This is a genomic window from Candidatus Formimonas warabiya (genome assembly GCF_002777255.1).
GTDB lineage: Bacteria > Bacillota > Dehalobacteriia > Dehalobacteriales > Dehalobacteriaceae > Formimonas > Formimonas warabiya.
On sequence record NZ_CP017634.1, the window covers coordinates 4440283 to 4497953 of the forward strand.

General features: G+C 43.2%; 49 protein-coding genes and 2 riboswitches (2 of these 51 only partly in view). Of the genes, 39 read left to right on the forward strand and 10 right to left on the reverse strand.

Annotation, left to right across the window (positions count from 1 at the left end):
- Positions 1-407: the 5' portion of a hypothetical protein gene (locus DCMF_RS20150; protein ID WP_148136085.1), read on the reverse strand. The gene continues 67 nt to the left of window position 1, outside the view; the window shows 407 of its 474 coding nt (coding positions 1-407); its start codon is at positions 405-407; its stop codon lies off the left edge, out of view.
- A gap of 355 nt (positions 408-762) precedes the next feature.
- Here DCMF_RS20150 and DCMF_RS20155 point away from each other — a divergent pair, with 355 nt between their 5' ends.
- From DCMF_RS20155 to DCMF_RS20195, 10 genes are all read left to right on the forward strand, one after another.
- Positions 763-1686 carry an arginine deiminase family protein gene (locus DCMF_RS20155; protein ID WP_148136086.1) on the forward strand — a complete coding sequence of 308 codons (924 nt, stop codon included), beginning with the start codon at positions 763-765 and terminating at the stop codon, positions 1684-1686.
- A 292-nt stretch (positions 1687-1978) separates the two neighbouring features.
- Complete coding sequence (pdxR, locus tag DCMF_RS20160; protein WP_148136087.1) at positions 1979-3496, forward strand: MocR-like pyridoxine biosynthesis transcription factor PdxR; 1518 nt, start codon at positions 1979-1981, stop codon at positions 3494-3496.
- Between the two features lie 59 nt (positions 3497-3555).
- On the forward strand, positions 3556-4740 hold the full coding sequence (locus tag DCMF_RS20165) for an aminotransferase-like domain-containing protein (RefSeq protein WP_148136088.1): 1185 nt from the start codon (positions 3556-3558) through the stop codon (positions 4738-4740).
- Between the two features lie 222 nt (positions 4741-4962).
- Positions 4963-5076: riboswitch (TPP riboswitch) on the forward strand.
- A 55-nt stretch (positions 5077-5131) separates the two neighbouring features.
- Positions 5132-5419 carry a thiamine-binding protein gene (locus DCMF_RS20170; RefSeq protein WP_148136089.1) on the forward strand — a complete coding sequence of 96 codons (288 nt, stop codon included), beginning with the start codon at positions 5132-5134 and terminating at the stop codon, positions 5417-5419.
- Positions 5394-7199 (forward strand): ABC transporter substrate-binding protein, encoded by a 1806-nt coding sequence (locus DCMF_RS30360; protein ID WP_148136090.1) that lies wholly within the window; start codon positions 5394-5396, stop codon positions 7197-7199. The genes DCMF_RS20170 and DCMF_RS30360 overlap by 26 nt, the downstream gene beginning before the upstream one ends.
- A gap of 11 nt (positions 7200-7210) precedes the next feature.
- Positions 7211-7948, forward strand: a complete 738-nt coding sequence (locus tag DCMF_RS20180) for an ABC transporter ATP-binding protein (protein ID WP_148136091.1) — start codon at positions 7211-7213, stop codon at positions 7946-7948.
- 540 nt (positions 7949-8488) lie between these two features.
- Positions 8489-9823: a group II intron reverse transcriptase/maturase gene (gene ltrA, locus DCMF_RS20185; protein WP_148136092.1), complete on the forward strand. Its 1335-nt coding sequence runs from the start codon at positions 8489-8491 to the stop codon at positions 9821-9823.
- Positions 9824-9992: 169 nt separating this feature from the next.
- Positions 9993-10292, forward strand: a complete 300-nt coding sequence (locus DCMF_RS20190) for a hypothetical protein (RefSeq protein WP_148136093.1) — start codon at positions 9993-9995, stop codon at positions 10290-10292.
- On the forward strand, positions 10273-10431 hold the full coding sequence (locus DCMF_RS29345) for a hypothetical protein (protein WP_214658765.1): 159 nt from the start codon (positions 10273-10275) through the stop codon (positions 10429-10431). The genes DCMF_RS20190 and DCMF_RS29345 overlap by 20 nt, the downstream gene beginning before the upstream one ends.
- A 39-nt stretch (positions 10432-10470) precedes the next feature.
- Complete coding sequence (locus DCMF_RS20195) at positions 10471-11214, forward strand: MBL fold metallo-hydrolase (RefSeq protein WP_148136094.1); 744 nt, start codon at positions 10471-10473, stop codon at positions 11212-11214.
- A 92-nt stretch (positions 11215-11306) separates the two neighbouring features.
- Here DCMF_RS20195 and DCMF_RS20200 read toward each other — a convergent pair whose 3' ends face one another.
- Positions 11307-12557 carry a MerR family transcriptional regulator gene (locus DCMF_RS20200; protein WP_148136095.1) on the reverse strand — a complete coding sequence of 417 codons (1251 nt, stop codon included), beginning with the start codon at positions 12555-12557 and terminating at the stop codon, positions 11307-11309.
- Positions 12558-12744: 187 nt separating this feature from the next.
- Here DCMF_RS20200 and hisD point away from each other — a divergent pair, with 187 nt between their 5' ends.
- From hisD to DCMF_RS20220, 4 genes are all read left to right on the forward strand, one after another.
- Positions 12745-14013 carry a histidinol dehydrogenase gene (hisD, locus tag DCMF_RS20205; protein ID WP_148136096.1) on the forward strand — a complete coding sequence of 423 codons (1269 nt, stop codon included), beginning with the start codon at positions 12745-12747 and terminating at the stop codon, positions 14011-14013.
- A 145-nt stretch (positions 14014-14158) separates the two neighbouring features.
- On the forward strand, positions 14159-14419 hold the full coding sequence (locus tag DCMF_RS20210; protein WP_148136097.1) for a hypothetical protein: 261 nt from the start codon (positions 14159-14161) through the stop codon (positions 14417-14419).
- A gap of 94 nt (positions 14420-14513) precedes the next feature.
- Positions 14514-16070, forward strand: a complete 1557-nt coding sequence (locus tag DCMF_RS20215; RefSeq protein WP_148136098.1) for a sodium:solute symporter family protein — start codon at positions 14514-14516, stop codon at positions 16068-16070.
- A gap of 73 nt (positions 16071-16143) precedes the next feature.
- Positions 16144-17334 (forward strand): M20 family metallopeptidase, encoded by a 1191-nt coding sequence (locus DCMF_RS20220; RefSeq protein ID WP_148136099.1) that lies wholly within the window; start codon positions 16144-16146, stop codon positions 17332-17334.
- Positions 17335-17501: 167 nt separating this feature from the next.
- Here DCMF_RS20220 and DCMF_RS20225 read toward each other — a convergent pair whose 3' ends face one another.
- Positions 17502-17801 carry an ArsR/SmtB family transcription factor gene (locus tag DCMF_RS20225; RefSeq protein WP_148136100.1) on the reverse strand — a complete coding sequence of 100 codons (300 nt, stop codon included), beginning with the start codon at positions 17799-17801 and terminating at the stop codon, positions 17502-17504.
- Positions 17802-18002: 201 nt separating this feature from the next.
- Between DCMF_RS20225 and DCMF_RS20230 the strand changes: the two genes are divergently transcribed.
- Complete coding sequence (locus tag DCMF_RS20230; RefSeq protein ID WP_148136101.1) at positions 18003-18548, forward strand: nitroreductase family protein; 546 nt, start codon at positions 18003-18005, stop codon at positions 18546-18548.
- Between the two features lie 141 nt (positions 18549-18689).
- Here DCMF_RS20230 and DCMF_RS20235 read toward each other — a convergent pair whose 3' ends face one another.
- Positions 18690-20321, reverse strand: coding sequence for a BCCT family transporter (locus DCMF_RS20235; protein ID WP_214658766.1), 1632 nt, complete (start codon positions 20319-20321; stop codon positions 18690-18692).
- Positions 20322-20748: 427 nt separating this feature from the next.
- Between DCMF_RS20235 and DCMF_RS20240 the strand changes: the two genes are divergently transcribed.
- Entirely contained in the window at positions 20749-22179 is a 1431-nt protein-coding gene (locus DCMF_RS20240) for a trimethylamine methyltransferase family protein (protein ID WP_148136102.1), read from the forward strand.
- Between the two features lie 21 nt (positions 22180-22200).
- Positions 22201-23862 (forward strand): M20/M25/M40 family metallo-hydrolase, encoded by a 1662-nt coding sequence (locus tag DCMF_RS20245; RefSeq protein ID WP_148136103.1) that lies wholly within the window; start codon positions 22201-22203, stop codon positions 23860-23862.
- 51 nt (positions 23863-23913) lie between these two features.
- On the opposite strand, the gene DCMF_RS20250 is transcribed toward DCMF_RS20245, so the two are convergent.
- Positions 23914-25713, reverse strand: coding sequence for a sigma-54 interaction domain-containing protein (locus DCMF_RS20250; RefSeq protein WP_148136104.1), 1800 nt, complete (start codon positions 25711-25713; stop codon positions 23914-23916).
- 214 nt (positions 25714-25927) lie between these two features.
- Between DCMF_RS20250 and DCMF_RS20255 the strand changes: the two genes are divergently transcribed.
- From DCMF_RS20255 to DCMF_RS20315, 13 genes are all read left to right on the forward strand, one after another.
- On the forward strand, positions 25928-27121 hold the full coding sequence (locus tag DCMF_RS20255) for an ornithine--oxo-acid transaminase (RefSeq protein WP_148136105.1): 1194 nt from the start codon (positions 25928-25930) through the stop codon (positions 27119-27121).
- A 27-nt stretch (positions 27122-27148) separates the two neighbouring features.
- Positions 27149-28504 (forward strand): trimethylamine methyltransferase family protein, encoded by a 1356-nt coding sequence (locus tag DCMF_RS20260; protein WP_148136106.1) that lies wholly within the window; start codon positions 27149-27151, stop codon positions 28502-28504.
- 31 nt (positions 28505-28535) lie between these two features.
- The gene (locus DCMF_RS20265; protein WP_148136107.1) at positions 28536-29993 is read left to right on the forward strand and encodes a trimethylamine methyltransferase family protein; all 1458 of its coding nucleotides are present in this window, start codon (positions 28536-28538) and stop codon (positions 29991-29993) included.
- Positions 29994-30147: 154 nt separating this feature from the next.
- Entirely contained in the window at positions 30148-30705 is a 558-nt protein-coding gene (locus DCMF_RS20270) for a hypothetical protein (RefSeq protein ID WP_148136108.1), read from the forward strand.
- A gap of 573 nt (positions 30706-31278) precedes the next feature.
- Positions 31279-32613, forward strand: coding sequence for a group II intron reverse transcriptase/maturase (ltrA, locus tag DCMF_RS20275; RefSeq protein ID WP_148136092.1), 1335 nt, complete (start codon positions 31279-31281; stop codon positions 32611-32613).
- A 165-nt stretch (positions 32614-32778) separates the two neighbouring features.
- Positions 32779-33090: a TIGR04076 family protein gene (locus DCMF_RS20280; protein ID WP_148136109.1), complete on the forward strand. Its 312-nt coding sequence runs from the start codon at positions 32779-32781 to the stop codon at positions 33088-33090.
- A 141-nt stretch (positions 33091-33231) separates the two neighbouring features.
- Positions 33232-33405: riboswitch (cobalamin riboswitch) on the forward strand.
- Between the two features lie 91 nt (positions 33406-33496).
- A complete protein-coding gene (locus DCMF_RS20285; protein WP_148136110.1) occupies positions 33497-34522 on the forward strand; it encodes a zinc-dependent dehydrogenase in 1026 nt (341 codons plus the stop codon).
- A gap of 47 nt (positions 34523-34569) precedes the next feature.
- Positions 34570-35691 (forward strand): anthranilate phosphoribosyltransferase, encoded by a 1122-nt coding sequence (gene trpD / locus DCMF_RS20290; protein ID WP_148136111.1) that lies wholly within the window; start codon positions 34570-34572, stop codon positions 35689-35691.
- 34 nt (positions 35692-35725) lie between these two features.
- The gene (locus DCMF_RS20295; protein WP_148136112.1) at positions 35726-35938 is read left to right on the forward strand and encodes a hypothetical protein; all 213 of its coding nucleotides are present in this window, start codon (positions 35726-35728) and stop codon (positions 35936-35938) included.
- Positions 35939-36172: 234 nt separating this feature from the next.
- Positions 36173-36700 (forward strand): RNA polymerase sigma factor, encoded by a 528-nt coding sequence (locus DCMF_RS20300; protein ID WP_148136113.1) that lies wholly within the window; start codon positions 36173-36175, stop codon positions 36698-36700.
- A complete protein-coding gene (locus DCMF_RS20305) occupies positions 36690-37040 on the forward strand; it encodes a hypothetical protein (RefSeq protein WP_148136114.1) in 351 nt (116 codons plus the stop codon). Before DCMF_RS20300 ends, DCMF_RS20305 begins: the two co-directional genes overlap by 11 nt.
- Positions 37037-39331 carry a tetratricopeptide repeat protein gene (locus DCMF_RS20310; protein WP_148136115.1) on the forward strand — a complete coding sequence of 765 codons (2295 nt, stop codon included), beginning with the start codon at positions 37037-37039 and terminating at the stop codon, positions 39329-39331. Before DCMF_RS20305 ends, DCMF_RS20310 begins: the two co-directional genes overlap by 4 nt.
- A 177-nt stretch (positions 39332-39508) precedes the next feature.
- On the forward strand, positions 39509-40399 hold the full coding sequence (locus DCMF_RS20315; protein ID WP_148136116.1) for a VOC family protein: 891 nt from the start codon (positions 39509-39511) through the stop codon (positions 40397-40399).
- Between the two features lie 23 nt (positions 40400-40422).
- Here DCMF_RS20315 and DCMF_RS20320 read toward each other — a convergent pair whose 3' ends face one another.
- Positions 40423-41172 carry a type II toxin-antitoxin system Phd/YefM family antitoxin gene (locus tag DCMF_RS20320; protein WP_148136117.1) on the reverse strand — a complete coding sequence of 250 codons (750 nt, stop codon included), beginning with the start codon at positions 41170-41172 and terminating at the stop codon, positions 40423-40425.
- A gap of 104 nt (positions 41173-41276) precedes the next feature.
- A complete protein-coding gene (locus DCMF_RS20325) occupies positions 41277-42059 on the reverse strand; it encodes a type II toxin-antitoxin system Phd/YefM family antitoxin (protein WP_148136118.1) in 783 nt (260 codons plus the stop codon).
- 329 nt (positions 42060-42388) lie between these two features.
- Here DCMF_RS20325 and DCMF_RS20330 point away from each other — a divergent pair, with 329 nt between their 5' ends.
- From DCMF_RS20330 to DCMF_RS20375, 9 genes are all read left to right on the forward strand, one after another.
- Positions 42389-45007, forward strand: a complete 2619-nt coding sequence (locus DCMF_RS20330) for a DUF4127 family protein (RefSeq protein WP_148136119.1) — start codon at positions 42389-42391, stop codon at positions 45005-45007.
- Between the two features lie 310 nt (positions 45008-45317).
- On the forward strand, positions 45318-46877 hold the full coding sequence (locus DCMF_RS20340) for a DHA2 family efflux MFS transporter permease subunit (protein ID WP_148136120.1): 1560 nt from the start codon (positions 45318-45320) through the stop codon (positions 46875-46877).
- A 16-nt stretch (positions 46878-46893) separates the two neighbouring features.
- Complete coding sequence (locus tag DCMF_RS20345) at positions 46894-47355, forward strand: MarR family winged helix-turn-helix transcriptional regulator (RefSeq protein WP_214658767.1); 462 nt, start codon at positions 46894-46896, stop codon at positions 47353-47355.
- Positions 47356-47990: 635 nt separating this feature from the next.
- The gene (locus DCMF_RS20350; RefSeq protein ID WP_148136122.1) at positions 47991-48266 is read left to right on the forward strand and encodes a heavy metal-binding domain-containing protein; all 276 of its coding nucleotides are present in this window, start codon (positions 47991-47993) and stop codon (positions 48264-48266) included.
- A gap of 226 nt (positions 48267-48492) precedes the next feature.
- Positions 48493-49791 (forward strand): SPFH domain-containing protein, encoded by a 1299-nt coding sequence (locus DCMF_RS20355; RefSeq protein WP_148136123.1) that lies wholly within the window; start codon positions 48493-48495, stop codon positions 49789-49791.
- A 30-nt stretch (positions 49792-49821) separates the two neighbouring features.
- Positions 49822-50538: a hypothetical protein gene (locus DCMF_RS20360; protein ID WP_148136124.1), complete on the forward strand. Its 717-nt coding sequence runs from the start codon at positions 49822-49824 to the stop codon at positions 50536-50538.
- 50 nt (positions 50539-50588) lie between these two features.
- On the forward strand, positions 50589-51275 hold the full coding sequence (locus DCMF_RS20365; RefSeq protein WP_148136125.1) for a TFIIB-type zinc ribbon-containing protein: 687 nt from the start codon (positions 50589-50591) through the stop codon (positions 51273-51275).
- 173 nt (positions 51276-51448) lie between these two features.
- The gene (locus DCMF_RS20370; protein ID WP_335582357.1) at positions 51449-52318 is read left to right on the forward strand and encodes a MerR family transcriptional regulator; all 870 of its coding nucleotides are present in this window, start codon (positions 51449-51451) and stop codon (positions 52316-52318) included.
- Positions 52319-52404: 86 nt separating this feature from the next.
- Positions 52405-53079 carry a methyltransferase family protein gene (locus DCMF_RS20375; protein ID WP_148136126.1) on the forward strand — a complete coding sequence of 225 codons (675 nt, stop codon included), beginning with the start codon at positions 52405-52407 and terminating at the stop codon, positions 53077-53079.
- Positions 53080-53156: 77 nt separating this feature from the next.
- On the opposite strand, the gene DCMF_RS20380 is transcribed toward DCMF_RS20375, so the two are convergent.
- From DCMF_RS20380 to DCMF_RS20390, 3 genes are all read right to left on the reverse strand, one after another.
- Entirely contained in the window at positions 53157-55235 is a 2079-nt protein-coding gene (locus tag DCMF_RS20380; protein WP_236860075.1) for a sigma 54-interacting transcriptional regulator, read from the reverse strand.
- Between the two features lie 203 nt (positions 55236-55438).
- Complete coding sequence (locus DCMF_RS20385) at positions 55439-56248, reverse strand: 4Fe-4S dicluster domain-containing protein (protein WP_148136127.1); 810 nt, start codon at positions 56246-56248, stop codon at positions 55439-55441.
- Between the two features lies 1 nt (position 56249).
- Positions 56250-57671, reverse strand: the 3' portion of a protein-coding gene (locus DCMF_RS20390) for a molybdopterin-dependent oxidoreductase (protein WP_148136128.1). Its footprint extends 1155 nt past the window's final position; 1422 of the gene's 2577 nt are visible here — the last part of the coding sequence; the start codon falls outside the window, past its right edge — the gene reads right to left on this strand; its stop codon occupies positions 56250-56252.

A 57671-nucleotide genomic window follows, 5' to 3' on the forward strand; every position in this document is an offset into this window, starting at 1 on the left:
ACGATCCCCATTATAAAAAAGTTCAGCATAGCCAGAAGCATGGTTTGAGGTTCATCCTTTATATGTGGCATTATATGGGCTATCGGGGACAGAATACCGAAAGTTAGCATCTTCCACATCAAAGCAACCCCGATTCCTTTTAGGAGATAATAATCAATACCAAATATCCTTAAAGTAATCGCGATTATTACGCCGACAGTACCACCCAGCAGAAATGTATTGACAGTACCGAGAATGTATCCGGCGACAGTGTAAACATAATCAGGGTTAAGATAAATACTGGCTGTACCAGCTATAGCCGATGTAAAATTAAACTTAAATATAGCGGCGATAGCCCAATCCGCCACTAAAAAAATGACTGTAGAAACAGATCCCCCAATAGCTCCAATCGTAAGTGTATCGCGCACGGTTGTCACCCTGGATGTTTTTCTTTAATCATAGTAATCCCTTAAAAATACATAATTATCCGCTTAAGCCCGCTCAACAAAATAATAGCACCTTTAATTTCATAAGTTAGAGTTGTGTTTTTTGCTAAGAGATTATGGTTTATTAGATCAACCTGTAGGACCGGAGAGTTTTTTTGACGGAGGCTTTTTAGGGAAAAAATTTTAGTGGAAAGAGACCTGTCCCACCAAGACTACCTTATATTTTTACCGGATAAACGGTTTGTTCACGAATATCATCTCCCCCAACTTAATATGGCAACGGTTATTTTATTCTTTACAGGAAAAAATAATCCTATTGCCTGAAAGGGGTGTGACCATGAAACAAATTCAATATGGCATAGAGAAATTCGGCCGGTTGAAAACCGCAATGCTTCATCGTCCAGATCTAGCTCTGCCCAAGATCACAGAAGAAAACCGGGAATTTTTTCTTTTTGATAAGGTACCGGATGTGGATAAATACCTTGAAGAGCATGAGCAATATTGTACGCTGCTCCAGAATCAGGGGGTCACCGTCCATCGGTTATCTGAGCATGTCCACCGAAATATCGATTTACTGGAGCGATTACCCAATTTGGCGTATATGCATGATATTGCGGTTATTAGCTCCCATGGGGCGATCTTATCCAAGATGTCCTCAAGGGGTCGTTGCCATGAGGAGATTGTTGTCCGGGAAGCATTAAACGATTTAGGCATTCCCGCACTTTATGAACCATATGAAGGAGAGGATTTTGAGGGATGCCTTTTGCTTTCTTCTAAGACCGTTTTTGTGGCAGATACCGAGCGTCACAGCAGGAATTCCATCAAGAAGTTTATAGAGTTTATTCTCCGTTATTTTGATGAGGTTATCTATGCTCTAATACCACAAGACAGAAGGTTTATGCATCCCGACATGGTACTCAACCGAATCACTGATCAACTTATGGTTTATTTTCCGCCGGCATTTCTCCAGACCTATCTAATAACCAAAGAGATAAGTACCTTAATTGATATTAAACAATGGATGAAAGAACACGGGGTAGATCTCATCCCTTTATCCGACAAAGAACAGAGGCAGTGGGGCAGTTCCTTTGTTCCGCTTGAACCGGGCGTGATTATCAATTATGATATCTCGTTGGAATCTAATACCATTCATTTGTTGGAGCAGGAGGGGGTACGTTTCATCCACTTTCATCCGGAGGCGCTTTTAGCGGGCGGGGGCAGCTTGCGATGCCTCACGATGAGACTATGGCGCAACGGTTGACAAGAAGGAATCATATGCCAGAAATCATCATCATGATAAACCTGTAAATTATATTCTGGCAAGTTACCTGTACCCGTTTGGGACAAATCGATTTTACGAAATCACGTACGGAATCACGGGGACGGTCTTATTGAGCCTAATTAATAGCATCAATAGGACCGACCCCGTGATTCTTTGGATTGAAGCCCATCCAAACCCTATTGGATGGCTAAATAATTTATAATTGGTTGTTGTTCTTAATCTAATATAGGGAATATAATGGAATTGGATTAATCCAATGAGGTGATTTGGCATGCACGTAACCATTAAGCGGGAAACGGATACACCTGCTTATATGCAAATTTTTGAGCAGATACGGCGTCAAATTCTATCAGGTGAACTTTTGTCCGGCTTTCGGCTTCCCCCGGAAAGAAAGCTGGCGGAGAGCCTGGGCGTCAATAGAACTACCGTGGTGAATGCCTACCGGAAACTAAAGGCCGAAGGGTTAATCGGCTCTCAGGTCGGAAGGGGAACTGTTGTGCTTTCCTATCCTCAGGAGGATTTGAATTCAGGTACCGGCAACATGCAGGAACCTGTTTGGAATCAGGTTTTCAGTCAATATTCCAATGGTTTCGATTCTTGTATCGTGAAGGATTTGCTCACACTGGCAAGCAGAAAAGATGTGATTTCTTTCGCTACCGGGATTGCTTCTCCCGAAACCGGTCCTATCCAGGCATTAGCAGGGATTGAACATGAAATAGTGGAAAAAAAGAATTACCGGGCTTTGCTTCATACTCCTACCGAAGGTTTTTCTTCCCTGCGTGAGGCTGTGTGCGGTCTGATGCAGAAAAGAGGGGTTTCTTGCCAATGGGATGAAACAATGCTGCTTTCAGGTTCCCAGCAGGGCATCGATTTAGCAGCGAGGATCATGATTGATCCCGGTGATGTTGTTGTGGTTGAAGAGCCTTCCTTTTTTCCGGCGGTTCAGGCCTTTAAGACCATGGGAGCCAGAATCATGGGAATCCCCATTGATGACCGGGGTATGAGGGTTGATGTTTTGGAACAGCTTTTGCACAGGTACAGACCCAAGCTAATCTATACCATCCCAACTTTTCATAATCCTTCCGGTACGGAAATGGAGCTTGAGAGAAGAAGGCAGCTGGTGGAACTTGCCTATAAATACCGGGTTCTTATTATTGAAGACGACGCCTACGGGGATCTTTGCTATGAAGGCCGTGCGCTTCCTGCGCTCAAGTCCCTGGACCACGACGGATATGTCGTTTATTTAAGCACCTTTTCCAAAACCGTCTATTCGGGTTTGAGATTGGGATGGATGGTGGCCCATAAAGAGGTAGTAAAAAAATTTGCCGCCGCGAAACAGGTGATGGATTTACATTCCAGCAGCCTCTCCCAATGGATCGTGGAAAGATTTATCGCCAGCGGGGGGCTTGACGCACATATACCTAAAGTTTGCAGGGAGTACAGAATCAAAAGGGACACGATGTACGACGCCCTGTCAAAATATGCTCCCGCAGATTTGATCTGGAACAGGCCCAGGGGAGGTTATTACATCTGGTGTAAGCTTCCCCCGGGAATTTCGGCGGCAAAGCTGATTTCCAAAGCTGCCGAACGCAAGGTGGTTTTTGTTCCGGGAAGTCCCTTTTTTTCATCCGGCCAGGGCGACGATTTTCTCCGCTTAAACTTTACCTTCGCACCCCGGAAAGACGTCGATGAAGGGGTACAGAGATTATGCGAGGCGATGAAAGAGTTGCTGGACAATAGTGATCACCAAGAGATCGGTCCTGATCTGGAAATCAACCCTATTGTCTGACGAATGTGAAACATATACCGGTATCAAGGCTAACCGCTCATATCATGGAGGTGTTTGTAATGGAGTTTAAGTTTGCGGAAAGAATGGAGTATTTGAAGGCTTCAGAGATCAGAGAGATCTTAAAAGTAACGGAAAGACCGGAAGTAATTTCCTTTGCCGGCGGTTTGCCGGCTCCGGAGCTTTTCCCGGTTGAGGAGATTAAGGAAGTGAACAGGATTGTACTCGAGGAGGAAGGTACTCAGGCTTTACAATATACCACCACAGAAGGCTATCTTCCGCTCAGAGAATGGATTGCCCGGAGAATGAATACCAGGCTGAGAACCAACCTGGCGTCCGATAACATCCTTTTAACCCACGGGTCGCAACAGGCTCTGGACCTTTCGGGGAAGGTCTTTCTGGACAAAGGAGATGTGGTTTTGTGTGAAAGCCCTACCTATCTTGCGGCCATCAGTGCCTTCAGGGCTTATGGCTGTAAATTTTTCGAGGTGCCCACAGATGATGAGGGGATGATACCGGAAGAGCTGGAGAGAATTCTGGAAAAAACCGAAAAGGTAAAAATAATCTATGTCATTCCCGATTTTCAGAATCCCACAGGGAGAACATGGAGTCTGGAAAGAAGAGAACGGCTGGTCAAAGCAGCGATAAAGCACCAGGTGGTGGTGATTGAAGATAACCCCTATGGAGAGCTCAGATTTGAAGGCGAAGCTCTGCCGTCTGTAAAATACTTTGATCCCGTGGGATGTGTGATTTGTTTGGGGACCTTCTCCAAAACATTTTGTCCCGGCTACCGGATCGGATGGGTGGCCGGGGATCAAAGGGCGATCCAAAAATATGTGCTTGTAAAGCAGGGGGCGGATTTGCAGTGCAATACCATTGCCCAGAGGGAAATAGCCAAGTACCTGGAGTTGTATCAGATTGATGAACACATTGCCAAAATCCGGGAGGTTTACCGGCGGCGCAGGGATTTAACGGTAAAAACGATGGAGGATGAATTCCCGGAAGGAGTAACCTTTACCAGGCCTCAGGGGGGATTGTTTGCCTGGGTTGAGCTGCCGGCTCATATCAATGCCCGGGAGGTTTTGGAAAAAAGCCTGGAGAGAAATGTTGCTTTTGTTCCGGGAGGTTCATTCTTTCCTAACGGAGGCAAAGAAAATACCTTTAGAATCAACTTTTCCAATATGCCGGAGGAAAGGATTGTCATAGGACTGAAATGCCTGGCGGAAGTCTTGCGGGAGTTCATATAATATGTAGATATTTATATGCTTTTAATGATTGTACGCAATAGCCCGGGAAACCTAAAGCTGTTTTTCTGAGAAGAAAAAACCAAATATTGAAAAAAAGTATGAATTTAATTTCAAATAAATTATTTGGAGAGATCAGCCTTATCTTGACATATTACCAACAATAAGTTTATGATTTAGACAGTCATGATAACTGTCCATTTATTTTTCTAAGTTGTGCCGTGAATTTTATATCGGGGGAGCTGGATGAGTCCGGCTGAGAGGGAATGCCTATTAATGATTCCGACCCGAGAACCTGATCTGGGTAATGCCAGCGGAGGGAGTACGATAAGATCTGAAAACCGTTTACCCACCGGGTAACGGTTTTCATTTATGTCAAAGGGAGGTGATAAAGTTGCCAAATGTCAATGTAAGTCTACAGGTTTTACCCAATGTTCCTGAAGAGGATATTTACCGGGTAGTAGATAAAGTAATTGCTTTCATTCAAGAATCCGGAGTACCCTATGAGGTTGGCCCCATGGAAACGACTATGGAGGGAGATCTGGATTTATTAATGGATATTGTGAAAAGGGCACAGGAAATCTGTGTAGAGGAAGGAGCAGCTCGTGTCATATCGGTAGTAAAGATAGATTATAAGCCTGGAGGAGTGACCATGGATGAAAAAGTCCGGAAGTATCGTTGAATATCTGCCTTCAGGGATTTTTGTGATTGCCCTGCTTCTATTTTGGCAATGGGCTGTTAGCTTTTTTAATTTACCCGAATGGATTTTACCCGCTCCCTCAGAAATATTTACCCAACTTAGGGCATCTTTCGGTATACTTTTGCCGCATATTAAAGTAACCGTCTTAGAATCCCTTGTCGGCTTTGCCGGGGCAGTTATTTTGGCAGTTTTTCTGGCATTGATTATGGACAGGTATCATTGGGTAAAAAAATCTCTTTATCCTATTTTGATTACTTCTCAAACCATACCCATTATATCGGTTGCCCCTCTTTTTATTATTTGGTTTGGTTATGGAGTACTACCCAAGGTCATTGTTGTCGCTTTAGTATGTTTCTTTCCATTAGTAATCAGTCTCCTCGACGGATTAGCCGGAGTAGATGAGGAACTGGTTAACCTGTTAAAGACCATGGGCGCTAGCCCCAGTCAGATTTTTAAGATGGTAAAATTGCCGGGAGCAATGCCTTCGTTTTTTAGCGGGTTAAAAATTTCCGCTACATACAGCATTATGGGGGCAGTTATTGGGGAATGGCTGGGAGCATCAAAAGGAATCGGGGTCTTTATGGCCCGATCCCAGCACTCTTTTCTGTTGGCCCAGGTTTTTGCGGCCATTGTCATGATCACTTTACTAAGTTTTTTGTTTTTTGGAATGGTTAAATTCTTAGAAATTTTTTCTATGCCTTGGATCTATAGAAATGATCAAGGTATGAAACGTGAAAAGAGGATGATTCGTTTGAAAAAATTGCTTAGTTTATTTTTTGTTGCGGTATTAATAGTGTCACTTAGCGGATGTTCCACGAAGCAGAATCAAGAATCCCAAAGTCAGAAAGCCCCTGATTCCAGAGAAAAGATTACGGTTGTTTTGGACTGGGTACCTAATACCAATCATACCGGCTTATATGTGGCAAAAGATAAAGGATATTTTGCAGAGGAAGGTCTTGATGTGGATATTATTCAACCATCACAAGCAGGAGCAGCTCAGTTGATTGCTTCTCAGCAAGGGGATTTTGGAGTTAGCTACCAGGAGGAAGTAACCAATGCCCGGGCGATAGGTATTCCCATTACAAGTATTGCGGCAGTGATTCAGCATAATACCTCCGGCTTTGCTTCTCCTAAGCCGAAAAATATTAAGACTCCTAAGGATTTTGAAGGGAAGAAATACGGCGGTTGGGGATCGCCAATGGAGCACGCCATGCTGGCATCATTGATGGAAAAGTATGGGGCAGATATAAAAAAGGTAGAAGAAGTTAATATCGGGACATCGGATTTTTTTACCAGTGTCCAAAAAGATGTGGACTTTTCCTGGATTTATTATGGTTGGGACGGCATCCAAGCTGAATTGAAAAATATTCCTTTAAATATTATCATTTTAAAAGAGGAAGATCCGGCTTTGGATTATTACACGCCGGTCCTGATTGCCAGTGAAAAAACCATTTCCGAGAGACCGGAGACAGTAAAGAAATTTCTTAAGGCAGTTTCTCGAGGATACGGATTTGCCATTTCCCATCCGGATGAAAGTGCGGACATCCTCCTTGCCAACGCTCCTGAACTAAATGCTGAGCTTGCCAAGGCCAGCCAGCGCTGGCTAGCGGATAAATACCAGGGTGACGCCCCTGCCTGGGGAGTACAAAAATTAGAGGTATGGCAAAGATATGGCGACTGGATGTTCAGCCACAAATTATTAGAGAAAAAAATTGATTATCGTCAAGCCTTTACCAATGACTTTTTACCCCAAAAAGAATAGGGGACAATACTATGTCTAAAAAACTGGTATTGGAAAAGGTGAGCAAGTCTTTTGCCCTGGATGGAAAAATGATTGATGTTCTGCTGGACTTTTCTTTATCGGTGGATGATGCTGAGTTTGTATGTCTACTTGGCCCTTCCGGATGTGGGAAAAGTACCGTTTTAAACCTGATCTGCGGTTTACTGAGGGCTGATAAAGGAACAGTATCCTTTCCCGGTTCGGGAGAAAAAAAGGTTAGTTTTATGCCCCAGAAAGATCTGCTTCTCCCTTGGAGAACAGTTATAGATAATGCCTGTATTCCTTTGGAGATACGCGGTATTTCTAAAACAGCTGCTCGTCAAAAGGCTGGGGAGCTGTTGGACTTGTTTGGATTAACGGGGTTTGAAAATTCCTACCCCTCCCAACTGTCGGGAGGCATGCGCCAGCGCGTAGCGGTGATGCGGACATTTTTACACCAGGGGGACATCCTTCTACTGGATGAGCCTTTTGGTAAATTAGATGCCCTTACCCGGGCTCATCTTCAAATCTGGCTATTGTCCGTTTGGTCAGAATTTCGGCAGTCGGTGATTTTTGTGACCCATGATATTGAAGAAGCAATCTTTTTAGCGGATCGGATATACCTGATGTCAGAAAGGCCTGGTACAGTTAAGGCTGAAATAAACGTTGACCTTCCCAGGCCTAGAACGGCAGAAATGATTACGAGGCCGGAATTTGTAGCCCGAAAAAAGACTATATTAGAGTTACTTTGAAAAAGTCGACAGGGACAGGTGGTGTCAGGGGGACGGGGTGTGCGCCACGCAAAGGGTGCATCATATAGTGGGTGGGAATCCCACTGAGCAAGATTTAGCGAATCACTCATAGCGAGTCTTGGGCATCACCGGGTAACTTGTGGTGTTAAGCGTAGACAGCTAGGTAGCAGGCCGAAAGCAATTCGCACGAGCTGAAGGGATAGAGCCCCGAAATCCCAATCGGAAAGGCTGATGCGTTACTCCGCGCAGAAGGCGAAACCAATATGGTCGATATGCGAGAACATATTGGCTTTCCCGGGGTCAGTGACCTTGGCATGCTACACATTGATATGATGCGTCAACGTGGGAGACCCTAGTTGTTCTTTACGCAGAGAAAGTAAGGCCAACAAGCGATAACAAAGTTAGAAGGCCGAATGCGCTAGGGAGTCAGATTACTGCATACTACTAATGAAGCAGGGTAATGCCTGTAGAGGAAAGGCGGTAACACAACATCGACCTTGAAGGAGAAACATACGCTACACGAACGGAGGTAGACAAAGTATGGAAACGAAACTGACGAGGATAGCAGAGGCAGCAAGAATGCGTCCTAATGAAAAGTTTACATCACTCGCACATCTCATCAATGAAGAGACAATAAAAGAATGCCACAGAGAAATGAGTAGGAATAAGGCTTCTGGAGTAGACGAAGTCACAAAAGAAGAATATGAATTAAATCTGGAAAGCAATGTGAAGGATTTAATCAATCGCATGAAAAGGCAGGCATATAAACCACAGCCAGTAAGAAGGGTACATATACCGAAGCCAGGATCAGATAAGAAGCGCCCGCTAGGGATACCAGCTTATGAAGATAAGCTGGTACAGAGTGCGCTGGCTAAGATACTTAATGCCATATATGAACAGGATTTTCTGGAATGTTCGTTTGGGTTCAGACCAGGCCGGGGATGTCATGATGCAATGAAAATACTGGACAAAATACTGGACAAGCGGGAAATCAGATATGTAGTAGATGCAGATATACGCAGTTTCTTTGATCATGTTGATCATGAATGGCTGATGAAATTTCTGCAACATAGAATAGCGGACCCCAATATACTTAGATTGGTAGCGAGATTTCTCCGTTCAGGAATAATCGAAGCCGGAGCAGAATATGACACACCGGAAGGAACACCTCAAGGTGGCTGCTGTTCGCCAATTCTTGGGAATCTATACCTGCATTATGTGCTAGACCTATGGTTTGAGAAGCGAGTAAGGAAAGACTGTAGGGGTAGGGCATACATGGTAAGATACGCTGATGACACAGTCTTCTGTTTTCAGCACAAGGAAGACGCTAAAGAATTCTACTCACAAATGATCGAAAGACTAGGGCAGTTTAATCTGGAAGTTGCAGAAGAAAAGACTAAAATCATTTCTCTGAACAAAGAAAAGGACGAAGACAATGGCAAAGATGGAGGGGGAAGTAAACAGACTAACTCATTTGATTTTCTTGGTTTTACCCATTACATGGGAGAGGATAAAAATGGAGCAAAGCGTATAAAGCGGAAAACAAGTAAGAAGAAATATAGAGCAAGCTTGCTTCGTTGCAAAGAGTGGATACAAAGAAACAGACACATGCCAACGAAGGACTTCATGAAGAAAATGAACATCAAATTACAAGGGTATTGTAGATATTATGGAATTACAGATAATCACAATGCGGTAAGTAATTTTATAGATGAGGTCAAGAAACTGATATTCAAATGGCTAAACAGAAGAAGCCAAAGGAGAAGTTTTAGCTGGGATAAATACAACCTGTTTCTTAAGAAATATCCATTACCAAGAGCAAAGAACTATGTAAGAATATTTGAGTTAGGAATGGGAAGCAGCTACGTTCTGTGAATGGTGGAGTGAAGAGCCGGATGCCTTAATAGGGCACGTCCGGTTCTGTGAGGGCTTGGGGCCGTAAGGCTCCCGGCTACTCGATTGCCGACAACACCTCAAATTTACGAAGGGTAAGTTTGGGGTGTTTTTTAATTTCCGGCCAATTGTTTAAAGGAGACAGGGGCCGGTGTCCAGGAAGGAGCGGTCTTTTTCTGTTTGGGGCAGGGAAAAGCTTTTGGACGAACAGTATGCCCTGGTGCGGGAGGTTTTGGCATTTAGCGGACTAAAAGAGGATTTTCTCGCCTTTTATGATACACCGGAGCCTTTTTTTGAGTATGTGCACAGCCGGGAGGAAGGGATGACCGTTCTGGTTTTGGAAAACAAGGATACCTGGTTTATCCTGCGCAAGCTTTTCCGGGAAACAGGGAAAAACAGGATAGACGGCATCAGGATAGATGCCCTCATTTATGCTGAAGGTGCGCACTAGTGCCATCGGCGGCAACGAATACCTTAAATTTGAGGAAATCATCAGAGATGACGGGGAAATTACCCATGACGAGAGATTAGAGAAGGCTGTACTCCGGGTCTCGGATATGAAACAAATATCATTCTTTGGCGAAGAATAATTTAGTGAGGTGTAGAGTGCTTAAAAAGGGGAAGGATCTATGAGAAGTGAAAGGATTAGCAATAGTGCCTCAGTATATATTTTCGATGACATAGAAGATTACGCAACAAATGTCTTTCTAATTGAGAAAGAAACAAAATTCTATCTTATTGATACCTATTGCGGCACGGACAGTATGAAGCCAATCATCAATACGATCAAAAATACCCCCCGGCAAAAAGAAGTGAAAGTAATTAACACCCATTTTCATTGGGACCATATCTGGGGCAATTGCTGTTTTAAAGATAACTGTATCATCAGCCATGAAATCTGCCGGGCCTTCATCGATAAGTATTGGGAAGAACAGATCAAGGAGAGTAAGCAATATATTACCGGCACCACCGAAAAGCAGCTGCCTAATCTCACTTTTAAGGAACGTATTTTCTTTCACGATGACAACATCGAGCTCTTTTACAGCCCCGGTCATACGGTGGACAGTATTTCCGTATTTGACCACAAGGAGAAAATTCTATATGTGGGAGATAACTTGGAAAAACCTATTGTCTATGTTGAACATCACGATATCCCTACCTATATCAATACTTTGAAAAGTTACTTGGGTTATCAGCCGCAGAAAATCATGGCAGGCCATACTTTAAATATCAAACAAGAAGATATTTTTGATACCATCGAGTATTTGGAAGGGCTATTGGCGGGTAAAGAGATGTTATTTGCTTCGAACTATGCCAGGAAAGTTCATAGTCGGAATTTAAAGGCTGTCCAAAATATAATTAGTGTTTATTGATAAATGATATGAGGTTAACCGTCACTACGGGTGGCGGTTTTTTATTTGAAGCACAGACAGGAGGACAGGGAACCGTCTGTTTGGGTGCGTGTTCAGACAAGTTCCTGTCCCCCTGTCTGTGCTAAAAAAGAATCCATATACAGGTTCTCTCCGTCGATATGGAAACTGAAAGCCAGGTTGTCCCCTGATATCGTAGTAGAACCGATATGGTTTTTTTCCAGCATTTTAAAATTACAGTCCTGGAGCGATTTTAGAAAGAACTGAAAATCGAAATTATTAATATAGTTTTCCGGGTACTCCAGCTTCAGCTTCTTATTTGATTTGGAATTCTTGTTAAAGGAGAAATAGGTGCCGATGATTTTGCTGTTACCAGCAAAATATTTTTTTAAGGAGCAGAGCAGTGAGGAATCGAAAAAAATATTGTGTTCATTGGAACCGAAATAATCGATGAACATCCCTACAGACTGATGTTTTAAAGGCAGATCCATACTGTTATCCGCAATATAGATGACATCCGGGTTAGGGGAGAGGTGTTCGCTCTTTTCTTTGTACATTGCCAGCATCTCGGGAAATTTATCAACAATAATGAATAGAGGGTTTCTCTTAATCTGATTAAAGTGCTTATAAAGAAAATAATAAGCGTTGATATGGGTTTCCATGACAACGTCGTTTTCATCAATAGTCTCATTGATCTTATTAATCATCCAGTTATACGACTTTTGATACAGTGATATGAGGTGAGGCGGGATATCCTTGTAAAGCTCCCGGGAGATATCCGGTTTATCAAAGAAGCTGGTATTTTTATTGGGGGTGATAATGATACCATCCCTGATCTGCGCCGAATAGTTGCAGGTGCAGGATAACTGGCCGTTAAAGATGTACTCGTGGTTCATATCGACATTATTGATTTTTAGGGGTACCTGACAAAAGGGACAATAAATATATTTCATACCATAGAGAGGAAGGCCTGTCTTTTTATTTGGGAAGACATCATTTCCGTGAAATTTCAACATTTCACTATCTATATCCGAAATGGTTTTTTCCAGTTTCATAATGGTGGGTATAAGCTGGCTTTTTTTCTCTTTCAAGATATCCAGATAATCTCTGATATCTTCCGTTTCGACCCAGTTGGATACTCTTTTTAACGACAGCACTTTATGTATTTCATTTAATGAAAAGTCCATCGCGCGAAGCTTTTTGATCCATTCAATATCCTCGATATCCCGATCACTGAAATAAAAATAGTTATTATCCAGGTCGGGGACAATTAGCCCGATCTTTATATAATATCGGATGGTATCTTTGCTTAAATTAAATTTTCGGGATACTTCGCCAATCCTCATTCTTCCACCTCACATTCGTATTTAAGCAGTAGAACATTACTATTATAAACATTATAAACTAAATTTTCAAAAAAGTATGGAGTTAACTCCACGGTTTTAATTATTTAATTATTGACATAGATGTATCTCCATTGTGTATTTTTGGTTTATAAGATAAATGTCTTAGGTACGGGGAGGCCGCATAAAGATGAAATACTTGAAAAAACCACTAGAAGCCGGGATGGAAAAAGACGAGCTAAAATTAAAGGAAACTGTATCAGAAATTATTCATAATGTGAGGGAAAAAGGAGACCGGGCTCTAATAGATTATAATTCCAGATTTGAGGGTAACAGCAGAAAAAATCTAAAAGTGACCCGAGAAGAGCTCAGAACTGCGTATCAGGAGGTGGATGATGATCTGATTGAGGCGATGAAGATTGCCGCCCACAACCTGCAAGCTTTTGCCGAAAAGCAGAGGGCAAGTATTCACGATCTTGCAGAAACGGAAATCACTGAGGGCGTATTTTTAAGTCACCGTGTGATACCGGTTGAATCTTGCTGTTGTTACGTTCCCGGCGGGCTTCATCCTTTGTTTTCCACCGCCTTGATGTTAGCGATCCCCGCGAGAGTCGCCGGTGTGAAGAGGATTACAGCCTGTGCCCCCTCAATGCGTGGTACGGAAAAGATCCACCCGGCTACTCTTGTTGCTTTGGATATCGCACAAGTGGACGAAATCTATGTGGTTGGAGGTGCTCATTCCATCGCTGCTTTTACTTTTGGCACAGAGCAGATTAAACCGGTTGATATCATTGTCGGACCCGGTAATCAGTATGTTACGGAAGCAAAACGTCAATGTTATGGCCGGGTGGGAATCGATTTTCTGGCCGGTCCCAGTGAAGTATTAGTGATCGCTGACGATAGTGCGGATTGTGATGTCATTGCCGCCGACCTGCTTGCCCAAAGCGAGCACGACTTGAGGGCAACAGCAATATTGTTCACCACCTCTGAAGAACTGGGATACAAAGTAATCCAATCAGTTGAACGGCAATTAGCCACTCTGGAAACAGCGGATGTGGCCGGAAAGTCCTGGGACAGATACGGTACTGTAGTAGTGGTCAATACGCTTGAGGAAGCCTGCCAACTATCTAATGAGTATGCTCCCGAACATCTGGAGATTCAGACCGGCGATAACACCAATATTGTACCTTTACTTGCCAATTACGGGTCCTTATTTGTTGGGGAGTACGCCGCGGAAGTATTTGGCGATTATACGGCAGGTACCAATCATACCCTGCCCACGCTGCGTGCCTCCCGCTATACAGGCGGTTTATCTGTCGGTACTTTTTTAAAGACCTGTACCAGTCAGAGATTGACAACAAAAGGTATCGCAAATATTGGCGCAGTGACGGAAAAAATGGCCAGAGCGGAAGGTTTGCATGCGCATGCTTATGCAGCCGCTATCAGGAAAAGGTATTAATCTGCATCGGCATCATTTGAAGCATCATCTGGCTGTCCCAGTGGGAGATCAAATGGGCAGACGAAATAATATCCTATTGAGAAAGGGGGGAGAAATAACCCTTTAGTGTGAACTCTTGAAATTTATTAAAAGAGGAGGAAAGAATATGTCATTACAATCCAAGAGGAGAATATTTTTTGTCATTGTCGGCATCATATTCGCTATTTTGGTATTAATGGTAATGTGGCAGCCCTTTCTGGCATGGTCGGATACTTTGACCATGCAGGGTGAAACAGTCTTAGGTATTCCATTATCTCAATTCCTGGTATTATTCAGTTCCTTTGGCATGGCGATTCTCGTTACGGTTCTTTATAATGTGGATACAAAAGTTTTGACAGTCAAAACCAAAGATAAAGAAAAGAAATAAGCTATGGAAACAAACAGAAAAGGGACTTTCCCCGGCGGAATAGGAATGCTTCATATGGAGGTGTGTCCCCTAACCATTAAAGGAGGTTAATACTATGGAAATGACTAATCAAGAAATCATAATTTCCTGCCTCTTTCTTGCAGTTTTTCTGGTCGTATTCATCTATGCGGCATTTTTTTGGAAGAGTTCTAAGCTTGAAGGATCCTCTATGGAAGAATTCGCGGTAGGCAGCCGTACCTTTAGCTATTTTATCGTCTTATGTACCTTAATCGGTTGTTTTTTAACTGCCGGGATGTATACCGGTTGGTTTTCATGGGGTATGTATGAAGGATTAATTAGCCAATATCTCCTTGTTTACGGGATCGCAAGCTTTTTTGTGATGTATATCTTCAGTACGAGAATCTGGGTCTGGGGTAAGAATTTCAATTTGTTGACACAGCCCGATTTCATTCAGTTAAGATTTAGGTCCAAACCCCTTACTCTAATTAGTGCGATTTCTGGGATCATTATAGAAGCACCTTGGTGTATCATCGAAATGGCCGCTTTAGGATGGGCGGTTACAGCGGTGACGGGCGGCTTGATCCCCAAAGAAATTGGCATCATCTTTTTCACGGCCCTAATTATTGCCTACACTACATACGGCGGCATCAAAGCTGTGGCTGGTGTAGAAGTATTAAAAGGAATCCTGGTCATAGTTATTGTGATTGGCGGATCGATTGCCGCCATTTATAAACTGGTCGGCGGTTTCGGACCAATGTTTCACGCTTTAATGTCGGCAGCTCCCCAAAATATGACTTTCAATACAGGCGGGACTTATAGTTATTCTTACTGGAACTCCATCATTATCACCGGTACTCTAGGTTGCTTCGGTTGGATCAGTATGTTTGCCCGTATCTATACGGCACGAAGTGTGGCCGAAGTAAAAAAAGCGGCTTCAGGAGGTGCGATATTATTAGTAATTGTCTGTGCTTTGCTCTTGCTTTTAGCTACAGCAACATACTTGGTACCGGGCGCTCTTGACCTGCCTGATCCCAATATGTCTTTCTTCTATGTTTTCGAGAAGGCCTTTGGTCCCTTCTTTCTGGGAATCTCCGGTATCCTGGTTATCATTACTGCCATTGGTTTGATCGGTCTGATCGTAAATGCCCACGCCATCGTTATTTCCGAGAATATCATTCGTGAACTGAAACCTGATATGAAGGATGAAAACCGCCGCAAGGTAACCCGTTGGTGCATTGTAGGGTACTCTCTGATTGTTATGGCGGTTGCGATGATGGATCTGCCGAATTTAGCACATATCGCTATTACTTTCTACGAGGGTATCGTGCAGATTATCCCGCTGATTCTCTTCGGTATTTTCTGGAAACGCGCTAATAAGTGGAGCGTAGGAATTGGCTATGTTGCCGGTTTGGTCATAGCAATTTCGATCGCGGCCTTCCCGGCAGCTTTTCCCTGGGCGGGGGGCTGGACGGGCGGTATCTACGGTTTTGTCGTCAATATCCTCATTAACATTGTTTTAGGCTTTGTGATCAAGCAGGATACGTATGTCGATGAGCTGTTCGAGATCATAGAGAGTTATGAAGAGGATTCCCAAGGTAATGCAATCTCTCAAGTTAACCATAATTATGTTGCCCATGACCATATCGGCTGAGGTTTAATAGATGAAGAGGAAATGTTAAAAGTCAGCAATAATTAAGCCACCGAGTTGTGAAAGGGGGAAAATCATGCAAGCGGAAGAAAAAGAAATTATGAATCGGATAGAACAAGACAAAGAAGAAATGCTCCGGTTTCTCGGGACTCTGGTCCGGGCAAACAGTGAAAACCCGCCGGGAAATGAAAAACAGGTGGGACTGCTGATCGCGGATAAGCTCCGGGAGATCGGCTGCCGGGTGGAAATCCAAAAGGTGGAGGAAGAACGTTTCAATGTCCTTGGCTTTATTGACGGGAAGGAAAAAGGCCGGCTCCTTTTCAACGGTCATATGGACACGGTGAAGATCGGCAATCCGGATGAGTGGAAATTTGACCCCCTGGGAGGAGAAATTGCGGATGGACTGATGTACGGCCGGGGGACTACCGACATGAAAGCCGGACTGGTCTCTATGATTTACGCGATTAAGGCACTGGTCCAAAGCGGCATCCCCTTTAAAAAAGGGCTGATGTTTACCGCCGTGATTGATGAAGAAGTATTTTTCAAAGGGACCCAGGCTTTGTTGGATGAGCAAAAACTGGACCATTGCCAGATGGGCTTTGTCAGTGAGCCCACCGGACTCCAGATTGCCACCTGCTTGAAAGGCGGGATTGAATTTACTGCCCGGACTTACGGGAAGGCCGCCCACTCGGGTATGGCCTATGAAGGGGAAAACGCCATTTATCATATGTGCAAGGTGGTCCGGGCCTTGGAGGATTACAACGATCAGCTGAAGGACCGGATCAACCTGCCGGGCCTGAAATACCCCACCGTCAATGTAGGAAAAATCAACGGGGGCCTGGGAGTGACTTTTGTCCCCGACTTCTGTGAAATCGAATTTGACCGCCAAGTGCTGCCCGGGGAAGACATTCAAGAGGTGGAAAAAGAAATCTTTGATCTCATCGAAGAAGTGGGACGGAAATACCAATTTAAGCTGGAACTGAGAAAAAACCAGCATTTTAACACCTGGAGGATTAAAGAAGACGAGGCAGTGGTAAAGCTATTGGACCAAGCCTGTACCGATGTGCTGGGCATGAGTCCGGACATTTCCGGCCTCTGCGGCTATTGTGAAGTAGAAATGCTGGCCTCCCGCGGGATTCCCTCAGTGGTATTCGGTCCGGGTGAAATACTGACGGCTCACCGACCCAATGAATGTGTGAAAGTGCAGGAAGTGGTTGACGGGGCGAAGGTGTATGGTCTGTTGGGATATAGGTTTATGAAGGGATAAAGCAAATCACCCCTAACTTATGGAAGGTAAGTTAGGGGTGATTGATTAATAAGGGAATATTTCAAGCCTGACCCCCTACAATTTCCCGCAGTTGCAGGTGTGGAAAATGCTGCAAAGCCGATCAAAGACGGGCAGAGGGCTGGATCAACGGACGGAAGGAGTGGTATTTATATGCTTTTTATGATTGTACTCAATAGACCGGGAAACCGTTTTTCCAATTCATCGTACCGGATGGATAAAAACCGCTGTTTTCCTTCAATTCTTACATGAATCAGTCCGGATTCCCGTAATATTTTAAAATGATGGGAAAGGGCGGATTTTGGCAAATTGATATTGCAGCAACCACACGTGGTTTCACATTGATGAGCAAGAGTCTTGATAATTTGAAGCCGGATTGGGTCACCCAATGCGTTTAGTATGGCGGATAAACATAATTGATCGATATTGGGATGAAATAATTCGCGCACTGTTCTTGCCTCCCTGGCAGCATTTCCATAATTTTAAAATATTTCTTGTAGTATACCACATCCTATGATATATTAAAATAGTTCAATAATATTTAAACTATTGAACATAAGAAAAAGCCAAGACTTAATTGAACTTAGGTTGATCTCTACTAAAGCTGTTTTTCCTAAGAGGTAAAAATCAAATTGTAAAGGGGAATATGTATGAATGAAGTCCTAAAAGCAATAAAAAGCAGGAGAAGTATTAGGAGCTATAAGCCCGAGCAGATCAGTCAAGAAGCCTTGGATTTGATCATTGAAGCCGCGGTTTATGCGCCAACGGCACATAATGACCAGCCTTGGCATTTTACTGTAATTCAAAACCAAGAAATGCTGCAGTACATAAACAAAAAAGTAAGAGAAGCAATGGCAAAATCTGATATCCAGTGGGTTCAAAAGACAGGTGCAAATCCTGGTTTTCAAGTAACCTACGATGCTCCCACTTTGATTGTGGTATCGGGAAGAACCGATGCGATGGCCTGGACTGCCGATTGTGCGGCGGCCATCCAGAACATGCTTGTTGCTGCAGAGAGCCTGGGTATCGGATCTGTTTGGCTTGGTCTATTAAGGTTTTTCTTTCAGGATGAAGAGATGGGTAAATTACAAATACCGGAGGGGTACCAGCCTTATTATGGAGTAGCACTTGGTTACAAAGCGAGGGAATATGCGGCTCCAAAAAGGAATCTGGACGTTGTAAACTATATCAGATAATGACAAAATGTCAAAGTAATCTAAAAAGGACCCCAGCTAGCCTTGAACAGACAGGGGGATAGGGAACGGTCTCTTTGGGTGCGTGTGCAGACAAGTCCCTGTCCCCCCGTCTGTGTGATTACCGCTAAGCCGGTTTAAATATCACTGGTGCATCGTCACCTTGGAATCCGTTCCGGCGGCAGCATCCACTGTTAAGGAACCGGAAGTCCCGATGTATGTCCCATCAGCAGCATAGTCTTCTTTGAAGGTGTCATATTTTTTGGGGTTGAGGGCTACCTTGATCAGGGCAAAGGTGATGCCGATTTCCAGGAACAAGGCAGGGAAGCCGCCAAAGGTATTGATCATTTTTATTCCGTCCAGTCCCCGGAATGTCATCATTACCCAGGCAACGGCACCAAGAATGACTCCCCAGATAATCTTCAGCCATGCTTTCGGTTCGGGGCTGTCCGGAGAAATACCGGTAGAGCACATACCGCCCATTGCAGTGGTCATGGCATCAGACCCGGTAACAAAGGAGAGAAACATCGTAAAGACAAATATTGGGATAAAAATTTGTCCCAGAGGAAGGTGCCCAAAGAAAAAGAACGCTCCGGCCTCAGCGCCGCTGTTTTGGATAGTGGCAGCTAAACCTAGGTTCTGAACCAATTCCATATGAATTGCCCCGCCGCCGAAAATAATCATCCATAGGATGCCAAACAGGGCGGGAGTAATAAAGTTGACCATCATAAAAGCCCGTACGGAATATCCATAGCTGATTTGCCCGAGGAAAACAGCCATAATAGGCGTCCAGGCAATATCGGCCGCCCAGTAGAAGATGCTCCACCATTGAGGCCATTGGTCTCCGGCAGCAACACCGGTAAAAAAGCTTTTCTCCATGAATTTGGCAATATAATTGCCAAAAGCCTCCGTACCTAAATTTAATGAGTATGCGGTAGGCCCTACAATAATGACAAAAATCAATAAACCGATAAATACTTTGGCATTAAAGTCGCTTAACCACTTCACACCATTGGTGATGCCGGTAACCGCCGATCCGACAAATGCCAGAACGATAACCAGGTCAACCATTAACCAAATAAAGGGAGAGGCCTCTATGCCGAACATACGGCCTAAGCCTCCGGTAATGGATAGAATGCCGACGCCTAAAGAAGAAGCCATACCGGCGATCAAAGCGAAGATGCAGATAGCATCCACAACCTGTCCAAAAACACCCTTGCATTTTTCACCCATAATCGGGTAAAGGGTGGAACCAAAGCTGAAGGGCTGCTTCATATTGTAGTAAGCAAAGGCGAACATTAAGGCCGGTACAGTAAAAAGGGCATATGGCGTAAATCCCCAATGATAAAATACGGTAGAAATGGCAAAAGTTGCAGCTTCCGGGGAATTGGGTTCAATACCCCATGACTCGGGGGGAGCAGTCAGATGAAATATTGGTTCGCAGGTAGACCAGAAGATCAGGCCTATGGCAATGGTACAGCATAACGACATGGCCCACCATTTAAATGGAGTAAACATGGGAATGGCTTTTGATCCGCCGATTTTGACCTTGCCAAAAGGAGAAAACATGAGGAAAAGGCAGACCAGCACTGTGGCAAAAGAGCCTGAATTGAACAGCCAGCCAAAATTAAGGAACAACCAGTTATTGACCCCATTCATTACCGTGGCAAAAAGATCCATATTAATGAAGTTCAGGACAACTGCGCCCATGAGAAGCAGAAATGGCGGCCAAAAAACAATCGGTTTCAGTTTTCCGTTATTCGCAGGATCTGACACATTAATTCCTCCCCTGTAACTTTTTTAATGTTCATTTTTAAGATAAAAATATGTATAGACCAAGTACGGTAAACCTAGTCACCTCCATGTGAGGGAACTGCCATTGGATCTCGATGGCCGGCGTTCTCTTAATCCTCTGGACGTTCTTCATGGAGCTATTTTTAGTTTTTTGCAAATTGTATGCCAATTCTATGATTGATCACTTTTCTTTACACCAAAGATATTCTGAAGACATGATGGCCGCAAACACTAAATGATTGTTAAAGATTTGGTCAAAAATGAATAATGATTTGTCAACTTTAAAAAAACCTCCGGCTGCTGCTTAAAAACGGTGAAGCTTTTCAGATGTGATCCGGGACAAAAGCTTTGGCATTAATATTGCATAAAGGTATCATTAAAGAAAAGCAGCACAAGGAGGGCTTTATTTATGGATAGAGGTTTGGACAGATTATCTCCTTTAAAGAAATCTGATCTAGAACAGATTCATCAAAAGACGGCGGATATCCTTGTTCATACGGGGATGTCTTTTGAATCGGAAAAAGCAAGAGATATCTTTCGAAAACACGGTTTTAAAGTGGACGGAGATATCGTCTGCTATTCAGAACAAGCCATTGAGGAGGCCATAAAAAAAGTACCGAAAGAATTTAAAATTCTTGCTAAAAATCCCAAACACACCATGCATGTTACGCTGGAGAGCATGCACTTCCATCCGGGAGGAGGTTCTCCTTTTGTCACAGATCATCAGGGCGTGCGCCGCAATGCCACACCAGCCGATGTAGATGATTTCCAAAAAATGATTCAGCACTTTGACGATATGGAATGTACCCGCCCCATCGTACAGCCTTCTGCAGGTATACCCGCCCAAAATGCGTATATGTACTGCACCTATTCTGCTTTGAAACATACGGATAAGGTGATGTCCCTTTTTGAGGACGGGGTGGACATGATGTGCATTGTCTATGGTATTAGTAAAGAAAAGATCAGAGATGATGCCCGAAAAGGGGTGCACTACGGGCTGAGCGTGATCAGTGTTACTTCTCCCTTGGAATTGACTGTTATGCAGAGTGACCGTCTGATTGAGCAGGCGGGCCAATATGGCACACCACTGGTGATTGCCCCGATGCCTGCGGCAGGAACTACCGCGCCATGTACTATCCCGGGTTTTTTGATCCAGCAGAACTGTGAAAATATTGGTACCATTGTTCTCGCCCAGCTGGTTAATCCGGGCAATCCCGTGTTCTATGGCGTAATGGGAAGCGGTACTGACTTTAAAATCGGCAGTGCTGTATACGGCGGGCCGGAAACCCGCATTATGGAGCTGGCGGGCGCCCAGATTGCTAAATTTTACGGCATGCCTTGCCGGGGTAACGGCGGTTTAACAGATGCTCATTTCAGTGATTTTCAAGCTGGGGCAGAGGCGGCGCTTCATTACTATAATGTGGCCCGGGGCGGGGTTAACCTGATTCCCGGTGCCGGACACCTGGGAAGCTTTCTGGAACAGTCTCTCGAACAATTTGTTTTGGACTGTGAGATTATGGGATATGTGAAAAGAATACTCCGGCCTTTAGAGTTTACAGAGGAAAACATGGCTGCTGACCTGATTAAAAAAGTCGGACCGAAAGGGCAATATTTAACGGAAGAACATACCTTCAATCATTTCCGGGAAGAGTTCTATGATCCCATTGTTTTTCCCAGAATGTCCTATAATATATGGGCAGAACAGGGTAAAAAAGAAGCCCGGGAGAAAGCCCATGAAAAGGTGCTGGAGATTCTGGCAAATTACCAAAGGCCGGAGATGGACCCGGCAGTTGAGCGGGATTTGGACAAATATGTAGCAGAACACTGGCCGGTGAAATAAGAAAGTTAGGAGGCGGCAGACATGGTCGATGACAATATGAGCATGTATGACTATATAAAAAAAGTTACATTTGACCTGGTAAAAGTGCCAAGCAGGGTACGCCAGGCAGGGGAAGAGAAGGACTTTGCCTTTAAACTTAGGGACATGATAGGGGAAATCCCCTATTTTGCAAAGCATCCGGAGAATGTGATGCTGGTGCCTTTGGAAGGGGATCAGCTGGGCAGGTATTCGGTACTGGCATTGCTTGAAGGGGAAGAAGAAAGCCCCGAGACTGTGATACTGCTCAGTCATTTTGATACTGTGGGAACAGGTGATTACGGTGAATTGGAACCATATGCTTTGGATCCCGGTCTGCTCAAAGAAAAGATGAAAGCAATGCGGGATAAATACAGCCAGGACGTCCAAGATGATCTGGATGCCGATGCATGGATATTTGGCCGGGGTACCGGGGATATGAAAGCGGGAGTTGCCATAAACCTTTGTGTTTTGAGGGAATTCTCCCAAGATGCGGCAAGGATGAAAGGCAATATTTTATTCATTTGCGCTGCGGATGAAGAGGCGATGGCCAAGGGTGCCCAGGCGGCTGCAAAAAAAGTTTATCGGATGGTACGTGACCAAAAATCTGATTTTCTGGGACTCATTAAAACCGATATCATGCTGAGACGCTATCCTGATGATGATCATAATTATCTTTACTTAGGCACGATCGGCAAGTACCTGCTCTCCTTTTACATTTGCGGCGTTCCCTCTCATGTGGGTGAGTGTTTTGCCGGAGTGGATTCCAACCTGATTGCCAGTAAATTGGTCGATAGAATATCGATGAATTGCGATTTCAGTGATGAAGCGGAAGAGGAAATTACGCCGCCCCCGGTGACGCTGAAACAAACTGACTTGAAAGAAGTGTATGATGTCCAGCTGCCTTATGAATCTCAAGTATATTTTAATTATTTTACCTATACGAAGACTCCTTCCCAGGTGCTGGCCGTTGGCAAAAGGGAAGCTTGCCGGGTAATGGAGGCATTGAAAGAACAATATCTGGCTGAGAAAGAGTATTTCCATAGGAAAGCAGGCATTCCCCATACTCCCAGGCCCTTGGAAGCAAACATTTATACCTATGACGAGTTTTACGAAAAGGTAGTTACCGAAAAGCCGCATTTAAGAAGAGAACTAGCCGTTTTTGCAGAAGGTTATCAGTATCATGAAGCGGATGAAACAAAACTGAGCTTAGCCATCGTCAGGAAGTTATTTAAGGAATCTAAGGAATTTCATGAGCAAAAGCCTTGTATTATCGTTTATCTGGCGCCTCCTTACGTACCCCGCGTTTATGTAAAAGGGGAGACGGAAAAAGAAAAACACTTTATCGACTCTCTCGAACGGGCAGTGACGGAAGACAACAATCATATTAAGATAAGAAAGTTTTACCCGTATCTTTCGGATATGAGCTGGTTTGGCATGAGTGATGAGATTTCGGATATTGAGATATTAAAGGCCAATACGCCGGGATTTCATCGTACCTGCACTGTGGAATTGGAGCCGCTAACCGAACTGAAGATCCCTGGTGTGAACATCGGCCCTTACTGCAAGGACCCCCATCAGGCTACGGAAAGACTGTATATGCCCTATTCATTTGATTATGTACCCAGATTGATCTGCCGGACGGTCAAAAATCTCTTAAATAAATAACAGCCAAAAACAAAACCATTTTTCAAAACAATAAACCGGGGCATTCCCGGTTTATTGTTTTTCTTTTCTCGGCCGGGTGTTAATTAATTTATATTTTCTAAAAAGCCGGTAAAGAGTGGAGAGGCTGATCCCCATATTTTCCGCAATTTCCATTTTTCCTTCTACAGAGTCACCGTATTCTTGGATTGCTTCCAATAATACCTGTTTCTCACTCTTTTCAATTTTTTGCTTATAATTACTGTTATGAGCAGGGATTTCTCGGGCATAAAGCCACTGGGGCAGGTATTCTTCCTTGATCATTTCAGTGCTGGAACAAAAGCTGATCGCATATTCGACGGCGTTTTCCATTTCTCTTACGTTGCCCGGCCATTGATAGCCGGTAAGGATGCGCAGGGCTTTTTCAGAAAAGCCTTTGATTTCTTTGTGCATTAAATCGGCATATTTCTGACAAAGAAAATCCAGGATCAAAGGAATATCCTCCACCCGTTCCCTTAAGGGGGGTAGATGGAGCGGGATCACGTTCAGCCGGTAAAATAAATCTTCCCGGAAAAGTCTTTGACCGATCATGGCTCTTAAGTCTTGATGGGTGGCGGCAATTACTCTCACATTAATAGGGATGTTTTTTGTACCACCGATCTTTTGGATCACCCTTTCTTGAAGTACGCGGAGGAGTTTCACCTGAAGATGAAGAGGCATATCACCAATTTCGTCTAAAAACAATGTGCCGCCGTTTGCCAGTTCAAACTTGCCGGGTTTTCCCTCGTTTTTCGCTCCTGTAAAAGCGCCTTTTTCATAACCAAAAAGTTCACTTTCCAAAAGGGATTCCGGAATCGCGCCGCAGTTAATGGCGACAAAGGGCTGCTTTGACCTGTTGCTGGAACTATGGATCGCCCGGGCAAACAATTCTTTTCCTGTGCCGCTTTCCCCGGTAATCAGGACGGTGGAAACGTTTTGGGCTACTTTGGTAACCAGGCGTTTGAGATTGCTGATGGCGGCACTGGTGCCAATGATGTTATCGCAGGCGGAGTCGATTTCCGAATTTGACAAACTATGGACCATGCGAAAGAGTTTTTCTTCTTCAGAAAAAGACTCCACTGCGCCGACAATTTGGCCATTATTTTTCACAATGGTGGCGCTGGAAATTAGATTAACTGTTTCCCCCAGAGAATCCTTGTAATGCACCTTTTCTTGATGGAAAGGTTCTTGGTTTTGAAGGGCTTTAATCAGAATAGACTCGGGTAAAATGGAACTGATGGGCTGACCGATCACATTTTCTTTTGCTGCTTTGAAGCTTTTTTCTGCGGTCCTGTTAAAACAGGTAATAATACCCTGGCCGTTACAGGAGATAATGCCTTCATTAACTGAATTGATAATGGCCTCAAGATATTCATTATTCATACATATTTCTTCCATCATCGTACTTTCCGATAGCTTAATAGCCAATAATTCCGCCATTTTACCGATAAAATCAAGGAAGGAATTTTGGTTTTGGATGAGGATCTTTTTTTGCTTCATGTCAAAACTGACAAGACTGATGACGCCATAACACTTTTTTCCCACCTGAATGGGATAGAACAGCCCACTGGTGTAAAAACAATCGTTTTTTTCCTCGCATGGTTCGCATAGTTTATGACATCCCGGGTTAAGAAGCACGAAAGGCATGGCCTTTTCCATCACAAAATGATTAATAAAGGTATCTGTCCGTTTGGTGAGGAGCTGGCTGCGGATGCGGCCCGTCGCCCCGAGAACACGGCCTTCGTCATCGACGATTTCTGTTTCTACCCGTAAAGCTGCGGCAATAACTTCTGCGACGCTTTGGACGAAAGGCTGGGAGTCAAATAATGATGCCATATCATCACCACTTTATCAGTTATTTGTCAGATATAACAAATTTCTATGCAGAAATGATAAAACCTTTTTTAATAATAACAATTTAATAAATTTTTGATAAAAGAATCACAGGGAGGGAGATATTTTAATAAAGGATCTTTCAACATTTTAGTTGGCATGGAACTTGCAATAATTAGCGATAAAGATGATCACTATGATTAGAGGAGGGGTACCAATGGCTGATAGTAAACAGATTATTGGGATTACCGAAAAGTACGGAGCACGCAACTATCATCCGCTTCCTATTGTGATTTCCAAGGGAGAAGGAGTCTGGGTGGAGGATCCTCAGGGTAGGAGATATATAGATATGTTAAGCTGCTATTCGGCATTAAATCAGGGGCATCGGCATCCGAAAATTATTAAGGCGTTAAAAGATCAGGCGGATAAAGTTACCCTAACCTCCCGGGCTTTCCACAATGACCGGCTGGGTTTTTTATATGAGATGCTCTGTAAAATTACCGGCAAAGAAAAGGTGCTGCCCATGAATACCGGGGCCGAGGCGGTGGAAACAGCGGTAAAAGCGGTGCGCCGCTGGGCATATGACGTAAAAAAGGTTCCGGAAAATCAGGCAGAGATCATTATTTGTGCCAATAACTTCCATGGCAGAACGGTAACGGCGGTTTCCATGTCATCTGAACCGGCCTATAAAAGAGGGTTTGGGCCTTTTACCCCCGGGCTGGTGTCGGTCCCTTACGCGAATATGGAGGCATTAAAGAAGGCGATTAATGAAAATACAGCTACTCTGATCATGGAACCAATTCAGGGGGAGGCCGGTATCATTATTCCTCCCGCAGGTTTTTTACGACAGGCATATGATCTCTGTCATGAAAGAAATGTCCTCTTTGTGGCGGACGAAATCCAAACCGGCTTTGGCCGGACGGGCAGAATGTTTGCCTGTGATTGGGAAGATGTGACGCCGGATCTTTATATTATGGGTAAAGCGTTGGGGGGCGGAGTTTATCCGGTATCTGCCATTGTAGGCAACGAGGATATTTTGGGCCTTTTTGATCCGGGATCCCACGGTTCCACATTCGGGGGGAATCCATTGGCGGCGGCTGTGGCCATCGCTGCTTTGGAAGTTACCATAGAAGAAAATCTAGCTGAGCGTTCCCGGGAATTAGGAGATTTTTTTATCCAAGAATTAAAGAAAATTAATCATCCCCATATCAAAGAGATCCGGGGCAAAGGTTTATTTGTCGGCTTGGAATTAAGCGTAAAAGCCCGGCCTTATTGCGAGGAATTGAAAGAGGAAGGTGTACTCTGCAAAGAGACCCATGAGAATGTGATCAGATTTGCGCCTCCCCTGGTCATTACCCGTGAGGAGATCATTTGGGCGCTGGAACGGATATCAAGGGTGCTGGCAAAATAAATGACGTAAGGTGAGAGGAGAAGGAAGATGTTTAAAGTTAATTTTCATGCTCAGGTGAATCCTGCTTTTACGCTTTTGTCGGAAGATCAGGTTTACCGGATTCACTTAGCTTCATTGGAGATATTGGAGCATACCGGCGTAATGATCGAAAGTGAAAGAGTATTAAATATGTTAAAGGAAGCTGGTTGCCTGGTAAAAGGAAATTTGGTCAAACTTCCTGCGGCAATTGTAGAGAAGGCGGTGGAAAGCGCTCCGGAGAGAGCTGTTCTGGCCGATATGGACGGTAGGAGATCCGTTTTCCTGGAAAAAAATGTAGTAAATTTTGGGGTGCGGATCGGACAGAAATATTTTTATGACGCGGAGAAAAAAGAAACCCGGCAGGCGGTTTTAGAAGATGCGGAAAATATGGCGAAAGTTTGTGAGGTGATGGAGCACATTAACTTTGTATCTTCCCAGGCGGAGCCGGAGAAAGCCTTTGGTCAATTTCAAGCAATTCGAAAATATACCAAAAAACCCATTCTTCAATATGGGAGTGATGTTTCGTCTCTTAAAAACATTTTAGAGCTGGCTTGTGACTGGGCAGGAGGCAGGGAAGAATTGAAGCGGAACCCTAATATGGCTGTTTATTTGTCATCGGATGCGCCATTGACTATCTCAGCACAAAATAGTGAAATGCTGATCTTATCTGCTGAATACGGAGTTCCTGCCATATATGATAATGGGATCATACCTGGGGTAAACGCGCCAGGGTCATTAGCCGGCGCTGTTGCTTTAGCGAACGCAGGCGTGCTAACCGCCCTTACCGTACACCAGCTGACCGCCAAAGGAGCTCCCTTTATCATGGGAATCTCGGCTCATGAGGAAAATGACGGCGGGGAATTGACTTCAGGCGGCCCGGATGTTTGTTTAATACAGACGGCAGCGGGGCACCTGAGCCGTTTTTACCGTATTCCTTCTTATGGTAAATTCGGCGGAACGGATGCGTGCACCTGTGACCAGCAGGCTGCTCTGGAAGCTACTTTTTCCACTCAGTCCGCTGCTCAGGCGGGCACGAACATGAGTGATTGCACCGGTATGGGCAGGCCAGGAAATTTGGAACACCTGATTATGGTCAATGAAATTATCGGCATGACAAATCATTTTTATAAAGGAGCAGAGATCAGCGAAGATACCGTACCCATGGAACTAATCAATGAAGTGGGGCATGGGGGGCATTTCCTGTTGGCGGACCACACCATGAAACACTATAAATCAGCCACCTTCTATCCCCGCTATATGAACAGGCAGAATTTTATGATCTGGGAGAAAGAAGACGGTAAAGATATGCTGCAAAAATTAACGATAAAATCACAGCGTATCCTAAAAAGTGCTTTAAGAGGATAAACAAAATTTCTTGTTGGCAGGAGGCAGTAAAATGAGAGTGGCATATAACAGCCAGATTACTCCGCAACTGAAGGTCTGGACACAAGATCAGTGTCATGAAATGCATCTAAAATCCCTTGAGATACTGGAACGTACCGGCGTCATCGTCCATGACGAAGAAGCTTTGCGGGTTTATAAGTCGGGTGGGGCCTATATACGGAATAATAAGGTGTTCATTCCCGCCTGGATGGTGGAAGAGGCTTTGAGGACTGCTCCGGAAAGAATTGTTTTAAGACGGCAGCATAAAACCGTGCGATTGGAAGAGAACGTAGTCAGTTATGGGTTAGGTACCGATCTCCCTTTTTTCCAGGATTATCAGACCAAGAAGAATAGAAGAGCCCTCCTTTCAGACGTGCGGGAAGCAGCTCTGGTTACTGATTATCTGCCTAATCTGGATTTTGTGGCCTCCTTAGGCGTTGCGAATGATGTAACAACCCGGTTGGCCGACTTGTATCATTTTCAGGCTATGTATGAAAATTCCCAAAAACCTCTATTCATGACGGCCACGGACCGGCCTAACCTGCAGGGCCTGATCGATATGGCTGCTGCTGCCGTGGGCAGCTATGAAGAGTTAAAAATAAATCCCCCATTCCTGCTCTATACAGAGCCTATTTCTCCCTTGGTCAATTCCCAGGAAGCAATCCAGAAGCTGATGCTTGCCGCAGAATATGAGATCCCGGTAACATACGCGTCCGGTATTACCTCCGGCTCCACGGGACCGGTAACACTGGCGGGAAATCTTACATTGGGAAATGCGGAAGGGTTAGCAGGACTGGTGCTGCATCAGCTGGTAAATCCAGGCGCACCTTTCCTCTATGGAATCGTTGCTGCCCCGATGGATATGGCTACCACCATCTGCTGCTACGGTGGTCCGGAAATTCCCATCTATTTCTGTATAGTGGGAGAAATGGGACGATACTATAAACTGCCTACCTTTGGCCAGTCCGGTAACAGCGATTCCCCATTGGTAGACCAGCAGGCAGCTATCGAAGCCATGTTTTCCATTTTTGTCGCGGCCCAAAGCGGCACCAACCTGGTACATGATAACGGGTATATTGGCAATGGGTTGGTGGGCAGCCTTGATATGCTGGTCATGTGTGATGAATGTATCAGTATGGTGAATCAATATATGAAAGGAATGGAAGTCAGCCCGGAAACATTGGCTTTGGACCTTGTCCATCAAGCAGGACCGGCGGGAGATTATCGCGGCTTGAGTAAAAATATGGCCCGATGGACTCCCCGGTATTTAAATAAGATGTCTTTTGAAAATTGGTCCAGGGATCCCCAAACAATGGGTGACAAAATGAAGGAACAGATAGATGGTATTTTAAAGAACCATAAACCGGTTACAGTTACTGAGCATGTGTCGGAAGAATTTAAACGGATTATTGCTGAGCATGAAAAAAGGGTTGCCCTTGAAACCCCCTGGCAGCAAAAGCATATTGGCTAAGTTATCGGATTGGAATAGTGCCGAAGGTGCCGCATCGTGCGGCACTATTTTTTTGGTTACGGTGCCTGACAGATGGGGTATGCTGAGAGCCTAATAATATCCAGTAAAATATATCATTATCATGTGCTAAAATGTAATTTGAAAGGAGGGTATTATGTTAACTTACATTGGTGTTATTATTGTAATTTTATCTTTCTTTTCCTTTACTCAAGTTTATAAATTATTATTCCGGACAAGACTTTTCGATAAGTATTTTCAAATTAACTTAGAAGAAAGCTATAATTTAGATGATTTATTTCCTATAAAGATAAAGGGACAAATTACACCTAAGGTAGATTATTTGGATATACCCTATGAAAGTTTAAATATTCCAATCAATACAAAGACAATTTGCGGAACCATCGAAAACAACCTAGTATCATTAGAGCTTATCAAATCAAGTGACCGGAAAAAATCATTAAACTTAATAAAACAGCAGTATACTAAAACAGTCAGATCCTATATTTCTGAAACCATTAAAACTAAAAAAGAGTATATAGAACTTATTAAAATATCTAAGAGACAAAAACACCATTTGAAAAAAATAGCTTGCGCGAACTGTAAACATCAAATCCAATGTGAAATTATGTTTGATACCTGCAATTATCAAAAAAAAACCAGGGAAACATTATTATTGCATTGTAACAAAGGAAAATATGATCTGAATCTATAAAAATAGTTAGGGGCGGTTTTCCTTAACCGAAAAGGAGACCGGGGTCGGTAAATACTGTCAGGGGGACGGGGTGTGCGCCACGCAAAGGGTGCATCATATAGTGGGTGGGAATCCCACTGAGCAAGATTTAGCGAATCACTCATAGCGAGTCTTGGGCATCACCGGGTAACTTGTGGTGTTAAGCGTAGACAGCTAGGTAGCAGGCCGAAAGCAATTCGCACGAGCTGAAGGGATAGAGCCCCGAAATCCCAATCGGAAAGGCTGATGCGTTACTCCGCGCAGAAGGCGAAACCAATATGGTCGATATGCGAGAACATATTGGCTTTCCCGGGGTCAGTGACCTTGGCATGCTACACATTGATATGATGCGTCAACGTGGGAGACCCTAGTTGTTCTTTACGCAGAGAAAGTAAGGCCAACAAGCGATAACAAAGTTAGAAGGCCGAATGCGCTAGGGAGTCAGATTACTGCATACTACTAATGAAGCAGGGTAATGCCTGTAGAGGAAAGGCGGTAACACAACATCGACCTTGAAGGAGAAACATACGCTACACGAACGGAGGTAGACAAAGTATGGAAACGAAACTGACGAGGATAGCAGAGGCAGCAAGAATGCGTCCTAATGAAAAGTTTACATCACTCGCACATCTCATCAATGAAGAGACAATAAAAGAATGCCACAGAGAAATGAGTAGGAATAAGGCTTCTGGAGTAGACGAAGTCACAAAAGAAGAATATGAATTAAATCTGGAAAGCAATGTGAAGGATTTAATCAATCGCATGAAAAGGCAGGCATATAAACCACAGCCAGTAAGAAGGGTACATATACCGAAGCCAGGATCAGATAAGAAGCGCCCGCTAGGGATACCAGCTTATGAAGATAAGCTGGTACAGAGTGCGCTGGCTAAGATACTTAATGCCATATATGAACAGGATTTTCTGGAATGTTCGTTTGGGTTCAGACCAGGCCGGGGATGTCATGATGCAATGAAAATACTGGACAAAATACTGGACAAGCGGGAAATCAGATATGTAGTAGATGCAGATATACGCAGTTTCTTTGATCATGTTGATCATGAATGGCTGATGAAATTTCTGCAACATAGAATAGCGGACCCCAATATACTTAGATTGGTAGCGAGATTTCTCCGTTCAGGAATAATCGAAGCCGGAGCAGAATATGACACACCGGAAGGAACACCTCAAGGTGGCTGCTGTTCGCCAATTCTTGGGAATCTATACCTGCATTATGTGCTAGACCTATGGTTTGAGAAGCGAGTAAGGAAAGACTGTAGGGGTAGGGCATACATGGTAAGATACGCTGATGACACAGTCTTCTGTTTTCAGCACAAGGAAGACGCTAAAGAATTCTACTCACAAATGATCGAAAGACTAGGGCAGTTTAATCTGGAAGTTGCAGAAGAAAAGACTAAAATCATTTCTCTGAACAAAGAAAAGGACGAAGACAATGGCAAAGATGGAGGGGGAAGTAAACAGACTAACTCATTTGATTTTCTTGGTTTTACCCATTACATGGGAGAGGATAAAAATGGAGCAAAGCGTATAAAGCGGAAAACAAGTAAGAAGAAATATAGAGCAAGCTTGCTTCGTTGCAAAGAGTGGATACAAAGAAACAGACACATGCCAACGAAGGACTTCATGAAGAAAATGAACATCAAATTACAAGGGTATTGTAGATATTATGGAATTACAGATAATCACAATGCGGTAAGTAATTTTATAGATGAGGTCAAGAAACTGATATTCAAATGGCTAAACAGAAGAAGCCAAAGGAGAAGTTTTAGCTGGGATAAATACAACCTGTTTCTTAAGAAATATCCATTACCAAGAGCAAAGAACTATGTAAGAATATTTGAGTTAGGAATGGGAAGCAGCTACGTTCTGTGAATGGTGGAGTGAAGAGCCGGATGCCTTAATAGGGCACGTCCGGTTCTGTGAGGGCTTGGGGCCGTAAGGCTCCCGGCTACTCGATTGTTGACATCAATGAATATTCGGAAATCCAATTAATAAACTTGATGGATTGTTTAATTTTTACAAGCGGAGGGATTTACTATGGCAAAGTGTAAAATTACTGTTCTCAAAACAATGCTAAATCAAGACTTAGCGAAGGAGTATTGCCAAGGTGTAGTTGGTCCATGCCATGTTTTTCATGAAGGTCAAGAATTTGTTGTCGGATTAGAAAAGCCCCAAGAATTTTGTGATTGGGCTTGGCATGATCTGCTCCCTTATGTGACTGCTTTTCTTGCAGGTGGCAATTTTTCCGGAGATATCTTTGATGGATGGATGAAGGATGATCATAAAATGATTGCATGTTGCACCGATGGTATTCGGCCGGTGGTTTTTGAAATTGAGAGGTTGGTATAATTTTTTGAAAAACTTTGAGTAAAGACTAGTCACGGAATGCGATGGACCATTTAACCTGCGCCATTAGTCTCGCTCTGTCCCGTTGACAGGTTATTTCTCTTTCTTGAACAATAACATTCTTTTTGATATAATAGCATCGAAAATTTTATAATTGTTTCAGGTGCCCTTAATAGGGATAATAGGGAACCGGGTGAAAATCCCGGACGGGCCCGCCACTGTAAAAGGGGAACCGGTGCCATAACCACTCTGTCCGGGGGAAGGGGCATTACGGTAATGATCCTAAGTCAGGAGACCTGCCTGAAATAACTATTCCGTTTCGAGGGAAAACGGTTTAGGTGAGGATGATGGAAAATCCACGCCAGATTTGGCGTGGTTTTTTTATTTACTTTTTAAAGGGGGAGGTTAGGTGAAGGCGGCTTTATTAGAGAAGTTAGGGACCTTAAGCGTTATGGAAATGGAAACGCCAAAATGTGCTGAAGGGGAGGTTTTAATAAAAGTTGAAGCGTGCGGAATCTGCCGGACAGATATGAAATGCTTTTCTTATGGACAGAGGGATCTAAAATTGCCCAGGATACTAGGGCACGAGATCGCCGGTACTGTAGCGGATACAGGTCCCGGTGTAACAGGAATAAGTATAGGGGAAAGGGTGCAAATAGCTCCGGGATTGCCCTGCGGGAAATGCGACTTTTGTAAAAGAGGATGGGATCATTTATGCAGTTCGGTACAAATAATGGGATTTCATTACCACGGAGGCTTTGCCGAGTATGTTTTAGTACCAGCCCATGGAGTAAAAAACGGAGTCCTGAATCCGATTCCGGAAGGCCTATCCTGTACTGAAGCAGCACTAACGGAACCCCTGGCTTGTTGTGTTAATATGCAAGAATCCCTAGACACCGGGCCTGGAGATGTGATGCTGATATTTGGCGCTGGCCCGCTGGGAATATTGAATGCAAAACTAGCCCGGCTCCGGGGAGTTAAACAAATCATTCTAATTGAACCAAATGAGGATAGGAGAAGAAAGGCAAAAGACCGGGAATTTGATTACTGTTTAAATGCTTATCATACTGAGGAAATCAGGCTGTTTACTCAAGAAAAAGAGATAAATGTAATTATTCCTTGCTGCCCCGGTATGGAACCTTTTGGTCAGGCGATTAATCTGCTGGGCAAAAGAGGACGGCTGGGTTTCTTTAGTGGTCTGATGGGCGATCATCAAGGACAGGCAGATATAAATTTGATTCATTATAAAGAATTGTCTGTTTGCGGAGCATATGGATGTTCCTCGGGTCATAACAGGACTGCTCTTAGTTATTTAGCTGAAGGAAAAGTCAAGGTTAAAGATATGATTACCAGACGAATCGGACTGGATGAAGTTATGAGCGGGTTGGAAATGGTGCGTAAGATGTCCGAGACATCAATAGTTATTGAATATTAGTGGTGCGGGCAAAAAATTGCTTTTATAAATTGAAGGAGGAAATGCACATGCCGTTTGAAAAAGCCAGACAATTTGGTTCGGTAATTACCAAACTCATTAATTCTCAAAATATTACCAGAGAAGAATCAAAAGAAATGTTTTATCAAATTTTGCAAAACGAGCAGACAGACATGCACCAAGGAGCCTTTTTGGCCGCTTTGACTGCTAAAGGGGAAACAGCGGAAGAAATTGCCGGAAGCTGGGAAGCCATTTATGAATTAGATACGGTTAAAGTGGTTCCTTGTGTTGATGCTCCATTGGTAGATAATTGTGGAACAGGGATGGATTCTCTGAAAACCTTTAATATTAGTACGGCGGCTTCCATCATTGCTGCTGCGGCAGGTATTCCTATGGCTAAGCACGGTGCCCGGGCCATTACCTCGGTTTGTGGTACCGTCGACATTCTAGAGGAACTGGGAATAGATGTGGAGTGTGATCCGGAAGTTGTTAAGCAGAGTATTGAAAAAGCGGGAATTGGCATATTTAACGGCATGAGTCCCAAAGTACATCCCCAGGCTTTGGGGAGAATTTTATCTCAAATTTCTTTCGGAACCGTATTAAATATTGCGGCATCATTAGCTAACCCTGCTTTGCCAAAATACGGGGTGCGGGGAGTCTATGCCAAAGAAATGCTGGGGCCGGTAGCGGAAGTAATGAAGGAAATTGGATATCAAAAAGCTTTAGTAGTCCATGGCCTTTCTGATGACGGAGTCAAAGGCATGGATGAAGCATCCACTTTAGGTGAAACATTTATTGCTGAGTTAAAGGAAAACGGGGAAATCATTCATTATTCCTTTCTCCCGGAAGAAATGGGAATTGCCAGGGCAAAGAGGGAAGATGTGACTCCTTTATCTGATCGGACCGGTGAGGCGGTAAGATTGATTGCCGTGATTAATGGAAGTGATGCCGGAGCTCGTTCGGATATTGTCTGCCTAAATGCGGCATTAATCCTATATTTAATGTACCCCAGTACCAGTATCAAAGAAGGATATGAGCAGGCTAAAGAGATTATCAGATCCGGAAAAGCTATGGATAAATTAAGAGCGTGGGTACAAACGCAAAATTTAGAACCGCTAAAAGGTTTAAGCAAATTAGAAGAGTTGGTGAAACAGGCCGGGGAAATTCAGTAAAGCTGGTAATGTAATTAAACTATGGGGGTGAAATATGATCTTATATGTTTTAAAATGTGATCAGGGTTATATCAGACATAGGGAATTTCAGGATTTTACCAATGCAAGCCTGGAAAAGGCCAGCGTTTTCAGCCCGGAACAATACGATCAAATAAAGCGGGCCAGGGACGGAGCAAAAAAAGCCGGGATGAAGAATGTCCGTTTGGTGGAACTGACCATAACGGAAAAAGAGCTGGAAATGATTTAAGCCGGGCTTGGAAGTATCTGAGCCTACATATTTTTTTGTGCGCAGAAGATGCGGCAGCTACGTTTAGTTCTGAAGCAGGGATTTACCCCAGCCCTTTCAAGTTTACAGGCAGTTGTTTTAGGCACTCTTAGATATCCGGATCTGATAGTGCTTAAGACCTGCCTTTTAAATTTTTTTAATATATGCAACCTTTATTAAAATTTATTGGTCTAAAGGATGTGGGGAGGAGGGTAAATGTTGGTAAATTCCGGCTGGCAAAAAGTCGCTGAGTGGATGAAACTTTACGGAGACAGGATCATCCGGGTAGTCTATCTGATCATAGATGACTACCATGTAGCCGAAGAGATTACGCAGGAGGTTTTTGTCAGAGCGTTCAAAAGCATGAACTCCTTCCGTGGTGATTCTTCTGCCTATACTTGGCTTTATAGAATTGCCCTTAATTTGAGCAGAAATCACTTAAACCATAAATCAAAGATTCGTTTCAGACCTTTGAATATGGAAGAGAAAGAAGACGTATTCACAGAATCCCCGGAAGATAAAGTGGTCCGGAAGGTTATGAATGGAAAGATAAGGGCTTCTATCAGGCAGCTGCCCTTAATCTACCGGGAAGTTATCATCCTGCATTACTTTGAAGACCTGAAGGTTGCTGAGATCGCCCAGATTTTGCAGCAGCCGGAAGGAACTGTGAAAAGCAAACTTTCCAGAGGAAGGGAAGCTTTGGAGAATACCCTGCGAAAGGAGGTTTGGGAGGATGGAAGATAAAGATATTTTTAAAAGCCGGATTAAGCGCTGTTTGGAAGAAGAAACAAAAGACATCTATTTTTCTCCTGAAGCAAGGGAAAAAGTAAAACAGGAAATATTTAAAGAGGGTTGGTGGAACAGATCGGTATCTTTTTCCCTCGCGGCAGTGGCCTTTGGCGTGATTGCTTTGTTTTTTGCCGCAGCCTTATATGCCAAAGCCTTCTTTTATATTTCCCCAAAGGAGATCACTGAGCTTGAGCTGAGGGCGAAGATCATTCTTCCTGATCATGGTGTTCCTTTTGGGGCGGTACAGCATCTTAGAGTAGCTTTGAAAGAGGGGAAAGGGGATGCTCGTCCATGAGAAGGATTTCAGTCACAAATAAAACACTGGTTATCCTGGGGATCATCCTGGGATTAATTTTGGGAACCGGATATTTTTTTACCCCCAAGCTGATGGCTTTAGTAATAAGAGAATACGAAGAGGCAGGTAATCAGGATGTAGACATTATTTTAAAGGAACGGCTAATCCGTTTCTTCCCGGGGTCGGAAGAAGCCCGCTGGGAAGCTTATGCTTTGGCGGAAAGGTTTTTAGAGAGGGAAGAACGGGTGATGATTGGGCCGGATTTTGTCGGGGGCGGGGCCGGAAAAGATATCTCCCTTCCTCCTGAAAAAGTGGTCTATTGCCTTCAAAAGGTAGCACAGGCCCAAAAAGAGGAAATGTGGAAATACAATAGTTATGAAAAATTAGGGGAATTTTACCGCTCCCAGGGTAATTACCAGGAGGCGGAAAAGTATTACCTGATCGCGGCACAAGGTTTTAAAGAAGCGGACAGTGATTTCAGAATTGGGGACATCAACAGGAACCTGGTTGATATGTATTTGGAAACAGGGAAATTGGAGAAGGCGCTTTCTTTGATTGAGCAAAGTTTACAAAAGTACCCGGATCAGTATCGGGGAGAATTCCTTTCCCGCAAAGGCGATGTTTTTTTCCGACTCGAGGATTATATTCAGGCTGAAGCGTGTTTTCGTGATGCTTTGGCGCAAGCGGAGGAAGACTGGGATCAGATTCTGGCTGAGCATAAAGATCAGGAAGAGAACATGAATGCCACCCTTGACCAACAGCCCGTATACCGGCACAGTAAGTCCAAACTGGAGATGATTCACTCCATGAAGAAAGGCGAAAAGATGCCGAAAGGTAAAGTAAAAGGGGAAATCTTAAGGGGCAATAGTCCTATGCCCAATGTTTTGGTTTATCTGATCAATGAAAAAGAATATGACGGCCGCATGAGCAACTTCGAGGGTATTGAATCCGGATCCCCTTACAAGACGGATAACCAAGGGAAATTTGAATTTGACGGAATTGTTCCCGGCAAATACTTTATGGTATTGGGACTGGTGCCTCAAGACTTGGAAGGACTGGGAAGATTCAAAGAGCTGAAAGCGTTTACAGTTGAAGGGGGAAAAACCAAGGAGCTTAAGTATGTATTTCAACCGAAGGTGAATATCCTGGAACCTGCCGGGCAGCAAACCTTTAGGACGGGAGAAAAGCTGAAAATCCGGTGGGAAGAAGTTCCCCGGGCTGAAGCATATAATCTCCAAATCACACTCAAATTAGAGAACGGATATGTATCCCGTGTTTTCCGTTCGGGCCTGAGAGGGAATTCCTATGTGTTTAATCCTCAAGGCCTGGCACTGCGGGAGATGAATTTTGTGGCCTGGGGCGACGGGTATGTTCTCGCTCCTTCGGCAATTCTGGGCAGCTTCTATCCGGGGGCGGAAATTTTCTTTGCCATAGAAGCTGTGGATCAGGAAGGAAGGTCCATTTCCGACAGTGAGGGATATGTACTGCAGCTTAACGGAAACTATCCTTCAATTCAAGTACAGGGGACCAGCCCGCAGTCTCTGGGGGATAAACTGGTCATAGAAAAGAAATATCCTGAGGCGGTTCATGCTTATCTCCAGGAGCTAAAGGAAAAACCCAAGGATCCCTATGCCTTGCTCTCGCTGGCCCGGTTTTACAATTATGGCTGGACGGAGGAAGCTTCCGATTTGAAAAAAGCGGCAGAATATTATGAACGATTGCTGCGGGTTAACCGGGATGTGTTTTTAGTGGAGGAAGCCGCAGGTGCCAATGTTCAGGCAGGCAATCATAGGAGGGCTATCGAGCTGTATAAAGAAATTGAAGATGAGATGAGCAAGAGCAGTTTCTGGTTCCAGACGATGGGGGAACTATATTTTAAAACGGGTGAGACGGAAAAGGCGCTAGACTATTACCTGACATATTTAAATAAAGAGAAAGAATTCAGGGATCTCGGCCCTGTGATAGCATATCTTTATCATGATGATGTGCTTGGAGCCGTCAAACTGCTGAAAGAAAACAGTTATTCCCAGAGAGCACGGTACAACAGTGACGGAGAGAGTGAAAAACCGGCAGATATTAATTTGCTCATCAGCAGTTTGGAAAGCTATTATAGCGGTACGAAAAGTGTCCTAAACAGAGACAATTTTCGCAAGTACTTGCTGGAGATCATGAATATTGATGGAAGCAACCGTTTTGAACAGGTGCGTGCTTTCCAAACTAAAATTCAATCTTTAGGGGATAAGGATGTGCTTGTCATAGTATTAAGAGAGCTGGCTCAGGACAGAAGGTAAAGAAATCTTAATCATTCAGCATGTGAACCACAAAAAATTACAAAAGAAAGCTCATCCTGACGGGGGGGGACCGGGATCTGAAATATTTTTATAGGATAAGTGAAATAATAAGCCGGGCAATGATAATACAAGAAACTGAAGGTTATCAATCGTATGACTTTATGGAAGGGGATTTATATGGAGAAAATTATTCCTCACTTATGGTATGACAAAGAAGCAAAGGAAGCTGCTTTGTTTTACAGCGGCTTATTTGACCAATCCGGACTTAAAAATGCCACAGTAATTGAAGGCACTCCGTCAGGAGAGGCGGAAATGGTGAGTTTTGAATTGGCCGGTCAGCCATTCTCTGCAATTAGTGCCGGCCCTTATTTCAAATTTAATCCGTCGATTTCTTTGATGGTTGCTTGTGATTCGGTCAATGAAGTAAATGATAAATGGGAAGCACTATCAGAGGGGGGGAGTGAATTAATGCCTCTTGATGCATACCCCTTCAGCAAGCGGTATGGATGGATTCAAGACCGTTACGGGCTGTCCTGGCAGTTGATGTTTGCCGACCAAAGACAGAGTGGTCAAAAGATAACACCAAACATGCTTTTTTCAAATGCTGCTTGCGGGAAAGCAGAAGAAGCAGTGAAGTACTATGCGGAGATTTTCCAAGACTCAGGAATAGGATTTATCAGCAAATATGGAGAAGGGGAAGCCCAGTCATCGAAGGCAAAGGTGAATTATGCTGCCTTTAAACTCTACGGGATGGATTTTTCTGCCATGGATAATGCTTATGATGTAGAGTTTAGTTTCAATGAAGCATTTTCCCTGATGATAAATTGCCAAGACCAAAAGGAAATAGATTACTATTGGGATAAGCTGTCGGCTGTTCCTGAGGCGGAGCAATGCGGGTGGGTCAAGGATAAATTCGGTGTTTCATGGCAGATTGTTCCGGAAAATCTTCAGGATATCATGTTCAGAGGATCAAAAGAAGAAGTTCAAAGAGTAACGAATGCCTTTTTGAAAATGAAAAAGTTTGATTTGGCAACTTTGGAGAGAGCCCGCTCCCCTTGGCCCCGTTAGGAGGTCCGACCTACTGATTTTGCTTAAACCTCGAATATTTCATCTACAATGATCGCTAAACCTTCAAAAAAGTAAGAAATTAAAGTATCTCCAAGCTTATAGGCAGTATATTCATCAATTTCAAAATCTTTAAATCCATATACGAGAACTGAATGCTTATTTGGATCGACAATCCAGAATTCCCTTACACCAGACAGCATATACGTATTGAGCTTATCTACCATATCCTTTGATCGGGTGCTTTTTGATAAAATTTCGATGCAAAGGGTAGGTGTACCCATATATCTCCCTTTTTCATTAACCGCACCCTCTAAATCACATGCAATGAGTAAATCAGGTTGCATTACATCAGGTGTTTTTAGTTCATTTTTATAGAAATGAACATCAAAAGGCGCATAAAAAACCTTGCATTTCTTGTCTTTTAGGTATGCGCGCAGATGGATATGCAGATTCCCGGAAATATCCTGGTGATAGGTGTCGGGGGAAGCTAAAAGAACTATTTCACCATTGATATACTCCATTCTTAAGTCACTTTTCTCATAAATCTCCATAAATTCTTCATATGATACCTTCTTACCGCCATACTGATAATCCAACGCATTTTCTTTAACGGTATAATATCGTTCGATTTCTGTGATATAAGGTGTGAGTCTTAAGGCCTTTTTACCGTTTTTCGTAACAACAACCTCATGATCTTCAATTACATAATCAATGTATTTACCTAAGTTTGCTTTAAACTCTGTAGCTGTAATAACTTTTGTAGTATCGCTCATATTTTACCACCTCGTACGATGATTATATCAAATGGGACGAAATAATGCAACAATCATAATATCGCACGAAAAACGGCTACATCAGGTACAAGTAAAGTGTCTAATTAAATGCCTGGCACCGGTACCAGCTCTTTAAACAAACTTTCAATATCTGCTGATAATCCCGTAAATACAAATGATTTGGCCACATCTCCTTTTTCAAAAGTTTTATATCTATCAATTTCATAATCAAAAAAACCATAGATCATAATATTTTCTTGTCTTTGATCAATGATCCAGTATTCCTGCACCCCTGACAATCTGTAGGTATTTAATTTGTCAACCATATCCTTCGTGCGCGTGCTGTCCGACAGAATCTCAATCACCAAAGTCGGAGTGCCCATATACTTCCCTTTTTCCGTAACATTATTCTCCAAATCGCATGCTACCAAAAGATCCGGCTGCATAACATCCGGTTCTTTAATCTCCTGCTTTTTAAAATGCACATCAAAAGGAGCTAAAAACACCCGGCATTTTTTATCTTTGAAATATTCGTTAAATATCAGGTACAGCCTTCCAAGTATTTCCTGGTGCCCCATGCTTGGAGAAGATAGTAAATAGATTTCACCATTAATCAGTTCCATTCTCAGCGTACTTTTCTCATAAATCTCCATAAACTCTTCATAGGATACTTTTTTTCCGCCATATTGGTAGTCCAATGCATTTTCTCTCACGGTAAAATATTGTTCGATATCTGTTACATATGGAGTTAACCGGGCAATTTTATTGCCATTTTTTGTTATTACCACATCGTTCTGCTGTTCAACGTAATCCATATATTTCCCTAAATTTTGTTTAAGCTCGGTGGCAGTTATCACAACACCTTCCCGATCATTAAAGGATTTCATAATTATCACCTCTAGTAATATCATACCACTATAGACGACTAAAGGCAATTATATTGTACGATATATATAGATATCTTGTACGAAAATATTAAATCTTTGCACATAAATAGAGAGGAAAAGGGACAAGTGCCGCGTCCCTTCTAAAGGAAGAAACAGATAGGGGGTTGAATGTGAGCCGGCCGTGGAAAAGTTCCTGAAGGAATATTGTTTAGGATAGCTTAAAAAATTGAAGGGAATATTGAAGGGAATAAGGAAATAAATGTAGAAAATTGTCTTGATAGTTTTGAAAGATTCAAAGGAAGAGTATTGGTCTCAGAAAGGATACGAAAATGAAAAGAAAAGCTTTGAGCCTCGTGCTTTGCCTGACGATCCTGCTGACAATGATGCAGGGAATTACAATAACCGCTTGGGCTGATACGGAAGAGGGAACGTCAATTGGCGTACCGGCTGTTACAGACATGGAGTCAGACATATCCGGCTCTGATGGACACGGCGACCGCATCTCTGATGAAAGCAGTGACGCAAAGACGGTGCAAACTGAAAAGAACACTGAAAAATCCGGGGAGCCGGTTCTGGCCTATGTACCGCTGGATAACCGTCCGGTCAATGTAGACAGAGTGATCTATGAAGCGGAATCCGCAGGCTTTACGGTGATGATGCCTGAGGCAGATTTGTATGCTACCCGCCTTGACGGACAGCCATTAAATTCTAATGGGACACAGTTCGGCGATGGTCAAAAACTGCTGGACTGGATACTTGAGATGGATAAGGTTACCGACTATTTTGTAATTTCTCTCGACCAGCTCCTTTCGGGAGGCCTGGTTAATTCCCGGACACTCTGCAATACCGAATTTTCTGAAGAATATGCGATGATAGATGCAATTATTGATCTCTCAAAGAATAATCATGTGTACATCATCGATACGGTTGCCCGCCTTGCCGCTTGCACGGTGGGTTATCAAGGGGCAACACTGGAAACATATAATTATCTCCGTGAGTATAATCTTCAAGCCAGAGCTTCACTGACAGGCGAAAGCCTTACGGTAGAAAATATTGCTCAAGGCTATAGTAAAGATGAAGAAAACAGGGAAATCTCCCTTGATTCAAGATATGCCGAAAAGGTTAAAAACTCTCTGCAAACGCGTGCCAGAAAGCTGTCTCTCATAGATTACATACTGTCTATGGATGATTCAGGCAGGATAAAATATTTCATAGGCATAGACGATTCTAATTCGAAAACAACCATACAGACAAACGAGATTAACTTTATCACAGAGAAGATGGGCAGCAGGGGCCTAATTTATTCGGGTACGGACGAACTGGGGATGATGGCGGTACTGAGCCTAATGATTGATTATTATGGTTACCATGTAAATACAGCGGTTGTGTACTTCGGCAATACGGAAAAATCTTCTTCGGGATCAATATATGATATGGAAACAGTGCGGGAAAATCTTGAAAAACATTTGGAAAGCATTGGCGTGCATTTGGTGGGTACAGAAGAGGCAGATTTGGAAATGGTAGTGCTAACCCTGCCTGCTCAATCCATCATGAACGCAAAGTATATCAACAGAATGATTGATTATATCAATAAAAATATTTCTGAGGGGATTCCCACCATCGTTATTAATTCGGCGCCAAGTGCCTATAGCGGTAACTTTGAATATAGGATGATCAGGGAATGTGAGATGAGCATGCTGCTTTCTTACAGCAGCTGGGGGACGGTGGGTAATGCTATTGGACTGGCATTAGGCAATGGCATTTCACGGTACCTGTATCTGCAAAGCAGAGATAACAGCAGTGATAGGGCCGATATCGCTTTCCTGAAAGGATTGATTTTCTCATATGAAAAGGATATCAGCTACCTGCGTGGCGGAGGAAAAGAATTATTTAATAACTATCTGGGATTAAAAAAATGGTCCACCAGCAATTTTTATGAGAATGATGAGCAGGTTAAAACAGTAAACGCTGACATTGAAAGTATATTTAAAATCTCTGAATATAATGTTACCGTCAATGATATTATTGACAACCTGACAGACTGCAGGTATTTTAAAGGACTTGGCGGAGAGTGCGGCATTATTGGCAGCATTGGACTGTCCAACTATTCAGCCCCCTTTATGAGAATCAATGAAATCAGGTTTGATATTGATGTGGACCTAAGTGAGGTAACAATAAACGGTTTCAAGGATACTGTGATGATAAGTATGCCATATACTCCCCAAAAAGGCCAGCTGACATATTCCGTCACTCTTTACTATCGGGACGAGACAGGTAAGCTTCATAAAGTGCCCTGTACGTATGATAAAGCTACAGGAACTATAAAGTTTGCCACCGGCAGTCTGTCCTCCTTCTTTTTAAATACCTTGAGCATGGATGCGGAGAAGGCATATGGACTGTTTACCGATGTATCTGAGTCTTCGTGGTATTTTGATGATGTGTTATATGTCTATGAGAAGGGACTTATATGTGGTACAACCGGTAATACCTTTGCGCCTGGGGCTCCGATGACCCGGGCAATGCTGATGTGTGCGCTTTACAGAATGGCCGGATCGCCGGAATCAGATTATCGGTATGAGATGCCTCGCGACGTAGGCGACAGCTGGTACAAGCCTGCGGTAAAATGGGCTTTGGCCAATAAAATTGTTTCAGGTTATGGAAATGGAAATTTTGGGCCTGATGATCCTGTAACCCGTGAGCAGCTGGCCAACATTTTATGGCGATATGCAAAGTATAAAAGTTTAGATGTCAGCAAAGGCAGGTATCCGGGTGCAAATGCCTATGCAGATGTTTTTGACCTTTCAGAAGGCTTCCGCGACGGAGTTGATTGGGCTTGCAGTACAGGTATCTTAACAGGCGCAGGCAATGATACGAAACAACTTTTGCCGAAGGCTTCGGCAACACGTGCAGAAGTTGCGGCAGTACTTAAGCGCTTTTTAGAAAAATAAAAGAAAAAATCCCTTTATAAATGGTATTACTTATTTATCAAATAAAAGATTACGCAGTATTAATAGAGTATATTTTAGATTGCCGCCAGGGTTATAAGTGGTTACTGTAAGATACTGGCGTTGGCGTTTTTCCAGAATCATGGGGACGGTCCTAATGATGATGCTAATTGGGCTCAATAGGACTGTCCCCATGATTTCTATTGACCGGGGCATAAATATATATTAAAATATAGTTCGTTGTCGAATGGTTTTATACAAAATAGTTAGACACAAAACAAAGACTGGATTTTTGGAATTGGAGTCATAGAAAATGGATGATGAAAAATACGAATCACTAAGAAAGTGGTTAGGATTATTTGTTGTGATTGTTGGTACATTCATGGCTGTTTTAGATTCAAGTATCTTGAATATCGCTATTCCCAAATTAATGGCGGTATTTGGTGTAACGGTAGACAGTATCAAATGGGTGTTGACCGCTTATACGTTGGCTTTAGGTGCCATCATACCTTTGGCAGGGTACTTAAGTGAGCTGATTGGGGACAAAAAACTTTACATATTTGCTTTGGCGACCTTTACTATCGGCTCCGGATTGTGCGGCTTTGCCTGGAGTAATTCCTCAATGATCGTGTTTAGAATTATTCAAGCTTTAGGTGGGGGCATGATCCAGCCTGTAGGTATGTCGATCATTTATCAGTTATTCTCACCAAAAGAGCGGGGCCTGGCCATGGGATTTTACGGAATTGCTGCAATGTCGGCTCCGGCAATTGGTCCTACTCTGGGAGGATATATTATTGAACATATGGATTGGAGATTAATCTTCATTCTCAAAATTCCTATTGGGGTCATTGGTGTTTTTTTGGCGCTGATCCTATTAACGGAATCACCGCGAAAACCGGCAAAACCATTTGATTTTGTTGGATTTATCTCTTCCTTTGTTGCAATTGTAAGCATATTATATGTGCTGGGACAAGGCGCAAATATTGATTGGAATGATATATCCAATCCGATATTAATTGCGGTAGGGTGCTGCAGTTTTCTCCTGTTCTTTTTGTATGAGTTGATCCATCCGGACCCGCTGGTGGATTTAAGGCTTCTTAAAAATTACAATTTTTGTATCAGCCAGATCGTATCTTCTGTTTTGACTTTTGCATTAATGGGAGGCTCGTTTATTATGCCTTTGTTTATGCAAAATGTCGCCGGCTATTCAGCGATGGAAACCGGAAAAATACTTTTTCCCGCCGCACTGGCGACAGGAATTATGATGCCGATCAGCGGCGCACTTTTTGACAGGCTGGGTGCGAAGCCCGTTGTGATTCCAGGGCTTGTGATATTGGCTTTTTTTACATATAAACTTGCATTTGTAAATTTAGATATGAGCAAGGCAACCATCATTTACCTGATGGCAATGCGCGGGTTAGGTCTTGGAATTGCCATCATGCCCATCAATACAGCCGGACTGAATGCAGTGCCTCTGCCCAAAATTGCTAAAGCATCCGCACTTTCAAATACTCTAAAACAAATTATCAGTGCGCTGAGTGTAACCGTTTTAACCAACATTACGCAAAGCCAATTGGCTATCAACTATAATCATATGGCAAGCCAAATAACCCTATTTAATGCTACAGCTGTTTCTGTAATTAAACGTCTTCAAGCGTTGTATGCGCAAAACGGATTCTCCCAAGAAAGTGCAAAAACGGCTGCAATATCCGTATTAGCCGGCAAAGTCCAACAACAAGCCTATATTAATGCCATTGATTATGCTATATTTATAACAGCTATTATCGCTGTTATGGCGCTGATATTAACGTTTATTATGAAATCGAAAGAAGAGAAGGCAAGTTTGCCTGATCCAAAAGGATTAAATGCATAGAAGGAGGTACAAGTCTATGGATACATTAAATCCTGATCTGGATAAGTCTAAAAAAATATTGGAGCTGTTCCGTTCTGCCCGAAAAAATTTTCGAGAGTTATTTATTAAGAGCAATCAACAACATCAGCTGACAGAATCGAAACTATTGCTTATATCGGAATTAAGGGATACTCCTTTTATCACTTTGCAAGAATTAAGTAAACGCTTATTTCTGGCAAAAGGGACTGTAAGCAGTATCGTCACCCAACTGGAGGAGCAAGGTATTGTAATTCGTGAAATTCCTAAGGATAATCGGAGGATTGTAAAATTATCGCTGGCACCTGGTTATGCTGAAATGATAAACAATAACCTGGAGTACTTTGAAAATTTAGTTAATAATACGGATCCTGAGGATGTTGATAGGATACTCGAAGGTCTCCAAAAACTTTGTGAGCTTCTTGAAAAGAGGGAATCACGGGGTCTGGATCGTCCCTTGTGATTTTGGATTACATATCCCTACATTCTCACTTGCATCAAAAATTTGATAATTTACTTTGTATAAAAAACAGAGGCCTTTTGGTTAATTGAAGCATCTAACCAAAAGGCCTCGATATTTTAAAGGCGTTTATCGTGTCAGGAGGCCATATTCTCTCCCGCACATATAACACCTTGTTTTCCTGCTGATAAGTTAGGTTCCTTTTGCAGATTCCAGACTTAGACTGACATATAACACAATAAAAAATGCAGCTAGGTATATGTCTATACCTTCCATATGAACATCTCCATTCTTGTCATCCGATCAATTTCATCTTTCGTGTATAATATTAAGTTAAAAAAATTACAATTATGTTTCAAAAAAATGAACTATTTGTTAACAATTTCGGTAAATATATGGGCCGAATCATGGAATCATAGGGGGTGGTCCTGATGATGACACCAAATGGATTCAATAGGACCATCCCCGTAATTCACACGTCCCCGTGATTCCCTCTGAACATTTTTACCCTCTAAAAACTGATTAGTGACAAGGGATTTGTTACTACGTCTCCATAAATTAAATATTTTCTTTCAAGGAGGAATAACCGTGCTTATGTCGAAAAAGGAAGCAAAAGGAAATATTTGGAGGTGCTATAGATGGGCTTTTTTGGGGCCGGGAAGGAAAAGATTGATATTTCACACATTATGGTAACAACAACCGAAAATATACCTGGGAAAAAATATGAAATAATTGGTCCTGTGGGAATTTTAGAGCCAATTCCTTTGAAACATAAAGCTATGGATGAAATAAAAACGAATGCCGCTGAAATGGGAGCAGATGCTATCGTCACATTCCGTATTTTATTCCATCATGTTGAAAGGACTGAGAATTTTTATTTTTGTTACGGGACTGCTGTAAGATTTATTGACTAACTTTGGAAACTTCTCTTGATGGAAGGTTCAAGAGAAGAGACAAGATGACAGAGGTTGTAACAAAAGTCCGGACTGAAAGGTTCGGGCTTTTGTTGTCGGAAAATGTCGAAATCTTAGACAAGGAAATTGGGAAAAAATGTTGAATCCAATAACTAATTTGGACAAGAAGTGTTGTGTATAAACGATATCAGCAATGAATATTTTTGAATACAAAGAGGTGTGATAAATGGCCATTATTGAGGTTGTAAAGTATAATGGAACTCCCGATGTTTTTGTCTGGAAATATCCGAGTGAAGAATTAGGTACATGGACGCAACTTATTGTAAATGAGTCACAAGAAGCGATTTTATTTAAGGGTGGCCAGGCACTCGATGTGTTTCCCAGTGGAAGGCATACATTGGAGACCGCAAATATTCCAATTTTGAATAATTTGATAAACCTTCCGTTTGGTGGACGTTCGCCCTTTGCTGCTGAGGTCTGGTATATTAATAAGGCATTTTCTTTGGATATCAAGTGGGGAACTCCCACTCCTATTCAGCTTCAAGACCCAAAATACAAGGTGTTTATTCCTTTGCGGTCATTTGGTCAGTTTGGTATTCAAATTGACGATTCCAAGAAGTTTTTGGTCAAGCTGGTTGGCACTCTTTCTGCATTTACCAAGGACGATATCACAAAGTATTTCAGAGGCCTCTATTTAACAATAGTTAAGGATGCTATTTCGTCGTATCTTGTCCATGAGCAGATTAGTTTGTTAGAAATAAACGCCCATCTTGAAGAATTGTCTGAGTGCTTGAAAGTGAAAATGCTTCCCATATTAGCTGAATACGGTATTAAGCTGATTAATTTTTATGTGAACGATATTAACGTACCAGAAGATGATTCTGCAGTAATCAAGCTTAAAGAAGCTTTGGCAAAACGTGCCGAGATGGATATTGTCGGTTACAGCTATGTTCAGGAGCGCTCTTTCGATACGCTTGAGGGGGCTGCTACCAATCCGGGTTCCGCTTCTGCCGGGCTTATGGGGGCTGGAATGGGACTTGGGCTTGGTGTGGGAATTGGCGGTGGTATGGGTACGCAAATGGGCGCTATTGCGAATGCTATTAATACCACTTATCAGCAGAAGAATTGCCCGAAATGTAATGCTGTTATGGAAAAGGAAAAGCGTTTTTGCAGTGATTGCGGATGTGATACGTTAAATTATGAGCAATCAAAAGGACCCAAAGTGATAGTCTGCAGTAACTGTGGTGCTTCGTATACCTTAGGTGTGAAATTTTGCCCGGAATGCGGTAATGCATACAATCCTTGTTTAAAATGCCAAGCAGACGTAAAAAAGGGTACAACGGTATGTTCGGTATGCGGTGTTTCGATGCCGAAAGTATGCCCCAACTGCGGAGGAACAATCGAGAACGAAAAAACTAAGTTCTGCCCGGAATGCGGAACATCACTCGTTAAAAAATGTCCCAATTGTAATACAGAAATAAAAGGGGACCCGAAGTTTTGCTCCGAATGTGGATGTAAATTATAATTATTCATCTGGGGGAGGAGGCGAAATGGGATGAGTAATAAAGGGAAAGTGCTTTCCATACTTGGTATCGGATTGATCGTATGCGCGGTTACATGGGTAGCATTTTTGGTCGGCTATACCAATGAGCAGAAAGACACTCTCGATTATGTGGCATTGACCTTTGTTTTAATAGCAGAAGTAGTTCTGTTTTCAGGCTTGATTTTAATACTGCATTATCAGGATAAAATGAGCAAAGTATTGGTCACTGGAGGCCTTATTTCTACCTTATTGCTTTATTGGGCAGGGGCAACTATTATTTCTTTGCTTTCAAAAACATTGTTTGAAAATAATATGGGAGGTTTTGTTACTACTCAAGTTTTTTTGTGTGCCGTTGCAGCGATTATCCTGATTTCTTTGTCTGTATTTGCATCCAGCATGAAGGTTAAAGACAATAGAATAATTAATTCGGGCGTGATATTGCAGGAGAGCGAGAATAGGCTATTTTTGTTAAAAACAGATACTCAATATGATGACTTTGCGGAGTGTCTCAACAAGTTGTATGAGGAATTGAAGTTTAGTGATAAAACGATGTCTTTGGCAAGTAAAGAGCAAGAAATAAACACAAATATTATTGAACTTTGCCATGAGCTAAAAACGAATAAAAACAACATATCAAAACAAGAAATTGATGCCAAAGTAAATGATATTATTTTGTTAATTAAAGGACGCAATATGTCTGTTAAGCAAGCTAAGCAGGGAGGCTTTTAACCGGGTCCACTGCACGATTAGTCAAAAAAGTTTTAAAGGGAGAGAATACGATGGCGTCAAATAATGTAAAGTACCATCCCGAAAATGTCAACAATCAAAATTTGCTTAAGAATACAGAAATTAATTGGTGGTTATCTTGGCCAATGATTGTCGTTGCCTTTATTGTGTTTTGGCCAGTTGGTGCTTTTTTGCTTTTAAGAAGAATCAATATTGATAAAAAAACTGCTCTTATATCCGGAAAAGTGATCACAATAATAGGATGGGCTGGAATATCTCTGGCGGTACTTGGCTTTTTTGTGAGTATCTCTCAAGGTATAGGGAAGGATGACATTGGGGCTATTACATTCTTATTAGTTGCAGGCATAGTATTACTGCTTGTTGGAAAGAAGACTGTAAAAGATGCTGAAATGTACAAAAGATATATTGATATTGTTGTGAATCAGGAGATTACTTCAATTGATAATATTGCTGCGACCCTGAATGTTTCTTATGAATCGGCAAGGGAACATTTAGAAAGAATGATGAAGAAAGGCTATTTTGAGGGTGCTTTTATTGATGAATCAGCAAGGGAAATTGTCTTATCAAAGAAACAGTCTCAGGGTCATACTGAAAAAGGAACTGGATTGGCTGATCATATGGTAGTTGTTTTGTGCAAAAACTGCGGGGCAAATAATACAGTCGCAAAAGGTACCATTGGAGAATGCGAGTATTGTGGCTCCCATATAAGTGTAAAATAAAGGGATTATATATCAAAGGAAATCACAGGAGAATCAAGGGACGGTCCTAATGAGTCCAATTATTGGTATCATTAGGACCGTCTCTTGTGATTCCCGTCCTAATTCATGTTTTCAAGAATCAAGTTGACTCCACCCTTAGGGTGGGGTTTATAATAATCAGGAAGGGTGGGATAATGATGGAGAACCGAATTAAAATCGGCGATTTTGTAAAATTAACCGGTAGTACATTAAAAACCGTTCTCTATTACCATAAGATTGGTTTACTTCAAGAACCGGAGCGTTCTCCAGGGGGATACCGCTTATACGGACCTGCGGAGTTAACTCGTATGCAGGTAATAAAACATGTAAAATGCCTGGGATTGGATCTGAAGCGCACCAAAGAAATCTTGGGAGATATAAACAACCATAAAACCTTGCGGGAAGTCTTACAATCTTTGCACGCCGAACTTCTAAGCGAGAAAAAAAGCCTTGAAGAAAGAATAGGGAAAATTGAAGACTTGCTGAGTGAAGATACAGTTCCCCTGGACGAGGATAGTTTCGTATCTCCTTCTTTTCAAATGATTATGGAGATACTGGGAACGGATCAAATCGAAAAATATGCCCGAACCTGCCCGGAACTCTTTGATCAGCACCGGAAAGTGTATAGCATCTTGGATGATTTCCAGTGGGGTGAGGATTACCGGGAAACGTTTCGGGCCCTGGCAGAGTTTTTTAAGGCACATCCCAAAGAATATCAAATCTCCTTAGATTATGGGATGCGGCTTGCCAGGCTGGCCCAACTGTCGGAAGATGATCCGGAGGTTGAAGCTCTGGCCCGTGAATCTGCCGAGTTTATCAAAAGTATGCCTCAATTATTAGAGATATTAGGCAAACAAGCGGGAATAAAAAAACCTCTTGCAAGCTTATATAATGGCATGGTGGCGAAGGTCGTCTCGCCGGCCCAGGCGAAGCACGGGCAACTTCTCCAACAATATCTTGCTTCAGAGACTGACAAAGCAGGCGATTGTGAACCCCCGGCTTTGTTAAAGGATCATAAAAGATAGCCGGCAAATTGTTGAGGAGGGAGGGAAAGGATATCTCCAGATTTATTTATCCGGAAGATCCCAGACAAAATTAGGAGGTAATTTTCATGGAAGATAATACTAAACTGTCAAAGCAAAAAGCCTTTCTTGTGCCGATAATAATTTTGATTGTACTGGGCGGTGTCTTATTTGTGCCCGCAGGTTCGTTACGGTTTTGGGAGGCATGGATTTTTTGGTCGGGATTCTCTGCCCTGACGCTTTTTATTACGGTCTATTTTCTCAAAAAAAGCCCCGAACTTTTGTCGAGACGAATGCAGTATAAAGAAAAGGAAACTACGAGAAAACCTCCCGCCTTCTTAAACTTATGTTTCCTCTGTTACGTAATACCAGGCCTTGATTTTCGTTTTCATTGGTCGACTGTACCGGTTTGGCTTGTTATTGCCGCGAATGCCATTGTTTTTCTAGGGTATATATTTATTATCTTAGTTTTTAAGGAAAACAGCTATGCTTCCACGATTATACAGGTCGAGAAAGAACAACGGGTTATCACAACCGGTCCCTACGCCATCGTCCGCCATCCGATGTACCTTGGGCTTATATTAATGATATTGTTCACCCCTCTTGCGCTTGGTTCTTATTGGGCCATAATACCTGCTCTTCTCTGTATCCCGATGAATGTATTTAGGATAAGAGGCGAAGAAGAAGTGCTCTTACGAGAGTTAACGGGGTATAAAGATTATTGTTTAAAGACACGTTACCGTTTGATCCCATTAATTTGGTAAACAGAAACACGGGGACGGTCCTAATGTTTCCATTGTCGGAAACATTAGGACCGTCCCCGTGTTTCTGTTCCTTGAGCCTATTCAAATTTAATGTCGTATTCTTTTAGCTTCCTATATAATGTAGTTCTCCCCAGACCTAAAATCCGGGCCATTTCCATGGTATTATTTCTTGTATATGCCATGGCATCCTTAATCGCCATCTTCTCTAATTCTCTAATTGACAGCAAATGCTTATTTATGTTGTTTGGGGCGTAATTATAGATTAATTCATCCGGTAAATGACTAATTTTGATCATGCCATCCTGGGCCATATTTACCGCATATACCATCGCATTCTCCAATTGCCTGACATTACCCGGCCAGCTGTATTCCACAATTTTTTTATAGGCTTCAGGGCTGATTTCCGGGACCTTACATTTGATTTTTCTGCTGATTTCCTCAATAAAATGCTTCGCCAGCAAGATGATATCATCTCCTCGATCCCGAAGAGGGGCAATAGGAATTTTAAATATGGATAGTCGGAAATAAAGGTCCTCCCGAAAACTTTTTTCCTGAACCATCTGGTAAAGGTTTTTACTGGTAGCGGCTACTACCCGGAAATCCACGGGAATATAGCTGTTGCTGCCGAGCCTCATTACCCTTTTATCTTCAAGAACCCTTAACAACACCGGTTGAATTTCAATGGGCATATCGCCAATTTCATCTAAAAAGAGGGTCCCCCCGTTTGCCAGCTCAATTTTTCCCGGGCGGCCTTTGCGTTCGGCACCGGTAAAGGCTCCGGCTTCATAGCCAAACAGTTCGCTTTCAATCAGGTTCCTCGGCATTGATGCGCAATTGATTGCGACAAATGGGCCTTCCGACCGGTACAGGTTATGAATTGCCTGAGCAAACAGTTCTTTGCCTGTACCGCTTTCTCCGTTTAACAGTATATTATAAGGCCTCTTCCCGACATGCTTGGCAACCTTCATGGCTCTTTCCAGAGCGGGACTTGTTCCAATAATGTCTTCAAATGTATACATTGCCCTGGCACCGCCCCGGTGAGCGATTAAGCGGTCCACTTTTTCTGTGCGCACGAAACGGATCACAGCACCTTTAGGTACTTCTTCCTGCCCGTCCAGGACAGGTTTCACATTCATGAAAAATTGCCGTTCGGTTTGTTCATGGGCTATGGTTGTTTCAAAATCCTGCACCGGCTTTCCTCCCTGCAGGACCTGTGCTACCAGCAGGATTTGTTCCGGTTTCATTAATTCCCTAAAGTCTCTCCCGGTCACATCATGAGGGGGTATGCCGAAAATCTTTGCGCCTTCTTTATTGATATGGTTGATCTGTCCTTCTTTGTTTACGGTAACAATTCCTTGATCCACAAGGGATAAGGTCGCTTCTAAAATACCGTTCATGATCCTGAGGCTGTAGTTCTGTTTTTTCGTTTTGAGCAGGTTTTCAATCGCATAGCCCATGGAGATGACCCAGCCCAGCGAATGGGACTGCATATCCTGCAGGTCTTTTTTGGCTAACATTTGCACGACCACCAGGGTACCGATGACATCACCGGATTCATCCAGGATGGGGGTTGCAGAGCTGATATTATCCTGTAAGACAATGCAATAGTTATACGGTCCGATTAACTGTACCGGCTTACGGTGGTGGATGCATAAGGCGTGGGCTGTTGTGCCGACTAATTCCTCGCTTAAAATAACAGAGGGCCGGACATCAATTTTGGCAAAGGATTCAATTTCTTTTTCAGATCCTTCCACCAACAAGATCACTCCATGCTCGTCCGTTAAACACATAAGGTAATCGGATGCCGTTAACAAGGGGATAAAGTTCTTAATATAGGCAGAGGTGGTCTCGATCAATCTCTTCTTTTCTTTCATCAGTGCGGAAAAGTCTTTGGGATTTAAATAAAAACCCAAAGACTCCATGTAGGGGTTTACCTTACAGTTCCGGGAACGAATCCAGGATTCGGCAACTTCCGGGTAGATGCAGGATGAAGTCCTGGGGTCTTTATGATGGGACAGAAACTGGTTCTTGCATTCCTTGATATCATCCCAGATACTCGTATCCACATTTTTTAACGGCTGGAAAATACAATCAAAATCTGCATTATTACCGGATTCTGTCTGGTTATTCTGATCATATGTAAGGATATCGCTCACCCAAACCACCTCATAACAAATATCAACTAGTCGGGCCTTATATCCTGAAATGTCCAATGATGTTATAAATAGGTATTCTACAACGAATGAAATTTTCCTTTTAACAGCGATATTTACCCCTCTTAAAATTAGAGATACCTGATCCTGTAAGACTGCTTTCCGCCTTCTTACAGGATCAGGCTTATTGCTTAAAGCGTGCGGCGCTATTTTGTCAAAGCGATATCCGGTACTTTGGTGCTTTCCTGAAGGTTGATGCCGGGCATGGTGAAATCCTGATACCCCTCTTTGCTGACTTTCAGCGAGTATGAACCAACCGACAGTTTTCTGAACCAATAATCTCCGAAATGATCGGTGGTTTCCCTCATGACCGCGCCAGTTACCTCGTTGGTTAAAGTAATAACCGCTCCGGAAAGGCATTCATCCAGCTCCGGATCATAGACTTCACCGGCAATAAAAAGCTTGGGCAAATTCAGGTAATATACCCTGGGCTGAAGGCCATATTCCGGTTTCATCACTTCTGCCTGTGCAATCAATTCTTTAAAATCACTTTCTTCTCCAAACTGCAGGGCTCCGGTGGCGCAGGCATCCACACATCTGGGTTCTCTGCCTTCATCCACCAGGTGGGCACAGCCGGTACATTTTTGGGGAAGCTGGGAATCCTCGTTCCAATAAATCGCGTCATAGGGGCAAACATCTACGATTTGCTGCTGTCCCTTTGCCTTTTGCGGATCGATGATCACCAAACCATCCTTGCGTTTGTAAACGGCTTTATCTTTGGCCACTTTGATGCACGGCGCATCGTCACAGTGCATACAGGGGGCGGCCACATACTCCAGCTTCACTTTCGGTACCTGTCCATGTACCTTTTCATGCACCTTCATCCAAAAATGACCGGTATCCGGCTGCGGTTTGGCATAGGGTGTCCAGTCATTGTCCACGTGTTCGTCTTTACAGACCAATTGACAACTGTAACAACCATTGCATTTGGCGACATCGACGATAAATACCTTCATTTTATTTGCCCCCCTTAATCCAGGAATCAATGATCAAGCCGGCATCGGGATGGTATTCTCGGGCGAAGGACGCCGGATGCTGCGCTTTTATTTCTTCGATGTCCACTTTTTCCACCCCGATCAGGAATCCGCTGGTCACTTCTCCCGAACAGTTTTTAGAGGTGGTCTCACTGGGGCAGATCAGGTTATTGGCTCCCCCCCGGTCCATCTTTCCTGCGACGATGGGATCCAGGCGGGCGCCATGATCCTGGTAGATTACGCCGGGCATAATCCTTTCCGTAACGTAAGCTCCGCCAAGAACGGAACCGCGATCATTAAAGATCCGGACGATATCCCCGTCCTGAATACCCAGCGGTTTTGCATCCAACGGGTGGATCCAGACTGGCTCGTATAAATATCCGTCCGGACCTTTCACCTTGCAGGTGGGAATTTCCCGCAGCCAGGTTACATCATCCAAATTGGCATGCACCCGCCAGCGGGGATGATTGGAAATAATGAGAAAGGGGTATTTCGCGGATTTGGGATGAAGCAGGCTTTCCTGATGGGTTTCTCCAAAGGGAATCCAGTGGGGAACCGGAGGCCGTTCTTGATCATGGGGGAAGTATTCGGCTAAACCCATGGAATAGAACTCCAGTTTTCCCGTAGGTGTCTGTAAAGGATTCCCTTCCGGGTCTTCGTTGAAGGGGGCAAATCCTGCCGGATCATCCTCCCAGCCGTCTGCAGTGGGAACGATATAATATTCTTTTTTTCTGAATTCTTCATAGCTGAGCCTGTCTGCTACACCGGATTGTTCAAAACCGGCTTTGATCCAGTCCGCGATGGATTTACCCTTGGTATACTGTTCATAGAGACCAAGCCTTTTGGCGACCTCACAGACGGCTTCATAATCGCTCTTGGACTCTCCCACAGGTTCCACACACTGTCCTTCATAGAAAATGTGATTGAACTGTCCGCTGAACATATCGACAGAAATGTCTTCTTCCTCCAGTTTGGTATTGATGGGAAGAATGATGTCGGCAAACAAGCAGTCATTTTCCATCCAGGGATGCTGGGCAACCACACATTCAACCTTCGGTGAACGCAGCGCCTGGATCATTTTGTTGCCGCCGGTCCAGCACGTGGTCCAGCAGGGCGTATCGGTCCAGATCATGTGGATTTCCGAACCGCCGTCGGGTGCAGGGTATTGATATTTGATAAACTGGTCTTCCCTGGGGAATCCGGCCAGGGTGGTGCCATACCAGGTAATGGGTTCATCACTGAGAATGGCGGTGGGAATCAGGGTTTTGGGAATGAACTGTTTCGGAAGGGTAAAGAACCAGCCCTGATAGGCTCCCCCGGTATTGGGAATTACTTCTGACCTGGGATGGGGCACCTGATTTTCCATACTAAAAAGGCCCCACTCGATCATTTTCAGCTGGTTCCG

Bases quoted from the DNA above. Each gene is read 5' to 3' on its own strand.
- DCMF_RS20315 (WP_148136116.1), top strand. From the start codon at position 39,509: ATGGAGAAAATTATTCCTCACTTATGGTATGACAAAGAAGCAAAGGAA.
- DCMF_RS20165 (WP_148136088.1), top strand. From the start codon at position 3,556: ATGGAGTTTAAGTTTGCGGAAAGAATGGAGTATTTGAAGGCTTCAGAG.
- DCMF_RS20155 (WP_148136086.1), top strand. From the start codon at position 763: ATGAAACAAATTCAATATGGCATAGAGAAATTCGGCCGGTTGAAAACC.
- DCMF_RS20300 (WP_148136113.1), top strand. From the start codon at position 36,173: ATGTTGGTAAATTCCGGCTGGCAAAAAGTCGCTGAGTGGATGAAACTT.
- DCMF_RS20365 (WP_148136125.1), top strand. From the start codon at position 50,589: ATGGCGTCAAATAATGTAAAGTACCATCCCGAAAATGTCAACAATCAA.
- DCMF_RS20200 (WP_148136095.1), bottom strand. From the start codon at position 12,557: ATGAGGATTGGCGAAGTATCCCGAAAATTTAATTTAAGCAAAGATACC.
- DCMF_RS20245 (WP_148136103.1), top strand. From the start codon at position 22,201: ATGGTCGATGACAATATGAGCATGTATGACTATATAAAAAAAGTTACA.
- DCMF_RS20195 (WP_148136094.1), top strand. From the start codon at position 10,471: ATGAGAAGTGAAAGGATTAGCAATAGTGCCTCAGTATATATTTTCGAT.
- DCMF_RS20255 (WP_148136105.1), top strand. From the start codon at position 25,928: ATGGCTGATAGTAAACAGATTATTGGGATTACCGAAAAGTACGGAGCA.
- DCMF_RS20340 (WP_148136120.1), top strand. From the start codon at position 45,318: ATGGATGATGAAAAATACGAATCACTAAGAAAGTGGTTAGGATTATTT.
- hisD (WP_148136096.1), top strand. From the start codon at position 12,745: ATGAAATACTTGAAAAAACCACTAGAAGCCGGGATGGAAAAAGACGAG.
- DCMF_RS20330 (WP_148136119.1), top strand. From the start codon at position 42,389: ATGAAAAGAAAAGCTTTGAGCCTCGTGCTTTGCCTGACGATCCTGCTG.
- DCMF_RS20345 (WP_214658767.1), top strand. From the start codon at position 46,894: ATGGATACATTAAATCCTGATCTGGATAAGTCTAAAAAAATATTGGAG.
- trpD (WP_148136111.1), top strand. From the start codon at position 34,570: ATGCCGTTTGAAAAAGCCAGACAATTTGGTTCGGTAATTACCAAACTC.
- DCMF_RS20325 (WP_148136118.1), bottom strand. From the start codon at position 42,059: ATGAAATCCTTTAATGATCGGGAAGGTGTTGTGATAACTGCCACCGAG.
- DCMF_RS20210 (WP_148136097.1), top strand. From the start codon at position 14,159: ATGTCATTACAATCCAAGAGGAGAATATTTTTTGTCATTGTCGGCATC.
- DCMF_RS20350 (WP_148136122.1), top strand. From the start codon at position 47,991: ATGGGCTTTTTTGGGGCCGGGAAGGAAAAGATTGATATTTCACACATT.
- DCMF_RS20375 (WP_148136126.1), top strand. From the start codon at position 52,405: ATGGAAGATAATACTAAACTGTCAAAGCAAAAAGCCTTTCTTGTGCCG.
- DCMF_RS20360 (WP_148136124.1), top strand. From the start codon at position 49,822: ATGAGTAATAAAGGGAAAGTGCTTTCCATACTTGGTATCGGATTGATC.
- DCMF_RS30360 (WP_148136090.1), top strand. From the start codon at position 5,394: ATGAAAAAGTCCGGAAGTATCGTTGAATATCTGCCTTCAGGGATTTTT.
- DCMF_RS20260 (WP_148136106.1), top strand. From the start codon at position 27,149: ATGTTTAAAGTTAATTTTCATGCTCAGGTGAATCCTGCTTTTACGCTT.
- DCMF_RS29345 (WP_214658765.1), top strand. From the start codon at position 10,273: ATGCTGAAGGTGCGCACTAGTGCCATCGGCGGCAACGAATACCTTAAA.
- DCMF_RS20280 (WP_148136109.1), top strand. From the start codon at position 32,779: ATGGCAAAGTGTAAAATTACTGTTCTCAAAACAATGCTAAATCAAGAC.
- ltrA (WP_148136092.1), top strand. From the start codon at position 8,489: ATGGAAACGAAACTGACGAGGATAGCAGAGGCAGCAAGAATGCGTCCT.
- DCMF_RS20215 (WP_148136098.1), top strand. From the start codon at position 14,514: ATGGAAATGACTAATCAAGAAATCATAATTTCCTGCCTCTTTCTTGCA.
- pdxR (WP_148136087.1), top strand. From the start codon at position 1,979: ATGCACGTAACCATTAAGCGGGAAACGGATACACCTGCTTATATGCAA.
- DCMF_RS20310 (WP_148136115.1), top strand. From the start codon at position 37,037: ATGAGAAGGATTTCAGTCACAAATAAAACACTGGTTATCCTGGGGATC.
- DCMF_RS20355 (WP_148136123.1), top strand. From the start codon at position 48,493: ATGGCCATTATTGAGGTTGTAAAGTATAATGGAACTCCCGATGTTTTT.
- DCMF_RS20180 (WP_148136091.1), top strand. From the start codon at position 7,211: ATGTCTAAAAAACTGGTATTGGAAAAGGTGAGCAAGTCTTTTGCCCTG.
- DCMF_RS20220 (WP_148136099.1), top strand. From the start codon at position 16,144: ATGCAAGCGGAAGAAAAAGAAATTATGAATCGGATAGAACAAGACAAA.
- DCMF_RS20250 (WP_148136104.1), bottom strand. From the start codon at position 25,713: ATGGCATCATTATTTGACTCCCAGCCTTTCGTCCAAAGCGTCGCAGAA.
- DCMF_RS20240 (WP_148136102.1), top strand. From the start codon at position 20,749: ATGGATAGAGGTTTGGACAGATTATCTCCTTTAAAGAAATCTGATCTA.
- DCMF_RS20230 (WP_148136101.1), top strand. From the start codon at position 18,003: ATGAATGAAGTCCTAAAAGCAATAAAAAGCAGGAGAAGTATTAGGAGC.
- DCMF_RS20295 (WP_148136112.1), top strand. From the start codon at position 35,726: ATGATCTTATATGTTTTAAAATGTGATCAGGGTTATATCAGACATAGG.
- DCMF_RS20265 (WP_148136107.1), top strand. From the start codon at position 28,536: ATGAGAGTGGCATATAACAGCCAGATTACTCCGCAACTGAAGGTCTGG.
- DCMF_RS20385 (WP_148136127.1), bottom strand. From the start codon at position 56,248: ATGAAGGTATTTATCGTCGATGTCGCCAAATGCAATGGTTGTTACAGT.
- ltrA (WP_148136092.1), top strand. From the start codon at position 31,279: ATGGAAACGAAACTGACGAGGATAGCAGAGGCAGCAAGAATGCGTCCT.
- DCMF_RS20270 (WP_148136108.1), top strand. From the start codon at position 30,148: ATGTTAACTTACATTGGTGTTATTATTGTAATTTTATCTTTCTTTTCC.
- DCMF_RS20320 (WP_148136117.1), bottom strand. From the start codon at position 41,172: ATGAGCGATACTACAAAAGTTATTACAGCTACAGAGTTTAAAGCAAAC.
- DCMF_RS20370 (WP_335582357.1), top strand. From the start codon at position 51,449: ATGATGGAGAACCGAATTAAAATCGGCGATTTTGTAAAATTAACCGGT.
- DCMF_RS20305 (WP_148136114.1), top strand. From the start codon at position 36,690: ATGGAAGATAAAGATATTTTTAAAAGCCGGATTAAGCGCTGTTTGGAA.